Genomic DNA, 57,671 nt, shown 5'->3' on the forward strand with positions numbered 1-57,671 from the left:
TTGAATAATCCGAAAGAAGATTGTTCATATCGGACATGTAGTTGTATGAGCCCGATAGACTGTCAAAAATATTTGTGCTCATAACATTGCCCTCCTTGTACATGCGCTTAAAGCGTAAACTCAAAACATCCTTGTTTTGAAAGCGACATTTTCTTAACTGTATTATGTATTATAAATCTTAGATATGCAATTTATTTATTATAAAAAGAATATGAACTAATTAAATGGCTTTTTTATTCAGTTTTTTACGAGGCTAAATTATTGCGCTGAAAGTTCACACATGTTAAGATGTTAATAGGAAATTTATATAATTAATTTTCTAATAACGCAACCGGAGATTCAGCAAACGACAAAGAGGAAAATTTTTTTATTAATGACAAGAGAAGAGAGAACACAACATGCACATGATATAAGTAACAGATATGTTCCGAGAATAAGCCCTGATGAGACGGAAACCATGAAGGAGATAAGAAATCTTCCAATCCAGGATATCATAACGATACATTCCAATGCCTGTTATGCAGTTGAGAAGGGGATTTTCGTAGGTATCAGCAAAGATACTTTAAAAAAGAAGGATACGCACGCTGTCAGATTTATTAAGGCGATAGATGCACTTAAGAAAATCATAATCGAAAGGCTTAAGTCGGCTGAACGGCTTTGGACGGTTACCGACAGGATAACTCATTCACCTTTTATAGATGACGGGAACAGGGTCTGGGTATTTACGGAAAGAGAGTATGCCGATGAGTGTATAGGATATTTTATAAAGCAGTTCAGGACTACGTTTGAAGTGACCGAGATACCGCATGGCGACTTGTTTAAATTTTTTGGCGTTTCGGCTTATATGAGAGGTGTGCAGGTTTTTCAGGTTGATATTATGGCATATTCGGCGATATCGATAAAGAGCGAAGAGATAATCCCGGTGCCTGATTTTAGTAAGACACCTGAGATAAACAGGCCTGTCATGAATCCGGATTTTTTCCGCTCCGTGGCGAAGTTTCAGGAAGAGCGCTTCTACAGTGCAGATTATGACGGAAAAAAAGAAATGCTTAAAAAACTTGAAGCAGATATAGTTAAGGCATTTCGCGGAGCATCATTTCTGGTACCCGTTAAGGGCATGGACCAGATTGCAAAAAGAATCGATGCAAAAGGTTCGGTAAAGAAAGAAACGCAGATTTCGATTCCGTGTCTTTCAAAGGGAAATGGGAAAAACGAGACAAATGCAACGCCTGTCTTTACGGACTGGGATGAATTCTGCAAGGTTTATTCGCAGGAAGAATGGGGCGGATGGATATGGAAGGCATCAGATCTGATGGGCGCGCCGGAAGATATGATCGTTGTAAATTCAGGAACGCTGGGCTTTGAGATGTCCAAAGGCATGATAAGAAAGATGCTGGGACGAAAGAAAGCTATTTAAAGGATTTATTAAAAGGACTTCATCTGTACTATGTTATAGTACAGTCGAAGTCCTTTTTTTATATCATAGGGAATTTCTTTTGCGCGCTGGCATTTCGCGAGCGAAATACTTATTTAATTTGTATGTTTTGTATCTGAGCTTTCATCTTCGGTGTCATCCGTAAGAAGTGTATTTTTCATATAAGAATAGTTGATCAGTCTTTCGGCGTACTGCTCAGCGATATTGTAAGCAAAAGAAATCTTTCGGATATTTGAATCAATATCATGGAGCGTAATATTTATTTTGGCCGCCATCATGCGTACATAGCTTTTGTTGGCGGGATCCATATCCATTTTTTCAAATTTTGCCAGAAGCTCATTTATTTCTTCTTTGCAGTTTTCCAGTTCTTTTTTATGTGATATAAGTTCATCATTGATGAATATGATTTTTGTTTCCATAGCATTTTTCCAATCTTTGATAGATTATATCTCTACATTTTTGTAAAATATATGTTAATAAAAAGATTATAAAAAATTTTTCGGAATGTTGCAAGTATTCTTGTGACAAAAGTGAAGGATTTTGCTGAAAAGTATGATTATAAAGGCGAGTAGCAGTATATGGATTAATTTGATTGATAATGGACTTAGGTTATGTTAAAATTAACATAGAGAGAAAACGGGGCAAACATACAGAAATGTATGGGCGCAAAGTCGTAAATCTTTTATTGTGTGTAATAACATAACGAGATGGTTTGACTGCAGAATAACGGAGAAATCTATTATTTCTGCGGTCATTTTTTGTATCTTAGGAAATTTTTTTCTTTGCTACAAAGTGTTTTTATAATTGGAAAGGGAGTTGGTGGTATGAAAAAGAAAATGATGATATGTCTTATGGCATCAGTGATGATGTTTACACTTGTTGGATGCGAAGTGCCGGAAATAGAGGAACTTTCTGATATAGGTGAAATGATTGAATCTGAGCTAAGCAGTGATTCAGATTTTAGTATTGAGGAATTGTTTGAGGAAAGTAGTGCCGAAGGTTCATCAGATGAGATGACAGAAGAGGAATCGGCTGCTGAGGCTACATCGGAAGAACCCATGGTTCCCGATAATTCTTTTGAATATAATGGAAAAACAGTTTCTGTAAATGATGATATTGATACGATCCTTAGTGTTATCGGAACGGAAGAGAATCAGACAGGGGATGAATCCGGAAATATTTATTATATCGATACGGACAGAATGGTTCTTTTTACAGAAGAAGTTGACGGAGTGAAATCGCTAGGACAGCTTACGATACACGATGAGAACGTTAAGACGGCCAGAGGCATTTCTGTCGGAAGCACTGAAGAGGAAGTGCGTGCCGCCTACGGAGAACCTTCAAGCGAAACTATGGAAGGAAGCCATATCTTGAACTATGATTTCGAAGACTGTGGAATCACATTTGCGCTGGATGAGAAGGTTGTTGCGATAACGTACTTTAAGCAGTAAGTAAGCCGGAGCATCAAAATATTTGAAATCTCTCGGAATTGTTGCCAGTAAGACTGATTATACGGTCTGTATAGCATCAAAAAATCCGGAAAGGCTTTATTTTCGATGCTTTGAACATATTAATACATGGTTATAAAGCATCAAAAATTCGTAGATATCTATGATTTTGATGCTTTTCTTATTTTTTCCTGAGTACCGGCACGTTGACTTTTAATCGGGGATTTTACTGAAATGTCGACACGACATCATATTAATACGGTTTTATGCCTCTGAAATGCAGACTGACGCTACAAGTTTATACTTTTTTAATAACTAAATGATGCAAAAGAGAGATAAGATGAGATAATTAAAGAAAATGAGAGTATAATGTATCTGATGTTTGATATCCACGTTTGCACATACAAAGCGAAGTCACTAATATATGTTCTTAGAGGTTAGCACTCAATCGAAATGAGTGCTAACAATTTAAAAAGATTATTCAAAACATCATATAAAGGAGGCATTTGTAATGAAATTACAACCACTTGCAGACAGAGTTGTATTAAAGCAGCTTGAAGCAGAAGAGACAACAAAATCAGGAATCGTACTTCCCGGAGCAGAGAAGGAGAAGCCTCAGCAGGCAGAAGTTATCGCTGTCGGACCCGGTGGAGTAGTTGACGGTAAGGAAGTTACTATGCAGGTTAAGACAGGCGACAATGTTATCTATTCAAAATATGCCGGAACAGAAGTTAAGCTTGATGATGTAACATACATTATTGTTAAGCAGAACGATATTCTTGCTATTATTAAATAATCAAACACAATTCGGAGGATAAATAAAATGGCAAAGACAATTAAGTACGGCGCAGACGCCCGCACAGCTATGGTTGAAGGCGTTAATAAGCTTGCAGATACAGTAAGAGTAACAATCGGACCTAAGGGAAGAAACGTAGTTCTCGATAAATCATACGGTGCACCTACAATCACAAACGACGGTGTTACTATCGCAAAAGAGATCGAGCTTGAGGATGCTTATGAGAACATGGGCGCTCAGCTTGTAAAAGAAGTTGCTACAAAGACAAATGACGTAGCAGGTGACGGAACAACAACAGCTACAGTTCTTGCACAGGCTATGATCAATGAAGGTGTTAAGAACCTTGCTGCAGGCGCTAACCCTATCGTTCTCAGAAAAGGTATGAAGAAGGCTACAGAGTGCGCAGTAGAAGCAATCAGCAAGATGGCTACAAAGGTAAAAGGCAAGGATCAGATCATGAGAGTTGCCGCTGTTTCATCAGGAGATGATGAAGTTGGACAGATGATCGCTGACGCTATGGAGAAGGTTTCAAACGACGGCGTTATCACAATCGAAGAGTCTAAGACAATGCAGACTGAGCTTGACCTCGTAGAAGGAATGCAGTTCGACAGAGGATACATCTCAGCTTACATGGCTACAGATATGGACAAGATGGAAGCAAATCTTGAGGATCCTTATGTTCTTATCACAGATAAGAAGATCTCTAACATCCAGGATATCCTTCCTCTTCTTGAGCAGATTGTTAAGACAGGATCTAAGCTCCTTATCATCGCTGAGGATGTAGACGGTGAGGCTCTTACAACACTTATCGTTAACAAGCTCCGTGGAACATTCAACGTAGTAGCAGTTAAGGCTCCCGGATATGGTGACAGAAGAAAGGCTATGCTTGAGGATATCGCTATCCTTACAGGCGGTAAGGTTATTTCTTCAGACCTTGGCCTTGAGCTTAAGGATACAACACTTGATGACCTCGGAAGAGCTAAGAGCATCAAGGTTGAGAAAGAGAAGACAACAATCGTTGACGGTCTTGGTGAGAAAGATGAGATCGCTGCAAGAGTTGCACAGATTAAGAAGCAGATCGAAGATACAACATCTGATTTCGATAAAGAAAAACTTCAGGAGAGACTTGCTAAGCTTGCAGGCGGCGTAGCCGTTATCAGAGTAGGTGCTGCAACTGAGACTGAAATGAAAGAAGCTAAGTACAGAATGGAAGATGCTCTCAATGCTACAAGAGCGGCAGTAGAAGAAGGTATCATCTTCGGTGGTGGATCAGCTTATATCCATGCATCTAAGGAAGTTGAGAAACTTGCTGCAAGCCTTGAGGGAGATGAGAAGACAGGTGCAAATGTAGTTCTTAAGGCACTTGAGGCTCCTCTTTTCCACATCGCTAACAATGCAGGTCTTGACGGATCTGTTATCGTTAACAAGGTTAAGGAAAGCAAAGTTGGCGTAGGCTTTAATGCATACTCAGAAGAGTACGTAGACATGGTTAAGGACGGAATCATCGATCCTGCCAAGGTTACAAGAAGCGCTATCCAGAACGCTACATCTGTTGCATCAAGCTTCCTTACAACAGAAGCAGCAGTAGCAACAATCAAAGAACCCGCTCCTGCAATGCCTGCAGGTGGACCTGGTATGGGGATGATGTGAGCGATAACGAGCAAAACTCGTTCAGCACTTAATATATCGCCACGTAGTGGCTCAAATAAAAAAGAAGATTGCCCTCAAGCTTGCTTGAAAGGGCAATCTTCTTTTTTATTTGAGAAAGCTCCGAAGGAGCGCGATATATTAAGTGTTGAAAAGAGCTTTGCGACAACGTACGACAAGAGAAAATAGCCCAATGTACTGATTATCCATAATCAAAGTATGTTGGGCTATTTTCTCTTGTATAAGCGTATCGACATGCCCCCCTCAATCTCACTTGAAAGGACGTTTCTCTCTTTTATAACCGCCCATGTAAAAGCGCCCCTCTCAATATACTTGAAAGGGACGCTTTCACATTATTACTCTTAATAAAAGATTTCTTCAAACTCCTCATCCGGAATCTCCGACGAAAATTCCTCATATACGTCATTGTCTGCCAGATAATTTTCTGATTCGCTATAATCATACTCCTCACTATTATCTGCAGAATAATCTTCGCTTTCTTCTGAGTCTTCGCCTGATTTATGCTTGCGATATGAACTTTCCACTTCTTTTCCCTCTTCTGCGGCTTTTAGATCTTCTTTAAACTGATCCCACTTTTCCGGGTTTCTTACATAATACATAGGACATTCTTTTCCGGTAACTTCATAGTGCCTTATTACATGGTCGGTGCTTAGATTAAATGTAGATCTGAGCCAGTTTACAAGCTTTATCAGTGACTGATAGGACTCATCGGTAAATTCGCCTGTGGTATCCGGGTGGCAAACTTCAATTGAAATGGTGTCTTTGTTTCTGTCATTGCTTGAAGCGGACTTTTCGGTAAGGGGAACGCACATTATTATCTCGCCGTCCATACCGACAACGAAATGTGAACATACATCCGAATCTTGCTGGTTGTAGAAATCTCTGTTCTGCTGTGCGGTAGTCCGTGGATTTCCGACATAATGAACTACAATATCATTTATGCCTTCAAGAATCACACCACTTCTTGAGGGATTGCCCTGATCTATAAGTTGAACATCTATCCAAGATGGAATTTTAGTTTCTGCCGCAATCTCTACGTTACTCTTTTTTGTTAATATCAGAAATGCCTGTGCTCCGATTGCTATCAATATGATTAATTCTATAAAAAGAAAAATTGCATTTTTTTTAAGTTTGTTTTTCTTTTTAGGTGCAGGGTAATTCCTTCGGGGGCTTGTCGTGTTCCTTACGGGAGGACGACTGACCTTCATGAATTGTACCGGTTGCGCTGTCATGTGTCTGTTCATATCTTGATACTTTCTTTTTGCGTAATAATCTAAAATAAATATATTAAAGGGGGTTTTAATTTTGCAATAGTGTATTAACACTCCTAATACACTTATACCATGTTCTCTAAATGATGTCAACGCTTATGATTGTGATAAATAATGCACGCAATAATAAACATCTTGACATCGCCAAAAACTCGTAGTAGTATAGCCAAAGTCACATAAGTAATGACTCGACAGTTCGTTTGCACCATCCTGTCGTTAAACAAAACCAGGGCTGATTGGAAATTACATGTATTATCATGCATTCTGACGGCTCTGCGGTAATTCGCAGAGTTTTCTTTTATTTTTCCAAATTTTCCCTGTGCAAATATTTCATTAAGACGATAAAGTCATATTTTTTTATTAAGGAAAGGTCATAGAAGATGAATATATTATTGGGCATTTTGGAACTTATTGTATGTTTTTCGGGAGTTCTTGTAATGGACAAGCTTTTTGGAAAGTGGGGGCTCTATACATGGATGGCACTTGCAGTTGTTTTTGCAAATATTCAGGTTTCCAAGCAGGTTGATATCGGCGGTATCTCAACGGCTCTTGGAAATGTCATGTTTGCTTCGACATACCTTACGACAGATATTCTCAATGAGAAGTACAGTGACAAAGCAAGCAAGAATGCTGTGAAGATTGCGGCGGCAGCGCTCATTGCCTATATTATCTTTGCAATATTCACACAGCTTTTTGTTCCGAATTCATATGATACGGTAGATGGTGCCATGAAGAGCATCTTTGCTATGTCTGTGAGAATTACGACAGCATCCGGAGTAATGTTTGTGTTATCAAACTGGGTGGACGTTATTCTTTATCAGAAGATTAAACAGAAGACCGGTGGAAAATATATGTGGTTCAGAAATAACATATCTACCATCCTTTGCAACTGTGCTGAGAACTTCGGATTTTCAATACTTGCATTTATCGGAACATTTCCGCTTTTATATTGTCTCGAAGTTGCTCTTGCGGGATCTGTTATAGAGATGCTTATTGCGGCCTGCGATACGCCGTTTTTGTACCTTGCGGGATATCTTAACCGCAAAAGCGGAATCCTTTTGGAAAAAGATGATGATGACCGGCAGGAGGCAGTTGCATGATCTACGATCTTGTGCGATATCAGCTTGTTGATGAGAACACGAGCTCTATGAAAAGAGAAAATGTATTATTGGTATCTCTTGGCTGTTCTTGGGGGAAATGTACTTTTTGCGATTATCAGGATGATAAATCTTCGTCAGTTCTTGCATGTGATTCAGTAAATAAAAAAGTACTCGCTCAGGTAAAAGGAGCGGAAGTGGGGGCATCGGTTCTTGAAGTTACCTGTTCGGCGTCATATACCGAGCTTCCGTTTACTACGCTCAACTACATCAGGGAAACTTGCAGGGATAAGGGAATTAAGACAGTTATCCTTGAAGGACATTATATTTATAGAGATGCAAATCGTTTTTTCACCGAGTTTTTTAAGCAGTATGGTATTAATACGGTTTTTCGCTGCGGCGTTGAAACCTTCGATGAGCATATCAGAGAAGATATTCTGCATAAAGGACTTCCGGGCGTTACACCTGAGCAGATAGCAGAGTATTTTCAATGGATCAATATAATGTTCGGGATGGAAGGCCAGACTATCGAACAGCTCAAAAAAGATATTGAGATAGGACTGGAGTATTTTGACCGAGTTAATCTAAGTATATATACAACGGTAAAGAACGGGCCTGAGCGTGATGTTGACGCGATAGAAAGATTCTATAACAGCGATTTCTACAAAGAACTTAAAATGAATCCGGCAATTGATATCTACGATGAATGGGATGAAGGGAACGAGCACAAAGTGGGGCATGATATATAGATGATAGAGCCGCTCTATCAACAAACGGAGATAACTCATATGAGCTGTCTCCGTTTTGTTTTTTATATGTGGAAGAGAATGAGTATACAATATTTACGAGAAAATAGATGAAATCTTGTTTAAAAAAAGGAATATTCTGAATTTATAAAAAATTTACTGTTAATTATAGTTAAACTATAAGATAATAAAAACATACCGAAAGAATGATATGCTGTTATTAAATGACAGCAAGAAATATCTGTATAAGAGGATAGCTTTGAAAGGAGACAGTATATGGAAGGTATGGACACTCAGGATATTCTGGGCGAACAGGATTTATCTAATGCAAATATTGACGATCTCTTGGCTGCCATGAAGGCAGAAGAGTCATCGGCAGGATTTTTGCGCGAAGATGTGGGAACTGCAACGGATGTGGGGAATGCCGCTGCAATTGATGATGCTCCAATTGATGTACTTAATGCGATAGCGGATGCTGCGCCCGGTTCTCAGGATATTCTTGATACTGATGCAGCGATTGCTGAGGCACTCGAGGGTATTGCTGCAGATTTGCAGGCGGAGGAAAAACCTGTTGAGACGTTGGGAGAAGGAGAATCTATTGATATTGAACCGATAGAAGAACTGCTGGATACAGAGGAATCTGCGGATGCGGCTGTTGATGAATCAAAAGAAGCAGAGCCTGCTGTTGACGTGGATGCGATGCTTGCTGCTATGGCAGAAGCAGAGAAGGCTACTGATGTTGATGCGATGCTTGCTTCTATGACTGAAGCGGAAGCTTCCGATAATGCAGAGTCCGAAGAGGCGAGTTTATCAGAAGAAGAGGCGGCGATTATGGATAATTTAGAAGCTTTGGTGGCAGAGATACCTGAAGTTGACAGCGCTGCGGAAGTGCCGATCACCGAGACTACAGATAACAGCATTACAGAAGCACCTATAACTGAGATTACCGAAACTATGTCAGTTGAGATACCTATACAGGAAGCAACGGATCCTATGCCTGAGTTTTCGGAAGTGATTCTGGATGAGCCGGTTATAGAGGAAGATAAATCAGAAGATACTGAAATTCCCGATATAGAAGAAGCTGCACCTGAAACTTCTGCTTCGGATGATGCGTTTCTTGGAGATGTTGTTGCGGAAGAGGCGGCAAATGTCGACAGCGGTTTGCCCGATCCCGCCGAGATGGATGCTCTTATGGACGCTATGAAAGAGACTGAGAGTGATATCAATACTACAGAAAATGAAGCTATTACGGAAGATATTGGAGGAGACATGTCAGCTGATGAGATGAAGAATTTGGACGAAGTATTGAATGCGGAGGTGGATGCTCTTACAGAGGCGGTTGTAGAGGAAGCAGCGGCTTCTTCATCGGATATATCCATGGCGGATGCAGTGTCCGGAGATGTAAGCCAGATTGAGAGCTTCCTTGACGGAAACGGATATGAATATACTGCCGTAAAAAATGGCGCCGAGACAATCTTTATTCTTAAGACAAGTGAGAATAATGCTTTGGCTATTACTTATGCAGACGGCGAATTCCAGTCGCTTGAGCCCGGATTTAGCAAAGATAATCAGCGCGGATACGGAGATATTCTTACCGCATATGTTGAAGAGACCATCACATCAGGCGGTCTGTTTGAGATTAAGAGACATAAAGGCAATATGCTTGTTTAAGAAAATAATGGTGTATTAAATCGAATGTGATTTTCAGAGGCTTCGGCGTATATGCCGGAGCCTTTTTTTTCTATTTGAGAGCCTCTATCTGGTAATATTAAAAAAACATAATCTGACCATTTCTATATAATCAGATTTGCTGTAAAGTTTCATATAAATATTTTAGATATGGGAGGGCAGTTACAATGACAGAAAAAAATGCAAATGCAAAAATAAGACTTTTGACTCTTGCCGGAGCAATGACTGCATTGACCGTTATCTTTACAGCTTATATTTTCCATATACCTGTTGGGATAAACGGAGGATATGTACATTTCGGTGATACGGTGATATATCTTGCGGCAGTATTGTTGCCGGCTCCATATGCGATGATGGTCGGAGCGCTTGGAGGAGGTATCGCAGATCTTCTTACGGCGCCTATGTGGGCTATTGCAACAGTGATAATAAAGATGCTGATCGTGATTCCTTTTACAAGTAAGGGGGATTCATTACTTACGAAAAGAAATCTGGCCGCGCCTATAATCTCTTTTTTTATCTCGGCAACAGGATATTTCATTGCAGAAAAAATTCTTTTCGGCGGCGAAGTTGCTTTTTTGTCAACTTTATCGGGAAGCGTTGTTCAGTCCGGAGGAAGTGCAATCTTTTTCTACATAGGAGCGGCAGCGTTCCAAAGTGCCGGAGTTAAAAGAAATATTTTAAAGTTTACAACTTAAGGAGCTTAAATAATGGCGGATATATTATATACATACAAAGATTCGGTTTATGCGAACATTACCAATAAATGCAATTGCAGTTGCACGTTTTGTATAAGATCTTTAAGGGATGGGGTCGGAAGTGCCGATAATCTTTGGCATGAGAAGAATCCCACAAAAGATGAAGTGCTTAATGCGATACGAAATTATGATTTTTCCGGATATAAGGAGCTTGTGTTCTGCGGATACGGAGAACCTACATGTGAACTGGATACGCTTCTGGAAGCGGCAGAACTTGTAAAAAAAGAATTCGGATTAAAGACCCGTCTTAATACTAACGGACTCGGAAATGAGGAAAACAATCGAAATATTGTACCTGAGCTTTCCAAAGTTATTGACAGCGTTTCTATCAGTCTCAATGCACCGGATGCGGCAAAGTACCAGGAAGTGTCAAGACCGAAATATGAAAACGGATTTGATAAGATGGTTGATTTTGCAGTGAAATGCAAAGAACAGATAAAAGATGTCAAGTGGTCGATTGTTGATGTCCTTCCTGAACAGGATATCGAGAAATGTAAGGAATTATCTGAAAAAAACGGAATACAACTTAGAATAAGACATTACTCATAAATCAAAAAAACTAATAAAGCGCTACACCACGGGATTGAAATGATTTATTTTTTTCTCTTGACTTTAGACTAAATTAATCATAAAATCCTTGCTGGATGTAGTGTTTTTTAGTTAATTATTCGGTAATGAGTTAGTTTATTATTGATTAAACGACTTTTCACAATCTTCACAATTTATGTCACATTATATGCTATAATATGACTCAGATATCAGATTGTGTGCGATACTAAGCAGCAAATGATGACACTTAATTTTATGTTTTACGTTAAGCGGAGGAATTAGCCAAGTATGAAAATGTCAATTAATTCAATGTTACTGATCTCAACGCTATCAGTTGCCGTATGGGGATGCGCTGCAGCAGATACTGTAGTTGGGGTTGACCCGGCCAATGTCAAAACGGTCACTGCAAATGTAAATGCGAATGCATTACAGATTGTAGGCAGTGCAAATTCAGAGGATTCGACAAAGTTTGATTTTTACAAAGATCATTCATATGACATACAGCAAGAGATCAACGATGCCATACATGAAGCGCTGACAATTCAGAATGAGATTGACAGAGTGGAGAAGATTGCTAAAAAGTACGCGGACTATTCTTCAGACGCCGTAACACCGGAAGAGAAAAAAATTGCTGACGGTCTTGCACGCACAGTATGGGAAACCGAGTTAAATACTCTCTGCACAAGAGTTGTCGGAAAAATATATGATGTAAAGAAAAGAGAAAAACTTCTTGAAGATCAGCGAAGCTGGAATGCAATTAAAGAAGAAGTAATGAAAAAAAGTATAGGCGAGGACAAAAACGGCGAGGTCTTAGATTCAAAGCTTGTAAGTGAGTTTATGGAAAATACCACTCGCAGCAGATGCCTGGTTCTTGCATATGAACTTGCTCAGTCAAATGATGAAAAATTTAAGTTCCCGGAGAGATCGGTTTACGGAACTTTTGTAGATATGCAGGATTCAGATACTATCGGAAGCATACTTGTAACACGTAAAGGTGCTGACGGAAGCAATGAGGCTGTTTTTTCAATCCACCAGATGGCTGTTTTGGAAGGAACCTTTAAGGATAAAGGTGACGGAGAACTTGAGTTTACCGGAAAAAGTAGCAACGTTAAGGGAATCATCAAGATAAACGGCTGGAAAGATGCAACATTAGAGATCACACAGAGTAATGACAAGATTTACAATGCGGGTCTTAGTTATACATTTGATTTTGCATTTTGATACGTGAAAATATAACAATAGAATAGTAGCTTAAATACTTTATTTCCTGCGAAATTTTACTTTCATAATGGGGAGATATATAGTATCATAATTTTGCTGCACAATTAGAATTGATTGGGGAGTAGTGCGTATGTTTTAATAATACGCACCGCTCTTTTTTGATAGAGAACTTGTGCAACACCATTTCTCGATGGTAGGAGGAACGGCAGTTGGACCTTAGTAGACAAAAGAAAGCGCCAGTTTATGACGCTCTTGAGAAATTTCGCAAGCAAAGAGTAGTACCTTTTGATGTGCCCGGACATAAGAGGGGAAGGGGAAACTCTGAACTGGTACGTTTTTTGGGTGACAGGTGTGTTGGAATAGATGTTAATTCCATGAAACCTCTGGATAATCTTTGTCATCCGGTTTCTGTTATAAAAGAAGCGGAAGAGCTGATGGCGGATGCTTTTGGCGCCGCACATGCATTTATGATGGTAAATGGCACAACCAGTGCGGTACAGGCGATGGTTCTTTCCCATGTGAAAAAGGGAGAGAAAATCATTATGCCAAGAAATGTGCATAAGAGTGCAATAAATGCACTGATCTTGTGCGGAGCAGTGCCTGTATATATCGATCCCAAGGTTGATACGAAACTTGGAATACCGCTTGGGATGGAGATTGCGGATGTTAAGAAGGCGGTAGAGGATAATCCCGATGCTAAGGCTATTCTTATAAATAATCCCTCATATTACGGTATTTGTTCCGATCTTAAGGCCATTGTCAATCTGGCACATGAGAACGGGATGAAGGCTCTTGTTGATGAGGCCCATGGAACACACTTGTATTTCGGACCGGGGCTTCCTTTGAATGCTATGGCTGCAGGCGCAGATATGGCGGCTATCAGTATGCATAAGTCAGGTGGAAGTCTTACTCAGAGTTCGATACTTCTTTGCGGAGCGGATGCAAATATCGGTTATATAAGCCGTGTTGTTAATCTGACACAGACTACAAGTGCAAGTTACCTTCTTTTGGGAAGCCTTGATATTTCCAGAAGAAATCTTGCTCTCAACGGGCATGACAGTTTTGAAAAAGTAACTAAGATGGCGCAGTATGCCAGAGAAGAGATAAATGATATAGGCGGTTATTACGCCTACGGTAATGAACTTATAAATGGCGGAAGTATCTTTGATTTCGATGAGACAAAGCTCGTTGTCAATACAAGGAGTATCGGACTTACCGGAATTGAAGTATACGATCTGCTTAGAGATGAATATGATATACAGATGGAGTTTGGAGATCTGTCCAATGTAATGGCTTATATTTCCATAGGTGACAGGCTTCAGGATATTGAGAGACTTGCGGGAGCGCTTGCGGATATCAGAAGACTTTACTCAAAGCCTGCGCAGAGCTTTTTCTCGGCGGAGTACATTACTCCCATTGTCAAGGCTACGCCTCAGGAAGCTTTCTATGCGGAAAAAGAGCAGCTTCCTATCGATGAGTGTGTCGGAAGAATATCTGCGGAATCTGTAATGTGTTATCCGCCCGGAATACCGATCCTTTCGCCGGGAGAAGTTATTACGGAAGAAATCCTTGAGTATATAAAGACAGCCATGGAGAAAGGCTGTTCGATGCAGGGACCTGAGAGCGAAGATATTTCGGAGCTTTTTGTTCTTAAATAAGAGCCCGCGGTTTGATTGAATATGATATATACTGTGTTTATAGAGGAGATTTGCCATGGCAGAGATGGATTATTGGTTTAGCGATATGCATACCGGAAATGTTAAGATCAGTATCAGGATCAGTAAGCAGCTTTTTTCCGGTAGCAGCGAATTTCAGAGAATAGACGTTTTTGATTCGCCTGAGTTTGGCAAGTTCCTTACTTCAGACGGTAATATTATCTTTTCTGAGAAGGATGAGTTTACGTATGATGAGATGATCGTGCATGTGCCGATGGCTGTTCATCCCAAGGTTCAGAGAGTCCTTGTTCTCGGAGGAGGAGACGGCGGTGTTGCCAGAGAGCTCACTCATTACGAAGAGATAAAGGTTATCGATGTTGTTGAGCCTGACAATATGTTTGTGGATGTCTGCAAGCAGTATTTCCCTGATAACGCTGTTGGTCTTGAAGATGACAGGGTACATATTTACTATCAGGACGGACTTAAGTACCTTCGTAAATGCGAAGATATGTACGATCTTATAATAAATGATGCGACAGAGCCTTTGGGACACGAGGCGGGACTTTTTACCAAAGAATTCTACGGAAGTTGCTACAAAGCGCTTCATGACGACGGAATCATGGTATATCAGCACGGAAGCCCGTTCTATGATGAGGACGAGGAGAGCTGCAGAGCTATGCACAGGAAAGCTTACAGAGTTTTCCCGGTAAACAGGGTTTATCAGGCGCATATTCCCACATGCCCGGCGGGATACTGGCTCTTTGGTTTTGCCAGCAAAAAGTATCATCCGCTTAAGGATTTCAATCCCGACAGATGGGACGAAAGAGGAATAAAAACGTGGTATTATACCACGCATTTACATAAAGGAGCGTTCATGCTTCCCAAATATGTAGAAGATTTGCTTCAGGAAGAGGAAGATATGTCAAGATAACATGGCCATAAGTAATCGACCACTGCAAGCTTGCTTGCAAGTGGGCGAATTACTTCATGACCGTGTTATCTGTTAGAAGAGTATATAAAAGGATAGAAAAGGAGAAAATATGAGCAGATTATTGGTTATAGGTTGCGGCGGTGTCGCACAGGTTGCGATACAGAAATGCTGTCAGAACAGCGAGGTATTTACGGAGATGTGTCTTGCGAGTCGTACTGTATCAAAGTGCGATGCTTTAAAAGAAAAGCTTGAGAAGCAGGGAACACCTGTAAAGATCACGACAGCGACAGTTAATGCCGATGATGTAAACGAGATTATCGCGCTTATTAAGGACTACAAGCCCGACGCTGTGCTTAATGTCGCACTTCCTTATCAGGATCTTGTAATAATGGATGCCTGCCTTGAGTGCAAGGTGGATTACATCGATACAGCAAACTATGAACCTGAAGATATCGACGAGCCCGTTTGGCGCGCTGCATATGAGAAGAGATGCAAGGAGAAAGGCTTTACAGCATATTTTGATTACAGCTATCAGTGGGAATATATGGACAAGTTCAAAGAGGCAGGAATCACAGGCCTTCTCGGAACAGGTTTCGATCCCGGTGTAACAAGCGTTTTTGTTGCTTATGCTAAAAAGCACTATTTTGATGAGATCCATACGGTTGATATTCTTGATTGCAACGGTGGCGATCACGGCTATGCTTTTGCAACAAACTTTAACCCTGAGATAAATCTTCGTGAGGTTTCTGCAAACGGAAGCTATTGGGAGGACGGTCACTGGGTAGAGACTAAACCTATGGAGATCAAGAGAGAATATGACTTCCCGCAGGTTGGACAGAAGGATATGTATCTTCTTCATCATGAGGAGATAGAAGCTCTTGGAAAGAATTTCCCTGAGATTAAGAGAATTCGTTTCTTTATGACATTCGGACAGAGCTATCTCGATCACATGCGTTGTCTTGAAGATGTTGGAATGCTTTCGACAAGCCCTATAAACTTCGAAGGAAAAGAAATCGTTCCGATTCAGTTCCTTAAGGCACTTCTTCCGGATCCCGCAAGCCTCGGACCCAGAACTGTCGGTAAGACAAATATTGGATGTATCTTCCGCGGTATAAAGGATGGCAAGGAGAAGACTCTTTATATTTATAATGTATGTGACCATCAGGAATGCTACAAGGAGCTTGGAAGTCAGGCTATCAGCTACACAACAGGTGTACCTGCCATGATCGGAACAGCACTTGTTTTAAGCGGTAAGTGGAAAAAGCCCGGTGTATATACAACAGATGAGTTCGATCCCGATCCGTACATGGAGATGCTCAATGAATACGGACTTCCGTGGGTAGTAGACGAGAATCCGATTTTGGTTGATTGAGATTGTTTTAAGCGATTATAATATAGGCAAAGCTTCACTTTTAATTTCTAAAGTGAAGCTTTGTTTTTGCATAACGGAAATTACTTTTTTATCAGAATTGGAGTATTTTGGATGAACATAACAGAAATAGCAACACCTGCTTATGTTATAGATGAGCAGAAACTTTTGGATAATTTAAAAATCTTGTCGGATATTGCAAAAGAGTCGGGTGCAAAGATCCTTCTTGCGCAGAAAGCTTTTTCTGCGTACAGTACATATCCGCTTATTGCCGAGTACCTTCAGGGAGCGACTGCTTCGGGACTTTATGAAGCAAGACTCGCATATGAAGAAATGATAAAGCCTTTTGAGGGAAAAAAGAAGCTTGAAAATCATGTGTTTGAGCCGGCGTTTAAGGATGAAGAATTTCCTCTTGTATGCGAGGTTGCAGATCATATAGTATTTAATTCTATTGCACAGCTTGAACATCACAGGAACGTTTGGGAGAAAGCTGCCGCAAAAAAATTACTTTCTGTGGGACTTAGGATAAATCCTGAGTTTAGCACGCAGGAAGGGCATGAGATATATGATCCCTGTGCTCCGGGGTCACGACTCGGAATTAGAAAGGAAAATCTCCCCAATCCGCTTCCAAGCGGTGTTGAGGGCCTTCATTTCCATACGCTCTGTGAACAGGGATTTGAGCCGCTCGAAGCAACTTTTAAAGAAGTTGAACAGGATTTTGGAGAGTTTTTTGCACAGATAAAATGGATAAATCTCGGAGGCGGACATCATATAACAAAAACTGATTATGACAGAGAGGGACTCAAGGAACTTATCAGATATATAAAAGAAAAATATAACCTTGAAGTCTATCTTGAACCGGGTGAAGCTATCGCGCTTGATGCGGGCTATCTTGTGACCGAAGTAATGGACATTGTTGAGACTGAGAATTATCCTGTTCTTATTCTCGATACGTCTGCAGCATGCCATATGCCTGATGTTCTTGAGATGCCATACAGACCGCCGCTTAAGGATTCGGGGCTGTGCGATGAAAAGGAGTATACATACAGACTGTCATCAAGAACTTGCCTTGCGGGCGATGTTATAGGCGATTACAGTTTTGATAAAGAGATCAAGATCGGTGACAGATTGATATTTGAAGATATGGCGATCTATAGCATGGTAAAGAACAATACATTCAACGGAATGCCGCTTCCTGATATTGATATCATGCACAAAGACGGAAGTGTGGAAGTTATAAAGAAGTTTTCGTATGAAGATTTTAAGTCAAGATTATAAGTAAGGAGTCAATTTGAAGATAACGAGAAACGGCGCATTGCCGATAAATGACGGCTTTCGTATGCCTGCTGAATTTGGAAGGCACGAAGGCACAATTATGATATATCCCACAAGACCCGGAAGTTGGGGAAAAAACAGAAGCGGAGCACTTGCTTCTTTTGGGATGATTTTTTATGAGATACTAAAGAGAGAAGATCTTTATCTTCTTGTTCCGAACGATCCGGTATATTATGCGGAGGCAAAAGAGTTTACGGATCTGATAGCAAAGAAAGTCTGCGCAGAATGTGGCGGAAGGCTTGATCATGCAATGAATATCATAAAGATTGATACTGATGATTCGTGGGCGAGAGATGTTGCACCTATTTTTGTTACGGGAAAAGATGGGGCTAAAAGAGCTGTCAACTTTGGATTTAATGCATGGGGCGGCGAATTTGACGGTCTCTATGCAAGCTGGGACAAAGATAATGCGGTTCCCGGTAAGTTCTGCGAACTGTGCGGATATGAGTATTATGATGCGGAACCTTTTATACTTGAAGGCGGATCTGTTCATACAGACGGCGAAGGAACTTTGATGGTAACCGAGAGCTGTCTTTTGAGCAAGGGAAGGAACCCTTCTCTTTCCAAAAAAGAAATAGAAGAAAAGCTTGGATCGTACCTTGGCATTTCAAAGGTTCTCTGGCTTCCCAGAGGAATCTATAATGATGAAACGAACGAACATGTAGATAATATGTGTGCGTTTGTAAAGCCCGGTGAAGTTGTACTTGCGTGGACCGATAATAAAGACGACCCGCAGTATGAGCTTTCCAAAGCATCTTTTGACTATCTTAGCAGTGTGACAGATGCAAAGGGAAGACAGATAAAGATTCACAAGCTTCCGATACCTGATGTTCCTGTCCTTATAACAGAAGAAAATCTTGCAAATTATGTGTTTGAAGACGGCGAGGATGAGAGAAGTGTGGGCGAGAGACTTGCCGCAAGTTATGTGAATTATTATTATATTAACGGAGCGCTTCTTGTTCCTCAGTTTGGAGGAGAAAATGCAGAGAGCGATAAGAGAGCTCTTGATATATTAAAAGATATTCATCCGGGCAGAGATGTAATAGGAATCCCTGCAAAAGACATACTGCTTGGCGGCGGAAATATTCACTGCATTACACAGCAGATACCGGAATAAAAACGGAGGATTAAAATGTCAGATTTTGTCAAAGTTGCATGTATTCAGTTTGCATGTGGAGAAAGTGCGGCATCCGATGAGGAGCAGGTAAAACGCAATATAGAGACAGCGGGAAGACTTGCGCTTGAAGCGGCCCGGAACGGAGCTAAGTTAATTCTTTTGTCCGAGCTTTTTGAAAGAAAGTATTTTTGCCAGGAGAGAAGATATGACTATTATGAGCTTGCTGAGCCTGTTCTTGCCAATCCTGCGGTGATATACTTCAAGGATTTTTGTAAAAAGAATAAAGTGGTAATGCCGATAAGCATTTTTGAAAAGGATGAGAATGTATTTTATAATTCGGTCGTTATGATAGATTCTGATGGTGAGATAGTTGATATATATAGGAAAACTCATATTCCGGACGATCATTATTATCAGGAAAAATTTTATTTTACTCCCGGTAATACAGGATTTAAGGTATTTAAGACCTCGGTAGGAAATGTGGGCGTGGGAATATGCTGGGATCAGTGGTTTCCTGAGACCGCAAGGTGCCTTGCGATAAAAGGTGCCGACATTATTCTTTATCCTACGGCTATCGGCTCTGAGCCCATACTTGATGTTGACAGCTCAGGACACTGGATGAGAACAATGCAGGGACATTCTGCAGCAAATGTTATCCCTGTTGCGGCTGCAAACAGAATCGGAACAGAAAAGGTCAATCCTTGCGAGGAAAACGGCAACCAGACTTCAAGCCTGTGCTTCTACGGAAGCAGCTTCCTTACCGATGAGACTGGAGATGTGATCTCTAAAGCTAGTCGTGACAAAGAAGAGATAATATACGCCGAATACAATTTTGAAGAGAACAGAAAAATGAGATCTTCATGGGGACTTTTCAGAGACAGAAGACCCGAATGCTATGGAGATATTGTTAGGTAAAGAGAAATTGTAATAATATAAAGCGCCACTTTTTTGATTGATACTCAAAAAAATGGCGCTTTTACTTATACGGTGGGAAAAATATATTACTTTATTTGGTTTGAGATATTATTTTGTCTACATCTTTCTGAACGTCTGAATCGCGAAGATTTTTTGGTAAATTCTTTGTTTTGAGAAGGAATGTCTCTTCAATTGCTTTATCGTTATTATCGATGACTATAACTCCAATATTTTCAAATTCGGTACCTGTTGATAATATTTTTTCTCTTTCAGGTTCACCTTTTTGAGGAGGAGTAATAGTGCTGTGTGAGTGACCGTCTACAATAAGGTCAAGTGGTACCGGAGCTATATTTTGTTCCGCGTTTCCTTTGGTCAAGGCGTTATAAACGTCAACACTTCGGCATTGATCTTTTTCAAATGCATCTTCAAGACCTAAATGAGCCAGGCAAATAACAATATCAGATCCGCTATTTTTTAATTCTGTAACCTGATCTCTGGAAATGTTGAGCAGTTTATCGCCGACAGCAACAGAGACTTTGGGGTCAAAAGTAGTTACATCAGGGGTAGCAACTCCAAAAAAGCCTATTGTTATTTTGTTTTTGGGATCATCTTCGTTTAAGGTGATCTTGTGGTTTTTAATAAAATCAAAAGTGTTTTCCTGCGTGACATTTGCATTTATCACTTTAAATGTTGCTCTTTCGATGTTGCCTTTAAGGTATTGCGCTTTATAAAATTCATGATTACCAAGGGTTGCAACATCATAACCTACTTTGTTCATCAGATCGATTGCATTACAATTATCGGGGGTTGTATAAATTGGTTTCTTTTTGTCGTTGCTAAAATCACCTGCGTCAATGACAAGGACATTAGCCTGATACTTGTCTTTTAAAGTCTTCTTTAAACCTGCAAGATATGGATAACCTTCAATCGCACCGTGTACATCGTTTGTTGTCAGGATTATTGTCTTGCCTTTGAGGGAAGAACTTTTATTCTTATTATTTGCTGCCAGTTCATCAAAATGACTGTATTCTTTGAAGTTTGGGGTCGGAATGGGATAGTTAATATCACCAACTTGGGCATTTGCAATTGAGCCACTGGCATTTGCTGTAAAGAAAAGGGTAGTGGCCATTGAAACTGACAGAAGGGCTTTAGTTGCTTTGTTTTTTATAATGTTCATGCCGATTTCCTCCTTTTGCTGTCTGAGTGTGAGCGATTGGATTTCTTTTCTTTGCTTGTTTTTTCGGGTGTGCCGCCAAAGAAGCTCGGGTTATATGAATTTATAATATTTGTAATGGTTGCATTTGCTTCTTCATCGGGACCGAGATTCTCTTTCATGTCATCGAGTGATACAAGGACAGATTTTTCAATTTTAGCTTTACCGTCTGTGTCTTTTCCGATGATAGTGATGCCTGCGTACTGAAGCATATATTTGCCTGACATGATAGGTTCACCGTTTCCGCCTGAGCTTATAAGAGTGTGAGAGTGACCGTCAAGAACCAGATCCAGAGGGTAATTAGCCTTGTATGTGGGATCGTTTTTCACTGCGTTGTATATATCGATACTTCTGTTTTGGTGGTCACCACGGTCATCTTCAAGGCCTAAGTGTGAAAGACAGATGATGATATCCGCACCATTATCTCCAAGAGAGTTTATCTGATATTTTGCGCAAGATAATGCCAGCGAGTCTTTTAACTTTTTGGCTGAAATATTATTTATGTTAGCTTCTCCTGTAAGGAGGCCGAAGAAACCAACCTTTATGCCTGTTTTGGAACTATTATATGTATAACTTGGGGCGCAAAAATAATCTTTTTCGGTAAGACTGTTAAATGCGTTCATCAATGCATTGTTGTCATTTTTATTATTTTTTTCGGCGGTTTCCAGTTCTGTACGAGCATCTTTTGTAACTAGATTTGAACAAATAACTTTGAATTTTGCTTTCGATAGATTTTTATCAAGCTTAACGAAACTTTCAAATTCATGATTGCCTAAAGTCGCGATATCATATCCGGCAGCGTTCATGGCTTCAACACCGGCCAAACCTTCTGAAGGTTCCATGCAGTTGGCACTGTCGGCGTCCTCATTATTGTGTTCAGGATTTTTGTCCTGGCTGAAATCTCCGGAGTCGACAAGGAGAACATCAGCATTGAGTTCATTTTTGAAAAAGTTTTTTAGTGATGCTACATATGGATATTTCTGTATAGCACCGTGTACATCGTTTGTGGAAATAATTACCAGCTTGTCGGACAGGTCTTTGCCTTCCGCTACCATTTTTTTGAAATCAGATATTTTTCCGTCAACAGACTCATTGTGTTCGTATGAGACGGTTTTTGTTTCGGCGTGTGCAACAGACGCACCGAAATTTGAAGAAAGAAAGATTGCTGTTGCCATTATCATAGACATTACAGCCCGAATGGCAGGTGCTTTGTTTACATTGTGTCTTTTCATACTACTACCTCCTGTGATGTTAAAAACGTTGTTATGTCGCGTAGTAAGCATATTGGGCCCCAATGCTTAATCAATAGTATAACGTAAAAAGAAAATTAATTAAACCCCTAAAATTTTAATTCAAATTTTAAGATGTTAAAAAAGCAAACCACTTCCCCGATATATGATCAAAGAAGTGGCTTGGTATATAAAAATTTTTATCTAAAAATCAGGTTAAAATAATCTGATCAATATTTACGTAGAATTAGAACCAGAAGAAATCATCCTCTTCTTCAGGGAATAATTCGTCAAAAATCGACTTCTCGCTCTGCTGATATGAAGGTGCGGGAGCGCCATCGGGCTTAGCAGGAACTGTTTCACCCTTAGGAGCGGCAGCTCCGTCGGGCTTGGCGGGAACTGTTTCACCCTTAGGAGCGGCAGCTCCGTCCGGTTTAGCGGGAACTGTTTCACCCTTAGGTGCAGCGGCTCCGTCCGGTTTTGGAGTGGATGTGCCACCCTTAGGTTGTGGAGTGGGCTTTGGCTGTGGTGAAGGTTTGGGCTGGGGCTGAGGTGTGTCACCGCATTTAGGCTGTGGTGAAGGCTTGGGCTGAGGTGTTGACTTGCCGTTGGTCTTTCCTGTGCAGCTGTTGTAATCCCAATCCCAATCGCAATCGAAGTCGCAATCAGCATCGCCGAAGAGGTTGAAACCAAATCCACCGATCATATCACTTACGAACTTGGAGATGTTTGAATCACCACCAAGGTTCTTGATGATGTCATCGAGAGAGAAGAGGAAATTATCTTCGATAGACTTGCTGTTGTTATCAAGAATTGTTACACCGATATTACGAAGAAGCATATCAGCTAACTTAAGGGGCAGAGCGCTTTCGCCTTCAGCGAAGAGAGAGCAACCGTCAAGAAGAAGATCTATGAAATCACATCCGGTTCCACCCTTTGAGGCACCTTTTGTGGCGCTCTTTCCGCCAAGGCCAAATAAATTGCCGAGAAGATCAAAGATTCCGCTACCGCCTTTGAGAGCATCACCCAAACCAAGCTGGGACATGCAGATAACGAGATCGGCACCGTCTTCTCTAAGAGACTGAGCCTGCTGTTCTGCACTTGTATACCACTCTGAATTCTTGGATAAGTCGTAATTAGCGTTGCAGCTAGCCTGGTAATCGGGGAGCCCGAAGAAACCAATCTTCATGTCTGAATTGGCACAGTCATACATGAAACTGTTGTCGCATAGATTGTTCTGCTTCATGATACTGTTAAAGCACTCGGATGACTGTGAGAAATCCTTTCCTTTACCTTTGCAAGCAGAATTCATTGCTTTATCGGCACAGTCAAAATTGACAATGTTACAGCCTGAATCAAAATAGTTATTTGCATTGGCTGTGGTTGCTGCTCCGAATCCGTAATTTCCGAAATTGGCATAATCGTATCCGGCTTCATTCATTGCAAGAAAAGCAGCATAGTCATTGTCGTAAGTATTCATGCACTGAGAACCGCCGTTTGCACTCCAGAATTTTTCCATATCTTTACCTTCACAGAAATCACCTGTGTCAATAAGTACAACGTCGGACTTTAAAGTGTCTTCAAAAAAGTTTTTAAGTGATGCTACATAAGGATATTTGTCGAAATTACACTGAGCGTCATTTGTAGAAAGAATGACTGTTTTATCTGAAAGATCTTTACCTTCGGCGGCAAGTTTCTTGAAATCATTGATGCTTCCGATCCCCGAAGAGTTATTTATATATACACCTTCTTTTCCTCCGGCATGTGCAACGGCTGCACCTATACCGGAAGTCAGAAAGATAGTCGATGCCAGAGTTAAGGACATGACGGTCCTGATGGCACGCGATTTTTTTACAGTGTGTCTTGTCATACTATTACCTCCTTTGTTAAAACCCCTGTAACTTTGTTAGTAAAATGTTACCAACATCTAAGCAATAGTATAACGCAAAATTTCTTTTTATAAAAGGTGTTATTCTAAATTTCTTTGAATTTCAAGGAGTTCAGACGTTTTAAAGACATATTTTTTGTTACAAAAATGACAACATAATTCAACGGGCTTACCCTCGTCAATCAGCTCCTGAAGCTCTTTTCGGCCAATTAACATAAGAGCTCTTTCGACCCTGTCTTTGTCACAGTTACAATAGAAATTTAAATCAATCTTGTCGGTGATCTCGACATCGAAGCCTTCAAGAAGTATGTTAAGCAGGTCTTCGGGAGTCTTTCCGGCTTTAAGGATATCTGTGACAGAAGAGAATTTTGTAAGATTTTCCTCAAGCTTTGTTATGACTTCTTCGGATGCAAAGGGCAGTAGCTGAATGATAAATCCGCCTGCGGCGATGACCGAGAGGTTTTCTCTTTCGACAAGAACACCGAGTCCGACTGAAGAAGGCGTCTGCTCTGACTTTGTAAAATAGTATGTGAGGTCTTCGGCAACTTCTCCGGTATAAAGGGGAACCTGGCCGACGTAGGGCTCTTTTAACCCCATATCCCTTATAACCGTGAGCGTTCCTTCGCCGATTCCGCCTCCTACATTTAAATGTCCGGATGAATTCGGTTCCATGACAACATATGGATTTGCAACATAACCCTTAACATTTCCGAATCGGTCTGCTGTTGCAAGAACTCCTTTTAAAGGACCGTCTCCGTCCATCTTTACGGTTATGAGGTCCTGGTCGTTATCCATCATTGTTCCCATCATGACTGTACCTGTCATAAGTCGTCCCAGCGCAGCTGCGGCAATGGGAGAGAGGTTGTGGGCCTTTCTTCCGTATTCGGCGAGATCCTTTGTCGTTGCCGCGAAAGCTCTTATCTGCGCATCTGCTGCGGTTGCGCGTACCATATAATCTTTATAAGACATAATTTATCCTCAACTTTCTTTAATTATCAATATCAAAAATGCAATTCGTATTGAATAATAAATGATTTCACCGTCAAAGTAAATGGCGCCGTAAGTTCACTGTTTTTGCGTATTATGTGGGTTTATTGGATTGACATAGATTTAACGCACAGATATAATTATTTTGTATAATCCTTAACAATCATCTATAAATTAAAGCGGGTGGCAAAAAAAGTTATTTTTGGGTACCGGCGTCATAAAATTACAAATATAAATTAAAGGAGCAGAATATGGCAGATAAGGAAATTTCTCAGGCGGTCATTTCCAGACTTCCACGATATTTCAGATATTTGGGAGATCTTAAAGAAAAGGGCGTTGAGAGAATATCATCTCAAGAACTTAGCGACATTATGAAAGTAACTGCTTCTCAGATAAGGCAGGATTTTAATAATTTTGGTGGTTTCGGTCAGCAGGGATACGGATATAACGTAGGTTATCTCTATGACGAGATCAGTAAGATCTTAGGAATTGACAAAGAACACAGCCTTGTTATTATCGGTGCGGGACACCTTGGCAAGGCAATTGCGGGATATACGAATTTCACAAGAAGAGGATTTGTTTTCAAGGGTGCATTTGACTGTAACCCCGAACTTTTCGGAACAAAGATAAGAGATGTTGAAGTTCGTCCCATTGATGAAGTAGAAGATTTTGTAAAAAATAATAAAATAGAAATTGCCGTTTTGACCATTCCGAAGGATCAGGCGGTTCCAATGGCTCACAGGCTTTGCGAGTGCGGAATTCAGGCTATCTGGAATTTTGCACATGTCGATCTTGAGGTACCTGACTATATTGTGGTAGAAAATGTACATTTATCTGACAGTTTGATGAAATTATCGTATAATATAAACAGGTCAGGAAAAAATGTTTAACTCAGGTGAGAAAAACTAATGGCAAAAGACAAAGAAGCTTATATGTCTGCGCTGGAGGGAAAAAATATTCCTATTTTGACGCTGGATAACAAATGGCACCAGCTGTTTACGCAGACGGAAATGACACCGGAGATCTCGAATCTTGCGGATGAACTGAATGCACTTGTCGAACGCGACGGAAAGCTGCGCAGTGAGACCAAGGACCTTAAGAAGGTTAAGAAGAAGCTTCTTGGTGAGATTGTGCCCCTTAGGGATGAAGCCAATAAAGCGGGCGATTCATCCGCTATTGAGAAAAAAATCGAAGACAGAACCAGGCTCATCAATGACTGTAATGAAAGGATCGAATCCTACGATGATGAGCTGAGGGACCTTTCTAAGAAGATATATGAAGCCGATTATGAGCTTATGATAGAAACGATGAAGGTATGCTATGAGAGACTTCATGAGAATACCGACTATATCACGGAGCTTGACAAATGGGTTTCGGATTTCAGGGTGCAGCTTAAGAAAAACATTGTTCTGATGCAGCAGGCGGAGATGGAAAATTACAATCTTTATTCCTATATGCATCAGATTTTTGGTCCGGAAGTTATTGAGATATTCGATATGAAATACGATCCGGACAGAAGACATCCTATTCGCAGGCCTCTTGCAGGCAATGACAAGGATTATACATCATAAAGTATTTAAAAGCTGCCTGTTGGCAGCTTTTTAAATACTTTTAATAGGGGGAGATAAGCATATGAGATATGCGGTTACAAGCGATGAGATGAAAAGATATGACAGGAACACTTCTGAGGTTTTCGGAGTGAGCACTGAGATTTTGATGGAAAGGGCGTCTCTTTGCGTTGCCGATGAGATTGAAAAATATATCTTATCAAAAGATGCGGACAGAAAATTTTCGGCACTCGTATTTGCGGGAGTCGGAAATAACGGCGGAGACGGCATTTGCACCGCAAGACTTCTGAAACAAAGAGGGATAAGAGTTAAGCTCGTTGTTGTCGGTGATATGACAAAGTGCAGCGAGCTGTGCCTTAAGCAGCTTAAGATTGCTGCAAATTACGGAATCAATAGTGACACTTTTTCCAATATAAGAGACAACAAAAGCCCTGCCGAATGGGATATCATTGTAGATGCAGTATTTGGTATAGGTATTTCACGTAATATCACGGGAAGTTATGCCGAAGTGATAGACTATATCAATGATTGCAAAAAAGAGAGAAAAAGCGACCTTTTTGTTATATCTGTAGACATTCCTTCGGGCGTGAGTGCCGATGACGGAAGAATATGCTCTGTATGCGTAAATGCTGACGAGACGGTTACATTTAACTGCGTAAAGCTGGGACATATACTTTATCCCGGATGCGAGCATGTCGGAAAACTTGTTGTCTGCGATGCGGGGATCACCGAGGAGAGTTTTTGCGGAAACACCCCGGAGTATTTCTTTTATGATGAAAAGCCGACAGCTCTTTTGCCCGAGAGAAGAAAGAATTCGAACAAAGGTACAAACGGTAAGATCCTTATCATGGCGGGATCGAAGGAAATAAGCGGAGCGTGCGTGCTGAGCGCGGGTGCGTGTCTTAAAGCGGGAGCGGGTATGGTCAGGGTATTTACTGCTTCCGAGAATGCGGAAGTTATAAAGACTGTCCTTCCTGAGGCGCTTATTGATACTTATGAAGATTATGAGCCTGTATCCGCTAAACTCGAAGAAGCGATGAATTGGTCGACTGCGGCGGTTGTGGGTCCCGGAATCGGAATGAACGGAAAAGGCGCGGAAATCCTTAAGTTTGTTCTTGCAAGATATGACAAGAATCTTGTTGTCGATGCGGATGGGCTTAATCATATCGCGGCAGACAAAGAACTTAGGAATCTTGCGGGCAACTTTAGCAGGAACGGAAGGAAGCTTATCCTGACACCACATCTTGCTGAATTTGCAAGGCTCTTTGGCAGAGATATAAACGAGTGTAAAAGAAATATTCTTTTTTACCCGAAAGAACTGGCAAATGAGCTTCACTGCACTGTTGTTTGCAAAGATGCACGAAGTGTTGTTAGTGACAGTAACGAAAAAAAGATTTATATTAATGTGAGTGGAAATGATGGCATGGCAACTGCGGGAAGCGGTGATGTGCTGTCGGGAGTTCTCGGAGCTTTGATGGGCACGGGGCTTGGCTCTTTTGAATGTGCCTGCGTTGGAGCGTATCTGCACGGAGCGGCGGGAGATCTGGCGGCTTCGAGGCACGGGAAGCTTTCTATGGTTGCTTCCGATATTGTAGAAGAACTTGAGAATATTTTGATTTAAAACGGATGGAATGAAGATGTACGATGAAAATTCAAGGGTCTGCGCAAGAGTGGACCTGGGTGCGATAGAATATAACCTTGAAGCCATGAAAGGGAATATACCTGACGGCGTAAGGATAATGGCGGTCATAAAGACGGATGCTTACGGACACGGTGCTCTTAGGATCGCACAGTTTTTGGAAGATAAAGATTATATATGGGGATATGCGACAGCTACGGCGGAAGAAGCGTTTGACTTAAGAGATAACGGCATAGATAAGCCTATTTTGGTTCTTGGATATACATTCCCTTATGCTTATGAGAAGATGCTTTCTCTTGGGATAAGACCTGCGGTATTTAGGGAAGATATGTTAAAAGAGCTCGGAGATTGCGCCGAAAAGCTGTTAAGGTCGGGAGTTATAAAAAATCCCGCTCCGATACATATCGCAGTTGATACGGGAATGTCAAGAATCGGAATCCGCCATGATAAGAGCGGAGAAGAGTTTGTCGGAAAGGCATTTGAAGTTGAAAGCCTTGAGATTGAAGGAATATTTACGCATTTTGCCCGCGCCGATGAAAAAGACCTTTCAAATGCAAAAGAAAGAGAGCAGATCTTTGCTGAGTTTGTGAAAAATGCGGAGACTGCGGCAGGAAGGAAGATACCGATTCATCATTGCGCAAATTCGGCAAGTATTATTTCAATTCCCGAATCTTCAATGGATATGGTAAGAGCCGGTGTTACGATCTACGGAATGTGGCCTTCGGATGAAGTTTCGAAGGATATCATAGACCTTAAGCCTGCAATGGAACTTGTAAGCCATATAGTAATGATAAAAGAAGTTCCTGCGGGAACACCCGTAAGCTACGGCGGAACCTTTGTTACGGACAGTGCTTCAAAGATCGCGACAATACCTGTTGGATACGGAGATGGCTATCCGAGAAGCCTTTCGAATAAGGGATATGTTCTTATAAACGGACATCGCGCAAATATTCTCGGAAGAGTATGCATGGACCAGTTTATGGTCGATGTTACCGATATTCCCGATGTTAAGGAAGGAGATAAAGTAATCCTTCTGGGAAAAGATCCCGTTTCGGGCGAAACGATCTCAGCGGAGACACTCGGAGATTTAAGCGGACGCTTTAACTATGAGCTTACCTGCGATATCAATCACAGAGTTCCGCGAGTATATATTTAATATTTTAGCTAAAAGGAGAACTTGACTTATAAAAGTTCTCTTTTTTTTACCTTTTTTATGAAACTCCCGAGTACTCGACACGGGTGCGTATTTCGTATAAAATTTTTATAGAAGTTTTGCAAGGGAGTATTTATATGATATCTATTTTGACTACAGCAGCTAACGCTATACTGAGTCTTGCCATAACTGCGCTTAAGGCTTTTTTATCCATGCTCACATGGTTTCTTAAGCTGTTTTTTAGTTTACTCAAATACCTGTATTGCGTTTTACCTGTGACTGCTGTTGTATTCTGCGGGCTGTATTGTCTTAATACATTTCTTTTGCTTTCCGGTAGCGCCGGCCCCGATAAGATTTCCACAGAAGCTTTATCAAATGAGAGACTTGAACAGACCGCGGAGGATTTTCTTAAGACGGGGAATTCGGAAGTCGGATATTTTTATAATGAACTCGTGAACTGGTGGAAAGGAGAAATAGGCAAATACGAGGGCTCGTTTTCTTTTATTATTCTTCTTGTTCTGAGCTTTATCCTGCTTACACCGGTAGTTGGCGTCATTCTTGGCATAACCGTACTTTTTTCCTACGGAAGGATACTTCTTTACGCCGTTGTCGCCGATATGGCTTTCTATGTAGGATTTGCGATAGTCGGCAAGGGATTTATGAGTGTAATGCAAAACAGGTATTACAAGATCTTTCCCGATGCAGGTAAAAGGCATGTTGTAAAAGAGTATGCCAAATGGAAAAAAGAGAAAAAAGAAGCGTCTCCCGAAAATGAAGGATTCTACGATGACAGACCGCGCTATGAAGACAGAGAATTCTACGACGACAGACCGCGCTACGATGACAGAGAATACTATGGGGAGAGAGCGCGCTATGACGAAAGAGAATACTACGACCGCGGCTATGGGGATGCGGGATATGCGGGCTATGAGGACGACGAACCGTATGACGATGCGGAGTATGATGATGAATTCTACGAAGAAGAATATTATGAAGATGAGTATTACGAGGAAGATGCGGATGAATCATCCTACGGCTACGAAAGAGAACCTGCGGTAGCTGCGGCGGGTGCGCAGGGATTTGATTTTTTTGCCGGCTGTAAAAGCAGGGAAAGTGCTGAACGAAAGTATAAAAGTCTTGTAAAACTCTACCATCCCGACAACATGGATGGAGATAACGGCGCACTGCAGGAGATTAATGTACAGTATGATAAGGTAAAGAAGCATTTTAGCTAATATTGTCGGAATTATATATAGTACATTATGCTAAAATGTGGTATATTTTAATTTGAGGTTTTAGGTTTATTTTAATCAATCGCGTATCAGGAGGGCTGATTATGGACGAAGGCTTGCCTTCTGCCAGTTTTCTTTTACTTGCGGCTGTTCTTATAGCCGATATCTTTGTTTTCGGATTTGATGCGGCAATAACCCGCGTCAAGGAAGAGGATGTCGAGAATAAGAGTCGTGAGAATAAAAATAAAGTTGCTTCGGGACTTCTTAAGATCATGGAAAATCCCGAGAAACATATAAGAGCCATGAATGTTTTTGCGGCAGCGGTCAACATGCTTCTCGGAGGAATTGTCACAAAAGGTATCGGAAGATATATTGCATATATTCTGGATTTTGGCGGAGCTTATGTTGCAACCCGCATTACATATTGCCTGACAGGCGCAGTGATATTGCTTCTTACAATGAGTTTTGGTGTCAGAATACCTGAACGGCTTGCGGTCAGATGTCCCGAAAAATGGGCGACCGCGTGTTATTATCCTGTTGTTTTTATGAGATATCTGGTTACTCCGCTGGTTGCAATTGTAAGAGTGGTTTCCGGCACGGTATTATATCTCTTTGGCGTAAGAGGAGATGAGAATCTTACCGATGTCACCACGGAAGGAATCATTTCAATGGTTTCCGAAGGCCAGGAGCAGGGCGTGCTTCAGGAGACAGAGGCAGATATGATCTCGAATATCTTTGAGTTTTCGGACAAGGAAGCTCAGGATATCATGACAAACAGAAATGCAATGGTTGCCATTGATGCGAACATGACTCTTAAAGAGGCTGTCGGATTTATGATGGATACCAACAATTCCAGATTTCCGGTCTACCTTGACGACATCGATCATATTATCGGCATCATGCATATACGTGATGCGATGAAGAAACTGTCAGAGGAAACAGAAAAAGATCTTCCGATCAGGAAGATAAAGGGACTTCTTCGTCAGCCCAAGTTTGTTCCCGAGACCAGGAATATTGATTCTCTTTTTCACAATATGCAATCTTCCAAGACGCAGATGGTTGTTGTAATTGATGAATATGGTCAGACCGCGGGACTTGTATCCATGGAGGACATTCTTGAAGAGATTGTCGGAAATATCATGGATGAATATGACGAAGACGAAAACTACATCAAACCCACAAAGAACAGGGATGAGTTTATTGTAGAGGGCTCAACGCCCATTGAAGTATTGGAAAAGAAATTTGAAATGTCTTTCGGTGAACTTGAGTTTGAGACTTTGAACGGATTTCTTATCTCGAAACTTGACAGGATACCGGAGGAAGACGACGAATTCAGCGTCGAAGTTAACGGCTATAGTTTCACGATTCTTTCCGTTGGCAATCATATGGTACAGAGCGTACTTATGAAGAAACTTCCAAGAGAGGAAAGTGCAGAGGGCGAGAAAGACTCGGAATTAGCAAAATAGAGTTTATATTGAGGAATGAAAGGAATTTTATATGTCAGGACATTCAAAATTTGCTAACATCAAGCACAAGAAAGAAAAAAATGATGCGGCAAAGGGAAAGATTTTTACTATTATCGGTAGAGAAATAGCAGTTGCCGTTAAGGAGGGAGGTCCGGATCCGTCAAACAACTTCAAGCTTGCAACGGTTATTGCAAAGGCAAAAGCAAATAACATGCCAAATGATACCATTGAGAGAGGTATCAAGAAAGCATCCGGCGCAGAAGGCGGAGTTGATTACAAGAGCATCACATACGAAGGATACGGCCCCGGTGGAACAGCCATCATCGTTGAAGCTCTCACAGACAATCAGAACAGAACAGCAGCTAACGTAAAGAGTGCTTTCACAAAGGGAAACGGAAACGTCGGAACTCCGGGCTGCGTATCATACATGTTCGACAATAAGGGACAGATCCTTATCGATAAGGAAGAGTGCAAGATGTCTTCAGACGATCTCATGATGCTTGTTCTCGATGCGGGAGCAGATGATTTCAATGAAGAGGATGACAGCTACGAGGTACTTACAACTCCTGAGAAATTCCAGGCTGTTGTCGAAGCTCTCGGCAAGGAAAATATCGAGACAGCATCTGCGGAAGTAACAATGATTCCTCAGAATTACGTATCTGTTACAGATCCCGATACTGTTAAATATCTTCAGAGAATACTTGATCTTCTTGATGAAGATGATGATGTTCAGGCTGTATATCACAACTGGGAAGAGCCTGAAGAATAATTTAAAGATTATGATGGGAATAAAATGAGGGGAGTCCTAAAGAATGAAACTGAGACGAAAAATACCGACATTGTGCATATGGCTTTTATTCATACTCTTCAATGCGTTGATGGTTGGTTGTTCAGGCTATTTTTTAGGGCTTTTTCCACCCTCAAACAGACTTGGATTCACATTGATCTTTTCCACACTGGGTATTATTTGGACTAACGCGGTCGCGTTACTTGCGGGTAAGGTTTTCGACAGCGTTAAGCTTTACAGATATACTCACAAAAAAGGCTTTGAGATCTTTTATAAAGTCGCGGTTGCCTGCCTTATCATTGCTGCATTTGTTTACAGATACAGAACTATTGCGGTGGGCGATCCGATCTTTACGGGAAATACGTCTTTGCTTGACAATGCGATAGTTGGATCCGACAGCGTTTCATACGAACAGGATCTTCTGTCCATTACTTATTCCAAACTTCTTGGTTTCTTTATGATCTTTACCAGAAATATGTCTGAGACCGTGTATGTGTATGAAGCATTTCTTGCTTGTGTGTTCATCATGTTCACAGGTTCGGCGGTAAAACTTCTTTTAGGGCCTATAGCATCTATTATCTATATCGGTTATGTATCTTTCATGCCCGCATTTCTTAGGACATTTGCAGATAAAGAGCTCAACACGGACAGAATCTTTTATGTTATGTTCGGAATAGAGATCTATGTTGTAATTCGATATCTGAAGCAAATATATACCGTGGAATGTAAGGGACCGGCATTTATGATACTGTTCTTCCTGGTGGGAGTAACGGTAGGCTTTTTGGGTTATGTCGATGCCGGAACTTTTGTTGCGGTTTTTCCGTTTCTTATTTCTGTTTTGTTTATGGCGGAGGGAAGCCTCGCAAATGGCGGAAAAAGCCTGCTTGTAGTGCTCGGCGGAACGCTGTTCACATTCCTTGTTATGATGATACAGGAAGCCGGTATCGGAAATGTAGGTGTTGTTTTTTCTAAATGGATGTCATATTATTTCCATGAAGTGGGTCCCATAAAACCTTTCTTCATTTATTCGGAGAATAAGATTGCGTACCTCATCACGGTAGTTTTGATGTCAGCTGTTTTTGCCGGATATTTAAGGAGCAAAGACGCGGATAATATAATCCCCTGGCTCTTTGGAATGATCTTTCTCTTTGTGATGCAGCCAAGTCTCGGTGAGACCAGAATAATCTCTCAGTTTGTGGTAACAGTTTACTACGGATTTATTCTCGGATGTGTTGCCATGCTTGTTTCTCAGGGTCCCAAAAAAGAATCGGAGATCATTGAGGAAGAGGAAGAAGAGGAAGAATCAGATCCTGAAAACAACTATGCATATAAGAAGGCTTCTGAAATGAGCGGCTTTGGCAATCATGGAGAGAATTCTCTTGCTGCCCGCAATCGCCGTGCTACCGACCGAAGAGAAGGATTTATGACCGGCGAGCTCATTGGTGAGGGAGAAATCATGGACAGAGGCGGAGCTTATGAAAAAGAGCTTCGTGAGAAAAAGCGCCGTGAAAGAGAAGAACGTGCAAGAGAACGTCGTGAGCGCCGTGAGCAGTTGGCCAGAGAAAGAGGACTGCGTTTACAGGAAGAGCGTGAAGAGCGCGAAAGAGGACGCGAAAAAGATCGCGAAGACGATAGGGCTACAAAGCAGCTTGATGTGGAAGAAGTTCGTGAAAGAGAACGTGCTGAACAAAGAGCTGCCGAAGAACGCGAAAACGAGCTTTTGGAGCAGGATGATGACAAAGAACGTCGCGAACAGGAAGAGCTTAAGGAAGAAGAAGCTCGCGAGATGGAGCGTCGCGACATAGAAGAACGTGCAAAGGTACTTCGTGAGAGAGCTAAACAGGGAAGATTCGGACGAGACATGGAAGCTCCCGAAGATGAAGAACCTGAGCAGGAAGAGCGTGAGCAGGCAGAACGTGAAGAGCAGGAAAGACTTGAGCGTGAGCAGGCAGAGCGTGAAGAACAGGAAAAACTTGAGCGTGAGCAGGCAGAGCGTGAAGAGCAGGAAAGACTTGAGCGTGAGCAGGCAGAGCGTGAAGAACAGGAAAGACTTGAGCGTGAGCAGGCAGAGCGTGAAGAGCAGGAAAGACTTGCACGCGAGCAGGCAGAACGCGAAGAGCAGGAAAGACTTGCACGTGAACAGGCAGAACGTGAAGAACGAGAGAGAATTCTCCGGGAACAGGAAGAGCTTGTCAGAAAACGTCGCGAGCAGGAAGAACAGGATAGAATCAGACGCGAGCAGGAGGAGCGCGAAGAGCGTGAGAGAATCCTCCGTGAGCAGGAAGAACTTGAAAGACAGCGTCGTGAGCAGGCAGAACGCGAAGAGCAGGAAAGACTCGAGCGTGAGCAGGCAGAGCGCGAAGAACAGGAGAAACTTCAACGCGAGCAGGAAGAGCGCGAGGAACAGGAAAGACTTGAGCGTGAGCAGGCAGAGCGTGAAGAACAGGAAAGACTTCAACGCGGACAGGCAGAACGTGAAGAACAGGAAAGACTTGAGCGTGAACAGGCAGTACGTGAAAGAATCCTTCGTGAGCAGGAGGCCAGAGCCAAAATGCTTCACGAACGTGCAGCGCTTGCTCGTATTCAGCGTGAGCAAGAAGCGCAGGAGGAACAGGAAAGATTGCAACTTGAACAGGGAACACGTGAAAAGATTTTACGTGATCGAAGAGAAAGAGAAAGATTACAACGTGAACAGGAAGCTCTCGAGCGAGTTATGCGAGAGCAGGAAGAGAGCATAAGGCGTCAGCGTGAACAGGAAAATCAGGAAGAGCAAGCCAGAGTTCAGCGTGAGCAGGAAGCACGTATAAGATTGCAGCGTGCAAGAATGCTTCGTGAGCAGGCAGAACGTGAGCGACTTCTTTTTGAAGCACCTGTAGAACCTGAAGCTGAGCTTAGCGTACCTGAAGATCGTGAAGATAAATTCCGCGAGATCGAAGAACGCAGGAAGATGCCGCGTGAGCAGCAGGAGCAGGAGATACGCCGCCGTGAACTTGAAGAGCAGGCTAGAGCTATGCGTGCTAAAGAAGAGCAGGAAGAGCTTGCCAGAATTCAGCATGAACAGCAGGAGCGTATCAGACTTCAGCGTGCTCAGATCCTTCGTGAGCAGGAACAGAGAGCAAGACTTATTGAGAAGGAAGAGCGTGAGCAGGCAGAGCGCGAAAGACTTCAGCGTGAACAGGCAGAACGTGCCGAGCTGGAGAGACAGCGCCGCGAGCAGGCAGAGCGTGAAGAACGCGCCAGAATGATACGTGAGCGCGAAGAACGTGAAAGAATCATGCGCGAGCGCGAGAGATTGCGCCGTGAGCAGGAAGAGCGTCAGAGACTTATGCGCGAACAGGCAGAACGCGAAGAGCAGGAAAGGCTTGAGCGTGAACGTGCAGAGCGCGAAGAACAGGAAAGACTTGAGCGTGAACGTGCAGAGCGCGAAGAACAGGAAAGACTTGAGCGTGAACGTGCAGAGCGCGAAGAACAGGAAAGACTTGAGCGTGAACGTGCAGAGCGCGAAGAACAGGAAAGACTTGAGCGTGAACGTGCAGAGCGCGAAGAGCGTGAAAGACAGCAGCGCGAGCAGGCAGAGCGTGAAGAACGTGAGAGACAGCAGCGTGAGCAGGCAGAACGTGAAGAACGCGAAAGACAGCAGCGCGAGCAGGCAGAACGTGAAGAACGCGAAAGACAGCAGCGCGAGCAGGCAGAACGTGAAGAACGTGAAAGACAGCAGCGCGAGCAGGCAGAGCGTGAAGAACGTGAAAGACAGCAGCGTGAGCAGGCAGAGCGTGAAGAACGTGAAAGACAGCAGCGTGAGCAAGAAGCACGTGAAGAAGAACTCAGTGAGGAAGAAGAACTCGAGAGAGAGCGTCGTGAGCAGGAAGAACGCGAAAGAAAGATCATCGAAGAGGAAGAAAGATTCTTTGCTGAGGAAAGAAAGCGTCAGGAGCAGGAAGAAGAGGAAGCAAGAGCCCGTCGTGAGCAGGAGCGCATAAAGAGAATCCGTGCCCGTGAAGAGAAGAAGAATATCCGCTTCGTTCCCGAGGGAATGGTTCTTCCTAAGGAAACTGAAGCTGATGCTTCCGATGCAAGAAGTGCCGAGCCCAGGATGAAGATGCCTGAATACAACGGTACAATTTCGATACACAGAAATAACAAAGAAGCGGTTAAGGTAAGTGCTGCCGGTTCAAAGACTGATTTTGATTTTGATTTCAGTTCCGGAGACGACTTTGACATTTAAGGAAGGCTGATTGATGAATATAGAAAATTTATCTGCATATGAGATCGTTGAAAAGAGACATATAGACGATCTTAACTCAGACAGTTATTTGATGAGACATAAAAAGACAGGGGCGAGAGTTGCAATTCTTTCAAATGATGAAGAGAATAAGGTTTTTGCCATAGGTTTTAGGACTCCGCCTAAAGATTCCACGGGAGTTGCTCATATAATCGAGCATACGGTTCTTTGCGGATCTGAAAAATACCCGATAAAAGATCCTTTTCTTGAACTTGCAAAAGGATCGCTCAATACTTTTTTGAACGCCATGACATTTCCGGATAAGACCGTATATCCGGTTGCAAGCTGTAATGACGCTGATTTCCAGAATCTTATGGACGTTTATCTGGATGCGGTTTTTTATCCGAATATCTACAAGACAGACAAGATTTTCAGCCAGGAAGGCTGGCATTATGAAATGGAAAATGACGACTCCGAGCTTACAATAAACGGAGTCGTTTACAATGAGATGAAGGGGGCATTTTCATCTGCTGATGATGTGCTTTCAAGAGAAATACAGGCTTCTCTTTATCCCGATATCACATATGGAATGGAATCGGGCGGAGACCCTGATGTCATCCCGGAACTTACATATGAGGATTATCTTGATTTTCACAGGAAATATTATCACCCTTCAAACAGCTATATTTATCTTTACGGAAATATGGATTTTGTTTCGAAACTTGATTATATCGACAAGAACTACCTTTCAAGATTTGATCGTCTTGATGTTGATTCAAAGATTGAGAGACAGGAAGCATTTAAAGAGCCTAAGGAGATAGTAAAACCTTATCCGATCCTTTCCGAAGAAAAGATAGATAAAAATACTTATCTTTCATATAACTGCAGCGTTGGATCGACTCTCGATCAAAAGCTCTACATTGCTTTTGATATTTTGGATTATGCGCTCTGTTCCGCACCCGGTGCGCCTATCAAGAAGGCACTTATCGAAAGAGGAATCGGACAGGACGTTTACAGCGAGTATGACAACGGAATACAGCAGCCTGTTTTTTCAATCATTGCAAAAAATGCCGATGCTTCGCAGAAGGATGAATTTGTTGAAGTTATAAGATCTGTGCTTAAAGAGCAGGCTGAAAACGGAATTGATAAGAAAGCTCTTTTGGCAGGGCTTAATTATGATGAATTTAAGTATAGAGAGGCTGATTTTGGCAGATATCCCAAGGGGCTTTTGTACGGACTTCAGGTTTTCGACAGCTGGCTCTATGATGATAACAGACCTTGGATAAATGTTGAGGCTAATGCCACATTCGCGGAACTTAAAAAAGAAGTTCAGGGTAGATATTTCGAGGAACTTATCGAGAAATATCTTTTGTCCAATAATCACAGGACAGTGCTCATGCTTGAGCCCGTTCCGGGACTTACAGATAAGAAGGACGAAGAACTTAAGAAAAAACTTGCGGATTACAAAGCATCTCTTTCAGCTGAAGAGATTGCAGAGATTGTAAAGTATACCGCAGATCTCAAGGAATATCAGGATACACCCGATTCGCCGGAAGATCTTAAGAAGATTCCGCTTCTTGAACTTAAGGATCTTAAGAGAGAGGCTGAGAAATTTATCTATGAGAAAAAAGAAGAGAACGGAGTCGATATTCTTTTCCATAATATTTTTACAAACGGAATTGTCTATCTGACATTTGTTTTTGACTTGAAAAATCTTGATGCAAAGCTTATTCCGTATGTTTCGGTACTTAAGAAAGTAATCGGAATGATGGATACGGAAAATTACAGCTACGGCGATCTTTTTAACGAGATCAACATAAAGACGGGCGGAATCACAGGAACTATAAGCACATATACGGATTCGGATGATGTAACTAAGTTTACGACAACTCTAGAAGTCAGCGTAAAGGTTCTTCATGAGAATCTTCATGATGCTTTTGAACTTGTAAAAGAGATAATCACAAAGACTAAGCTTGATGACGGCAGAAGACTTAAGGAAATATTCGGCGAGCAGTATGCAAGACTTCAGTCAGATCTTGCCGCCGCCGGACATCAGACAAGTGCGGTCAGAGCAATGTCTTATGTTTCACCTGCTGCAGCTGTTTCGGACAGAACAGGCGGAATCGGATATTTCAGACATCTTGAGGGACTTCTTTCTGAGATTGAAACTTCCGAAGGTGCAAAAGAGATATCGGAAAAGCTTAAATCTCTTTGCAATGCGATATTCAGAGCGGAAAATCTTTTGGTTGACGTTACATGTTCTGATAAAGAGTATGCGGGAGTTCCTGAAGAGAGTAAGCTCTTTGCGGATTCTCTTTTTACAGATGACTATGAAAAAGTTAAGTTCGAGATCGAGACAAGCAGAAGAAATGAGGCATTTAAGACGGCCGGACAGGTTCAGTACGTATGCCGCGCAGGAAATTTTGCATCGAAGGGACTTAAGTATAACGGCGCGCTTCGTGTCCTCAAGGTTATGATGGGATATGATTATCTCTGGAAGAACATCAGAGTCATCGGCGGAGCTTACGGCTGCATGAGCAGTTATGCAAAGAACGGTGATTCGGCATTTGTAACTTACAGGGATCCCAATCTTAAGAACAGTATCGATGTATTTGAGAATGCATCTGAGTATCTTAAGAATTTTGACGAGGACGAGAGAGTTATTCTTAAATACATAATTGGTGCGATTTCCGACCTCGACACACCAAAAACTCCTGCCGCAAAAGGAACTTACGGTCTTTCTGCGTATATCTGCAATTCCAAGATGGACAGGATCCAGCGTTGCAGAGACGAACTTCTCGGAACAACAAAGGAGACTATAAGAGGCTTAAGCAAATATGTTGATGCATTTATGGAAGATAAGTGCCTTTGCGTAATAGGAAGTTCTGAAAAGATCGATTCGGAGAAAGAACTGTTTGATAATATTGAGCAGCTTGTAAATAAGTGATCTTGTGCTTATGCACACATGGGTAAAAATATGAGAAAAAGATTTATTCAAAAGAAAGTATTTATTATTTTCGCATGTGTGACTTTATTTGTTTTGACAGCTATGGGATGCGGAAGTTCAGCTGACAGCTCGTCGGAATCTTCGGATATGAGAGCGGAGTCACCCGCTGATACCGTAAACGCCGGAAGACCTAATAGGGCCGGTATGAAAAGCGTTGCTGCAGAAGATGCGGCTATGACCGAACAGGCGGTTGAAAGTGAAGCTTTTGAAGTTGAGGAAGTCGCCGATACAGGCGGTGATGCGGCGCAGCAGGAAGCCGAAGCTGTAGCGGATACTTCAAGAAAACTTATCACTACGATGGAAATGAGTGCCGAGACGGATAATTTCGATGAGGCGTCTACTCAGATAGAAGCAAAAGTCGGCGAACTCGGCGGATATATCGAGTCAAGCGATATATATAACGGAAGTTCGTACGGCGACGATCGCAGCAGGGAAAATAGAAGAGCAAACTATGTTATAAGGATTCCCGCCGATAAGCTTAAGGAATTTGTTGACGGGATCGGCGAAGCATATAATATCACGAGCAGACTTACAAATGTTGAGGATGTAACGCTTCAGTATGTTGATCTTGAGAGCAAGAAGAAAGCTCTTTTGACCGAGGAAGAGAGTTTGCTTAAGATACTTGAATCCGCTCAAACGGTGGAAGATATCATCACTGTGCAGGACAGACTTTCACAGGTGAGATATCAGCTTGAGAATATGGAGTCCCAGCTTAGAACTTTTGACAACCAGATTGATTACAGCACTGTAAACTTAAGCCTTGAAGAGGTTGCAAAGTATACGCCTGTTGAAGAAAAAGGTGCCTTTGCAAGAATGGGCGAGGGCTTTGTTGAGAGCCTTAAATCTGTAGGAAATGCGATAAAAGAATTTATTGTATGGTTTGTGATACATATTCCTCAGCTTTTGTTCCTTGCCATTTTTGTTGCGGTTATCTGGATAAGTGTCAAGAAATACAGAGAAATGAAAAAGGCAAAACCTGTAGTTGATGCCGAAAAGAAAACAGAAGGTAAAGATGGAGAATAATTTTAAGACCGGTTACATAGCGCTTATAGGACGTCCGAATGTCGGAAAGTCGACGCTTATGAACCAGATGATAGGTCAGAAGATCGCGATAACTTCGTGTAAGCCGCAGACCACCAGAAACAAGATAATGACTGTTTATACGGATGACCTGTGTCAGATGATCTTTTTGGATACACCGGGTATTCACGAGACAAAGAATAAGCTTGGCGAGTATATGACCAAGGTTGCGAAGAGTACACTCGACGAAGTTGATGTGGTCTTGTGGCTCGTTGAACCAAGTACATTTATTGGCGCGGGCGAACAGGGAATTATCGAGGAGTTAAAGAAGTGCGGGAAGCCGGTCATACTTGTTATAAATAAGATCGATACGGTAGATAAAGACAATCTTTCGAAATTTGAAGATGCGTATAAGAGCAGGATGGATTTTGCAAAGGTTGTACATACTGCGGCGCTTCGAAGAATAAATGTCGATGAGGTAATGAATGCGATAAGAGAGTTCCTTCCCGTCGGACCTCCTTTTTACGATGAAGACACTCTTACCGATCAGCCTGAGAGGCAGATTGTTGCTGAGATCATCAGAGAAAAGGCTCTCAGACTTATGAAAGATGAGGTTCCTCACGGAATCGCCGTTACGGTTGAGCGAATGAGAGAACGCGAAGACAAGGAACTCATGGATATCGAAGCTACGATCATCTGTGAGAGAGAGTCTCACAAGGGAATCGTCATAGGTAAAGGCGGAGCGATGCTTAAAAGAATCGGCTCAAACGCAAGAAAAGATATCGAAGAACTTGTTGGGATCAAAGTAAATCTTCAGTTGTGGGTCAAAGTCAGAAAAGACTGGAGAGATGACAAGACGCAGCTTAAGAGTTTTGGATATGATGTCAGAGGCATAAACTGAGAAAATGGTAACAGTTATATGGAAGAATTGGTAAATGTAAAAGGCATGGTCATAAAACATTCTCCCGTCGGGGATTATGACTGGGTAGCAACCGTGTTTACGGCCGACAGAGGCAAGATAACCGCCTTTGCGAGAAATGCAAGAAAACCCGGAAGTAAGCTGGCCGGAAGTGTTGAGCCTTTTTGCTTCGGAACGTTTAAACTTTTTGCCGGAAGGAATTCCTATACGATCGTCGAAGCTGACATAGAAAATTATTTTGAAGGTTTTAGACAAGATCTGGAAGGTGCCTGCTATGGCACCTTTTTTCTTGAGATAGCTTCTTTTTATACAAGAGAAAACAATGAGGACAAAGAACTTTTAAATCTTTTGTATATTTCTCTGAAGGCTCTTTTGAATGAAAAGATCGGGAACAATCTTGTCAGATGTATCTATGAAATAAAGGCTCTGTGCATAGAAGGAGAGTTTCCCGGAATTCCCGGCGGAAGGAAATTTCTTGATTCTACAGTGTATACAGTCAATTATATAGCGACAAGTCCGCTTAAGAAGCTGTATTCATTCGATGTTTCAAAAGAAGTGCTTTCGGAACTTGAGGATATTACCGCAGAATACAGGAAAAGATCTATCGATAAACCTCTTAAAAGCCTTGAAATGCTGGAGAGTCTGTATAATGTGCGTTAGTATTGAAAAAAAAATACTATTTGGATATAATATCATTTGTTTGCTGGAAAAACAGTTTAGTTTATAGAAAAGGAGGGCATCAGCACAACTATGCAGGGTAATATAATTCGACTTAATAAAATGATGAAGAAGATAGCCGTTGTTTTCATGACTGCAACTATTTTCGTTGTGCTCGCAGGATGCGGAGAAGAGAAAAAGGACATTACGTCAATTAAGATTGACAGAAAAGGAAACATCACAAGTGTAATCTATGATGATTTTGCCGGAGAGAATTACAGTCAGGAGGAGTTTGAGACTGCCAATTCTGCAAGGGTTGAAGCATATAATGAAGAGTGCCTTGGTGAGAGAATTACTGTTGAATCAGTTGAGAAAAACGAAGAGACATCTAAGATTAAGGTTGTTATGACATATGACAGCCCTGACGACTATAAAAAGTTTAATGGTAAAGTTCTTTTTTACGGAACCGTTAAAGAAGCAGAAAAAGCGGGATACACGCTTACAGATAAGCTTGTAGACAGTGAGAGAAAGGCACCGGATAAGAACATCTTAAAAAAATATAAGAATAAGCATGTTATCATTGTAGAGGACAAGACAACAATTTTTGTACCTTACAATATTGATTACGTGTCTGTAGGTGCAAGATATACCGGCAAAAAGGGAGTTGATCTGTCGGGTTGCAGTACACAGCTCGTAGAGATACTTCTTTCAAAATAAAAAAATATTCGCAGGAATGGAGACAGACAATGGAAAATAGTGCAAAGACAATGGAAAAAATTATAGCTCTTGCAAAAGGAAGAGGCTTTGTACATCCGGGCAGTGAGATTTACGGCGGACTTGCAAACACATGGGATTACGGAATTTTAGGTGTTGAGCTTAAGAACAACATTAAGAAGGCTTGGTGGCAGAAGTTTGTTCAGGAGAGCCCTACCAACGTAGGCGTTGACTGTGCCATTCTTATGAATCCCCAGACATGGGTTGCTTCAGGACATATTGGAAGTTTCTCAGATCCTCTTATGGATTGTAAAGAATGTCATGAGCGTTTCAGAGCAGATAAGATCATTGAAGATTATGCTGCAGAGAATGGAATCACACTTGAGTCAAGTGTTGACGGCTGGTCACAGGAGCAGATGAAGGCTTACATCGAGGAGAACAATATTCCTTGTCCTACCTGCGGTAAGCATAATTTTACAGATATCAGACAGTTTAACCTTATGTTTAAGACTTTCCAGGGCGTTACAGAGGATGCCAAGAATACGGTATACCTTCGTCCGGAGACTGCACAGGGTATTTTTGTCAACTTCAAAAATGTTCAGAGAACATCACGTAAGAAGATTCCTTTTGGTATTTGCCAGGTTGGTAAGTCATTCAGAAATGAGATCACACCCGGTAACTTCATTTTCCGTGTAAGAGAATTCGAGCAGATGGAGATGGAGTTCTTCTGTGAGCCTGATACAGACCTTGAATGGTTTGCATACTGGAAGCAGTTTTGTATTGATTTCCTTAAGAGCCTTGGCATGAAGGAAGAAGAGATGAGAGTAAGGGATCACGATCCTGAAGAGCTTTCATTCTATTCAAAGGCTACAACGGACATCGAGTTCCTTTTCCCGTTCGGATGGGGAGAACTTTGGGGAATCGCAGACAGAACAGACTACGATCTTACACAGCATCAGAATGTATCCGGTGAAGATATGACATATTTCGATGATGAGAAGAGAGTTAAATATCTTCCTTTTGTTATCGAGCCTTCACTTGGTGTTGAGAGATTGTTCCTTGCTATGCTTTGCGGAGCATATGACGAGGAGGAGATCGGAGAGGGCGATGTAAGAACCGTTCTTCATTTCCATCCCGCTCTTGCACCTGTTAAGATCGGAATTCTTCCTCTTTCAAAGAAGCTTAACGAAGGTGCTGAGAAGATCTATGCTCAGCTTTCGAAGAAATACAATTGCGAATTTGACGACCGTGGAAATATCGGTAAGAGATATCGCAGACAGGATGAGATTGGAACTCCTTTCTGCATCACATATGATTTTGACTCTGAGACAGACGGAAAAGTTACCGTAAGATTCAGAGACAGCATGGAGCAGGAACGTGTTGCTATTGATGAGCTTGAGACTTATTTTGCTGACAAGTTTACATTATAAGGAGTGATTAGATGAGACAATTTACAGCTAACGAGCTGCGCAAGACATGGAAGCAGTTTTATATAGACAGAGGGCATGTTGATGTCGGTGCGGTTTCTCTTGTATCCGACGGTTCAACGGGAGTTATGTTCAATGTTGCGGGAATGCAGCCCCTGATGCCTTACCTTCTCGGTAAGAAGCATCCTCTCGGAAAAAGACTTTGCAATGTGCAGGGTTGTGTTAGAACAAACGACATTGACTCTGTTGGTGATAAGAGCCACGTTACATTCTTTGAGATGATGGGAAGCTGGAGTCTCGGAGATTATTTCAAAGAGGAGCGCTGTAAGTGGAGCTATGAACTTCTTACAGAGGTATTTGGCTTTGATGCGGATCATCTTGCTGCGACAGTATTTGCCGGAGACGACAATGCTCCCAGAGATGAAGAGGGTGCTCAGTATCGTATAGCTTCAGGATTTAAGAAGGAAAATATCTACTATCTTCCTGCCGAGGATAACTGGTGGGGACTTGAATATGGTCCCTGTGGTCCCGACAGTGAGATGTTCTATATTGCCGATAAGCCGGACTGCGGCCCTAATTGCGGTCCCGGATGTGACTGCGGCAAATATACAGAGCTTGGTAATGACGTATTTATGCAGTATGAGAAGCATAAGGACGGTTCACTTACACCTCTTAAGCAGAAGAATGTTGATACGGGATGGGGACTTGAAAGAATCCTTGCATTCCTTAACGGTTCCAAGGATGTATATCAGGTTGATGTATTTACTCCTGTTATCAGCTATATCGAGAAGAATACAGGCGTTAAGTATAATGCGGACGAAAAGACTACAAAGTCTATGAGAATCCTCGCAGATCATATCCGTACATCTGTTATGCTGATCGGGGATGAAGCTAAGCTTCTTCCGTCAAATACAGGTGCAGGTTATATCTTAAGAAGACTTATCCGTCGTGCCGTAAGACATGCGAGAGCACTTAATCTCGGTAAGGATAAGATCATTGAGATGGCTTCAATATATATCGATAAGGTATATAACGAAAGCTATCCGAATCTTGTAAAGAATCGTGAGTTTGTTCTTACAGAGCTTTCAAGAGAGATAGCACGTTTTGAGAGCACTCTTGAGAACGGACTTAAGGAGTTTAACAAGATCCTTGAGAAGGCAAAGAGCGAAGGCAGGAAAGAGATTGACGGTAAGAATGCTTTCTTCCTTTATGATACATATGGTTTCCCTGTTGAGCTTACTGTGGAGCTTGCGGGAGAAGAGGGACTTCTTGTTGATGAGAAGGGATTTGCGGCTGCTATGGAAGAGCAGAAGCAGAAAGCAAGAGATAACCAGAATTTCTCTGCAAACCTTTCCACAAACGAGGGTGTATTTGATGCGCTTGATTCATCTGTTGTATCTGAATTTGTAGGATATACGGATATTGAAGCTAAGGGTAAGATCGTAGCGATTGCCGACGAGACAAAGCTTGTTGACAGTGCAAAAGCCGGAGCAAATGTAACTGTTATCACGGATAAGACCCCTTTCTACGGAACAATGGGTGGACAGGTAGGCGATATCGGTATTATCGAAGGAAGTAAGGGTACCAAGATCGAAGTTACTGAGACTATTCATGTTGCAGGCGGAAGAATTGCACATGTAGGTAAGGTTGTATCCGGAAGCATCAAAAAGGGAGATAAAGTTACTCTTATTGTTGATGCGGAGAACAGAGCAAAGACTTGCAGGAACCATTCTGCAACACACCTTCTTCAGAAAGCTCTCAGAGTTGTTCTCGGAGATCATGTTGAGCAGGCGGGTTCATATCAGGATCCTGACAAGACAAGGTTTGACTTCAGCCATCATCAGGCTATGACGGCAGATGAGATAAAGAAGGTTGAAGATCTTGTTAATGCCAAAATTGCGGAGGCACTTCCCGTATCTACCAAGGAAATGTCAATGGAAGATGCGAAGAAGACAGGCGCTATGGCATTGTTTGGCGAAAAGTACGGTGATGTTGTACGTGTTGTTGAAATGGGCGATTTTTCCGTAGAGCTTTGCGGCGGTACTCATGTATCAAATACCGGAAAGATAGGCTTGTTTAAGATTGTATCAGAAAGCGGCGTTGCTGCAGGTGTAAGACGTATAGAAGCTCTTACGGGTTCAAATGCAAGAGATTATTATATAAATACCGAGAATACTCTTAATGAGGTTGCAAAGCTTCTTAAGACAAATTCAGAGGGTGTTTCGGCACATATCAAGAAACTTCAGGACGAACTCAAGACACTCAGGAGCGAAAATGAGTCTCTTAAGAGTAAAGAAGCTCAGGCAGCTCTCGGAGATGTAACAGATAAAGTTAAGCAGATTAACGGAGTTAATTTCCTTGCTGTTTCTTTGAAGGGTGTTGATATGAATGGGCTTCGTGACCTTGGCGATCAGATGAAAAGTAAGATTGGCGGAGGCGTGATCCTTCTTGTATCTGAGAATGAAGATAAGGTTAATCTTGTTGCAATGGCTACCGATGATGCAATGGCTAAGGGTGCTCATGCAGGAAATCTTATTAAAGCAGTTGCGCCTAAAGTAGGCGGTGGCGGCGGCGGACGTCCCAATATGGCTCAGGCCGGCGGTAAGAATCCTGTGGGAATTCCTGATGCTTTACAGGAAGCCGAAAAGATTTTAAGTGGTCAGATAAAGTAATTAATTGTTACTGTTTAGTGCGAATATTGGATGCATATTTTACGAGGTAACTGAATATAGTTACCTCGTATTTTTGAGAAAATTAAAAAATAGTTAAAAAATATATTTTTCTATTAATGAATGTGTAATTTTTAGAAAACGTTTAAGATGCGGCGGTTGAGCTGAAAACACGGATCGGTGCAGTAATAACAAGTGATGTTATGGCTCTGGTGGGTATTGACAATCCTTTGGAAAATGTGATATAAAAATTAAGTCATGTAAAGTTTATGAGTTGATTTTTTAAAAGACGGGGGACGTTTTTATTACTAGTTATTTACGACTTAAAAAAATGAGGTTGACTGAAGGGTTTGCAGGACGTTATGAGCAGAGGAGATAGTATATATATGCAGTGGGAAGAGAAGTGCAAATTTGCCGTTTCTCTTATTGGATTGAAAGTTATAGCAGTATTTGTTGTGATTTTTATGATGTTTGAGGGATTAAGCGTTACGGTACAGGCACAGGATGAAATTTTTTCAGAAGGAATTTATCGAACTCTTTTTAATGATTCGGGGGAAAGCGGTTACGCGTCCACTATCGGTGACACGGGTAATACACAGACAAGCGAGTCTGATTCGGCTATGATCGAACGCGAGAGAGAAAAAGGGGTTTTATCTACCGCCGGTGGCTTTATCGGTGGTGTGGCTGTGTTCTTAATAGCGATATCTATTCTTGGAACCATTGCGATTCAGAATGAAAAAAATGTATACTATAACAGGAGTACAGATCCTGAGTTTGATGATGAAGAAGATGCGGAGTAAAATTCATGCATCTTTTTTTATTTATTAAATAAACATAAAATAGTCACATAAATAACGAAATTGTATTTAATTTATGGACATTGATGGTATAATTGATGCAGATGGCAGGGGATTTGTATAGTTATCTGTTTTTTTGGAAAAGGTTGATCTGTGTGATTTTTTTGTAAATTGCACCTGCTAAAGGAGGCTGCATGAATACTGGAAAAGGTGAACACAAACAAAAACTTCTTATCAATGTCATTATTATCGCTATTATAACTATAAGTGTGGTGGCGGTACTTCTTACTATTATGGCATCTGCCAATATCAAGAAGGTATATCATAATCTTATTCTTGAGGAACTCAAAGCTACGACTGAGCATTTGGCCAGCGAGGCGTCAGCTCTTAATGATAACGGAGACTGGGGACTTATTGATGGAGACCTCGTTAAGGGCGGAGACTCCATTACTGAGGAACTTGGCGGTATTTTGGATGAGATTCACGCTGAAACCGGTGTTGATTATACAATCTTTTTCGGTGATACCCGTATTTTAACAACAATACTTAAAAAGGGAACAAATGACAGACTTATCGGAACCAAAGCATCTGAAGCGGTGATACAGGCTGTTCTTAATGGAAAGAAGGAGTATTCGTCAGATTCGCTTGTGATCGAAGGTATGCCTTATTACGGATATTATGTTCCTTTATTTAATTCCGACGGAAGCGTAGCAGCTATGGCTTTTTCGGGACGCGAGAATTCGGATGTAATGGCACATATGAATTCCATATTGATGTCTATGATAATAATTACCATTGTTGTTATATTGGCTGTTGCTGTTGCAGGAATGATGATGGCCCTTAAGGTGTCTTCGCAGATGCAGGGTATTGCAAGATTTATTGATGAAGTTGCAAACGGAACACTTAACGGTGAATTTGATGAAAGAATAATTGATAATAAAAATGAGATCGGTGCGATTGCTGAAAGCACATCGCTTCTAAACAGAAAGCTTGATGAAGTTATAACCAAAACAAAGAGTATGTCAAAAGACCTCAATAAGGCAGGATTGGAACTTGCGGATTCTGCGTCACAGGCAACGGCAGCATCTTCACAGGTTACAGATGCCGTGGGTGAAGTTAGTAAAGGAGCCGTGTCACAGGCTGAGAGTGTTCAGAATGCTGCGGCAAGTACGGATTCTATCGGAACAAACATCGATCTTATCTCGGAGAAGGTTAATACGCTTGACGAGGCGGCGAGCCGAATGAAGCAAAGCTGCGATAAGGCAACGAATGCGCTTGTTGAAATAGTAACCCAGAATTCTGTTGTTGCAGAGGCGGTTGCGGATATCGGAACAACGATTACCGCAACAAACAGTAGCGCAAACGAGATCGCTAAATTTTCTGATGCCATAAATGAAATTGCATCTCAAACCAATCTGCTTTCGCTTAATGCCTCTATTGAAGCGGCAAGAGCAGGGGAAGCCGGCAAGGGATTTGCGGTTGTTGCAGATGAGATAAGGCAGCTTGCCGATGAATCCAAGAGTAGTGCGGATGAAATCAAGTCCATAGTCGAGAAACTTCTTGAGGATGCGCAGGCTTCCGTAAAGGTTATGGATTCACTGAATGAAAGTATAGCTCTTCAGGGCGAGAGTATTGCATCTACGCAGAATGATATGATCGAGATGTCTCAGAACGTTGCTGTTGTAACTGACAATACGGCGAATATCTCCGGAATGATCGATAATCTTAATGGTGCAAAAGTGGCGCTTGTTGAGATTGTACAGGATCTTTCTGCCATATCTGAAGAAAATGCTGCATCTTCTCAGCAGACAAACGCATCAATGCAGGAACTTAATGCCACATTTTCTATCATTGATGAAGCGGCCGCAAAATTGCAGGGGCTTGCCATGGATCTTGAGGATTCGATAAGTTACTTTAAGTAAAATTATGCAGGCGCGTTATTCACTTCTTTTCGACAGTTGATAAAAGCTAATTCCGATTTTATAATGAATTGAAAATTGAGCTAAAGAATTTGAAGGAATCAGTATGAAGAATAAAATCAGGATTGCTGCGGCTGTTGTATGCCTGGCGGTTGTTGTTTTTGGAATAATAAGTGTTGTTAAAGACAAGAAAGAACTTACTCTGGCAACAAATGAATATGACAATATAAGAAGCACATACGCAGATTTGCAGGCGCATGGTTCGGCCGGAGATTCCGAAAATGACGGCTATCCGGATCTTGCGGTTGACATTGAAGGACTTGAAAAAACAAATCCCGATATTACCGCATGGATATATATGCCGTGCCTTGAAATAAGTTATCCTGTCGTAAAAGAAAAAGAGATAGATGAATATTTGAATAAAACTTTTGAAGGCCAAGAGAGCTATGCGGGAAGTCTTTTTGAGGATGTGCTTAGTGATGAGAACTTCTGCGGCATGCATGATATGATTTTTGGACATAACATGAAGGACGGCTCTATGTTTGGTAAGCTGAAAGAAGTTTATTCATCAAAAAAAGCTGATATCCTTAAAGAAAATCCGTATGTGTACATTTATACAAGAGATACCGTATACAGATATGAAGCATTTGCGTATGAGATAACAACAGCGGGAAGCGATGCTTACAGCGAAGTAAATGATAATGATGAATATGACCGCTTTATAGACTACGTGCTTTCAAACAATCAATGGGGATCGGGGAAAGAAAAAACTTTTGAAAACAGACCTTCGATTCTTTCACTTTCAACCTGTAGCGGCGTGACGGGTGGAAAAAAGCGGTTTGTCATTCATACGTTTAAAGAGAGCCAAAAAGAAGTACGATAAAAATACGATAGAAAAGTATGTTACCTACGAATTAATGCTTGACGACATATTTTTTTGTGCTATAATATTCATGTTATGTGAGCTTTAGTGGCTTAAAACATAATAAATAACCCAATCAGTCATGTGCTTGAAGGGACTGAAGGGAGGGTAAGAGTAGAAGATGTCAACTGTAGTAGTAAAAGAAAACGAGACTTTGGATAGCGCATTGCGTCGCTTTAAGAGAAGTTGTGCGAAGGCTGGAATCCAGCAGGAAATTCGTAAGAGAGAACACTACGAAAAGCCTAGCGTTAGACGCAAGAAGAAGTCTGAAGCAGCAAGAAAGCGCAAATATAACTAAATTTAAATGTGAAAAAATCCTTGGTTTTTCCAGGGATTTTTTTTATGCTATAATGAATTTCGGCGAAAAAAATTTTGAGAGTAATTACTTATGACATTTTTTTATTGTGCTGCAGCAATAACTTTGTTTATAATATTGTGCGTTGTTGTAATTTATCATGACACGCATAATTTTGTTGTGCGGAATTATGAATTGGAATCGGATAAGATCAAGGGAGATCACACTTTTGTACTTATTTCGGATCTCCACGGATATTCATTTGGGCCTAACAACGAAAAGCTTGTGAGCGCGATTGATGCAATCAATCCGGATATCATACTTTGTGCGGGAGATCTTTTTACAGCCCGCAAGGATAAGAAGCCTATAAAGTATGAGCCGGGATTTGAACTGGCAAAGAGCCTTGCACAGAAGTATCCGCTTTATTATGCAAATGGCAATCATGAATACAGGCTTAAGATATGGACTTCCGATTACGGTAATTTCTATGACAGATATAAGAGCAGACTTAAGAAAGCGGGAGTTACCTTTTTGGAAAATGAGTCTGTCGGGATTAAAGACGGAAACATCAGAATAACCGGGCTTGATCTTAATATGGAATACTATCGTAAGATTGTAAAAAAGAAGATGGAACCCGGATTTATAAAGAGAACTTTGGGAGACAGCTCAAAGAAAGAGTTTCAGATTCTTATTGCGCACAATCCACAGTATTTTGATGAATATGCAAAATGGGGCGCGGATCTTACGGTGTCGGGACATGTTCACGGAGGTATTGTAAGACTTCCGTTTATAGGAGGCGTTATTTCTCCTGCGATAGCTCTTTTCCCTAAATATGACGGCGGACATTATGAGATTGATAAAAAGCATCTGATATTGAGCAGGGGGCTTGGAACACATACGATCCAGGTGAGAATGTTCAATCCCTGTGAGATAGATGTTATTAAAATACATGAGGCAAAATAAATGTCACTTGAGGTAAAACTGCAGGTCTTTGAAGGTCCTCTCGATCTTCTTATGCACCTGATAGATAAAAACAAAATTGATATCTATGACATCCCGATAGTTACTATAACTGAGCAGTATATGGATTACATAAATGCCATGCAGAGGGATGATATGGAAGTTACAAGTGAATTTCTCGTTATGGCTGCGACGCTCATAGATATCAAGTGTAAGATGCTTCTTCCCAAGGAAGTCAATGAGGATGGAGAGGAAGAGGATCCGAGAGCGGAACTTGTTGAAAAACTTCTTGAGTACAAGATGTACAAGTTTATGGCGGACGAACTTAAGGACAGACAGCAGGAAGCGGATATGCAGTGGTTCAGAAGCAGGAACATCCCTAAGGAAGTCAGCGAGTATGAGGCCCCCATTGATTTTTCGGACCTTATAGGAGATGCGACGCTTTCAAAGCTTAATTCTATTTTCCAGGAACTTCTTAAGCGACAGGAAGATAAGGTCGATCCGATCAGAAGCAGATTCGGAAATATTGAAAAAGAAGAGATCGATATGGATGCCAAGACTCTTTATATCAAAGCATACATACGTGAACATGACAGATTCAGTTTCAGACAGCTCCTTGAAAAGCAGCACAGTAAGACAGAGATAATAGTGACATTTCTTGTTATGCTTGAAGAAATGAAGCTTGGAGAAATTGAGATAGAGCAGGACGAGACGTTCGGAGATATTATTATCAAATCAAGAAAGGCAAGTTGATACCATGACAAGTAAAGAAGGCGCAGCGATTATAGAGGCAATCCTTTTTACAATGGGAGATTCGGTTGAAATCAGTGCTTTGGCAAAGGCCATGGATGTAAATGCAAAAGAGGTCAAAGAGAGTATTGAATATCTAAAGACCAAATATGAAAGCGAAGACAGCGGGATTGGTATTATCGAGCTGGAGAACGCTGTACAGCTCTGTACTAAAAAAGAAATGTACGAGTACCTTGTAAAAATAGCAAAGACTCCGAGAAAAGCGGTTCTTACAGATTCTCTTATGGAGACACTTTCGATAGTCGCTTACAAACAGCCCATAACAAGGCTTGAAGTTGAGAAGATAAGAGGTGTAAACAGCGATCATGCCGTAAACCGTCTTGTTGAGTTCGGACTTATTCAGGAGCTTGGAAGACTTGATGCTCCCGGAAGACCGCTTCTTTTTGGAACAACGGAAGAATTCCTTAGAAGTTTCGGCGTAAAATCGCTTGAGGAGCTGCCTACGGTGGGTGCTGTTCAGGTCGAAGAATTCAAAGCCGAGGCTGAGCAGGAAGTAAATGTAAAACTTGATATTTGATTTTATATTACAATGTTTTCGGAAAAAGGCAGAAAAAATGCTTTTTTCCTTTTTTTTGACTTTCTTTTTTGATATACTATACTCTGACTTAAGTTGCGTTCTTTTTCCAAAAGATTAACATAACTTAAATATATTTACGGAGGTTAAAGAAAAATGAGTAGTTCTTCACAAGCGAGTCAAAGAATTATCTCTTTGCTCGACGAAAACAGTTTCGTTGAAATTGGTGCTCTTGTGACAGCCAGAAACACAGATTTCAATCTGAAACAGGAAGAAACACCTTCAGACGGTGTTGTTACCGGGTATGGTGTTATAGACGGTAATCTGGTGTATGTTTACAGTCAGGATGCATTAGTACTTGGCGGTTCTATAGGTGAGATGCATGCCAAGAAGATCGTTCGCCTGTACGATCTGGCTATCAAGACAGGCTCTCCTGTAATCGGACTTATCGATTCAGCAGGACTTCGTCTTCAGGAGGCAACAGATGCGCTTAACGCATTTGGAGAGATTTATCTTAAGCAGGTGGAGGCTTCGGGTGTTGTTCCTCAGATCACAGCTATCTTCGGATCATGCGGTGGCGGACTTGCGCTTATTCCTTCAATCACTGACTTTACATTCATGGAGTCCGAGAAGGCTAAGCTTTTTGTTAATTCACCCAACGCTCTTGAGGGCAACTATAAAGAGAAATGTGATACTTCAAGTGCTAAGTGGCAGAGTTCTGAGGCTGGCAATGTAGATGTTGTTGCCGATGAAGCTACTGTTTATGCACAAATCAGAGAACTTGTATCTCTTCTTCCTTCAAACAACGAGGATGCAGATGCATACAAGGAGTGCTCAGACGATCTTAACAGAGCTTGCGAGAATCTTGACGGAGCAATCGAAGATCCCGCTGTTATTGCCGGACAGATCGCTGACAACGGTCTTTTCTTTGAGACAAAGAGAGACTATGCAAAAGAGATGGTTACCGGTTTCATCAGACTCAACGGAGCAACTGTTGGTCTTGTTGGAAACCGTACAGCTATATATGACGAGAACGGAAAGGTTTCGGAGAAGTTTGATGATAAGCTTACAGCTCACGCATGTGAGAAGGCAGCAGAGTTCGTAAACTTCTGTGATGCATTTGATCTTCCTGTTCTTACAATCACAAATGCAACAGGATTCGGTTCATCCAAGTGCGATGAGAAGCATGTTGCAAAGGCTGCAGGAAAGCTTGTTTATGCTCTTGCAAATGCTACAGTGCCTAAGGTTAACCTTATCACAGGAAAGGCATTCGGAAGTGCATACGTTATCATGAATTCTAAGGCAATCGGTGCAGACATTACCATCAGCTGGCCTAATGCACAGATCGGATCAATGGATGCAAAACTTGCCGCTAAGATCATTTGCGATGGAAAAGATGCAGATACTGTTGCAAAGGCTGCAGCTGATTATGCACAGCTTCAGAACAATGTTAAGAGTGCTGCTGCGAGAGGATATGTGGACGAGATCATCGAAGCTGCCGATACAAGAAAGTATGTGATCGGTGCTTTTGAGATGCTTTTCACCAAGAGGGATGAACGTCCTGCAAAGAAGCACGGTACAGTATAATGAAGGGAGCGCTCAAAATGAAACGTAAAATTTTAGTTTTGGGAGTGATACTCAGCTGCCTTTTTGGACTCAGTGCTTGCGGTGAAGCTGCAGAAGGCTCCTTGGACAGTTACAGATATCCAAAAGAACTGTTTAAACCTGATTCATTGGAGCAGTATGCAACATATATCGAGGATAAAGTTTTTGAGGGATGGTATCTTAACGATATCACACCCGAAAACTTCGATGAGAAGCAGTATCTTGGCTTGGCAATGGAATTTGATGAGAATAACCTTACCATCAAGGAAGTCAATGAAGATGATTTTAATGCTATTAAGTCAGGATATATAAGCTGGTACAAGGCAGTTGAAGAAGTTGGTTTTAACAGTGTTGAGACTCTCAATGATGATATAAAAGTTACCGATGTAAAATACTACATCAACGATGATGATGTTCTTGTTGTAGATGCTACAATTCAGGGAACAAAACATTCCGCGCTTTTGCAGCTCTATATCAACAATGATTTCAGTATTCGTGATGCAGGTGTTACGGTAAACAAGACACTTGGAGAGAAACTTACAAATGCCGGTCTTAATACACTTCTCGGCATGGGAATGGCTTTTGCCATCCTTATTCTTATTTCGCTTATCATCTGTCTTTTCCCTGTTCTTTTCGGAGAGAAGAAGAAAAAAGTAAGCGACAAAGATATTGCAGCAAAGGCAATGGATAACACAATAAGCCAGATCGCCGAGCAGGAAGATCTCTCAGGAGATTCAGAGCTCGTTGCCGTTATCGCCGCTGCGATCGCTGCGTACGAGGGAAGCGGAAGCACAGATGGATTCCGTGTAAGATCGATCAGAAAAGTTAATAATAATTGGAAAAAATTCTAATAATGACATCGGGTACACGGAGAATTTATTCTGTGTCGGATGAAAGGAGAAACGATGAAAAACTATACAATAACCGTAAACGGAAACGTATATGATGTAACAGTAGAAGAAGGCGCAGGAAGCGGAGCAGCTCCTGTTGCTGCAAGCGCACCTAAGGCTCCTGTAGCTCCTGTTAAGAAGGCAAGCGCAGGCGCAGGTTCAATCAAGGTTGAGGCAGGTGCTGCCGGAAAGATCCTTAAGATCAACGCAAGTGTTGGACAGGCTGTAAAGAAGGGCGATACAGTTATCACTCTTGAGTCTATGAAGATGGAGATCCCTATGGTAGCTCCTTCAGACGGAACAGTTGCAAGTATTGATGTTGCAGCAGGCGATTCTGTAGAGGCAGGAACAGTTCTTGCAACTCTTAATTGATGAATCAGAGAAAGTATTATTTTATACAGAAATGAGGATAAAAAATGGATTACATAGTTAAGACATTATCTAATCTCTGGGATCAAACTGCATTTACTTCAATGTCTGTCGGCAACTATGTCATGGTTGTCGTAGCATTGGTTTTCCTGTATCTAGCAATTGCCAAGGGATTTGAGCCATTACTTTTGGTTCCGATTTCGTTTGGTATGCTTCTTGTAAATATCTATCCTGCTATTATGGCTGAGCCTGTTGGCGAGTCTGCAGGTGGATTGTTACATTACTTCTACATCCTTGATGAGTGGGCAATTCTTCCTTCTCTTATTTTCATGGGTGTAGGTGCTATGACGGATTTCGGACCGCTTATTGCAAACCCTATAAGCTTCCTTATGGGGGCAGCTGCACAGTTCGGTATTTTTGCAGCTTACTTTATTGCTATTGCACTTGGTTTCAACGATCAGGCTGCAGCAGCTATTTCAATCATCGGTGGAGCAGACGGCCCTACTTCAATTTTCCTGGCTTCTAAGCTTCATCAGACAGCAATTTTAGGACCTATCGCGGTTGCGGCATATTCATATATGTCACTGGTTCCCATGATCCAGCCGCCTATCATGAAACTTCTTACAACTCAGAAGGAAAGAACAATCAAGATGCAGCAGCTTAGAGAAGTTACTAAGCTTGAGAAGATTCTTTTCCCTGTAGTAGTTACAGTAGTTGTTAGTATGATTCTTCCCACAACAGCTCCTCTTATCGGAATGTTGATGCTTGGAAACATATTCAGAGAGTCAGGCGTTGT

At 41.6% G+C, this 57,671-nt stretch carries 49 protein-coding genes and 1 riboswitch (2 of these 50 running past the window's edge); of the genes, 42 read left to right on the forward strand and 7 right to left on the reverse strand.

Annotation, left to right across the window (positions count from 1 at the left end):
* On the reverse strand, positions 1-82 hold the start of the coding sequence (locus tag BLP87_RS04525) for a hypothetical protein (RefSeq protein ID WP_074461639.1). The gene continues 308 nt to the left of window position 1, outside the view; 82 of the gene's 390 nt are visible here — the first part of the coding sequence; its start codon is at positions 80-82; its stop codon lies beyond the left edge, outside the window.
* 291 nt (positions 83-373) lie between these two features.
* Here BLP87_RS04525 and BLP87_RS04530 point away from each other — a divergent pair, with 291 nt between their 5' ends.
* Positions 374-1,417 carry an SseB family protein gene (locus BLP87_RS04530; protein ID WP_074461640.1) on the forward strand — a complete coding sequence of 348 codons (1,044 nt, stop codon included), beginning with the start codon at positions 374-376 and terminating at the stop codon, positions 1,415-1,417.
* Between the two features lie 113 nt (positions 1,418-1,530).
* Here the strand turns inward: BLP87_RS04530 and BLP87_RS04535 are convergent, their stop codons facing one another.
* Complete coding sequence (locus tag BLP87_RS04535) at positions 1,531-1,854, reverse strand: hypothetical protein (RefSeq protein ID WP_074461641.1); 324 nt, start codon at positions 1,852-1,854, stop codon at positions 1,531-1,533.
* Positions 1,855-2,065: 211 nt separating this feature from the next.
* Positions 2,066-2,159: riboswitch (cyclic di-GMP riboswitch) on the forward strand.
* A 100-nt stretch (positions 2,160-2,259) separates the two neighbouring features.
* Here BLP87_RS04535 and BLP87_RS04540 point away from each other — a divergent pair.
* The 3 genes from BLP87_RS04540 to groL all read left to right on the forward strand — a co-directional run bounded on the left by BLP87_RS04540 (position 2,260) and on the right by groL (position 5,329).
* Complete coding sequence (locus BLP87_RS04540) at positions 2,260-2,886, forward strand: hypothetical protein (protein WP_074461642.1); 627 nt, start codon at positions 2,260-2,262, stop codon at positions 2,884-2,886.
* A gap of 508 nt (positions 2,887-3,394) precedes the next feature.
* Positions 3,395-3,679: a co-chaperone GroES gene (locus BLP87_RS04545; protein ID WP_074461643.1), complete on the forward strand. Its 285-nt coding sequence runs from the start codon at positions 3,395-3,397 to the stop codon at positions 3,677-3,679.
* Between the two features lie 27 nt (positions 3,680-3,706).
* Positions 3,707-5,329: a chaperonin GroEL gene (gene groL / locus BLP87_RS04550; protein ID WP_074461644.1), complete on the forward strand. Its 1,623-nt coding sequence runs from the start codon at positions 3,707-3,709 to the stop codon at positions 5,327-5,329.
* 359 nt (positions 5,330-5,688) lie between these two features.
* On the opposite strand, the gene BLP87_RS04555 is transcribed toward groL, so the two are convergent.
* Positions 5,689-6,591, reverse strand: a complete 903-nt coding sequence (locus BLP87_RS04555; protein WP_074461645.1) for a peptidoglycan recognition protein family protein — start codon at positions 6,589-6,591, stop codon at positions 5,689-5,691.
* A gap of 407 nt (positions 6,592-6,998) precedes the next feature.
* Here BLP87_RS04555 and BLP87_RS04560 point away from each other — a divergent pair, with 407 nt between their 5' ends.
* From BLP87_RS04560 to BLP87_RS04615, 12 genes are all read left to right on the forward strand, one after another.
* Positions 6,999-7,718 carry a queuosine precursor transporter gene (locus tag BLP87_RS04560; RefSeq protein WP_074461646.1) on the forward strand — a complete coding sequence of 240 codons (720 nt, stop codon included), beginning with the start codon at positions 6,999-7,001 and terminating at the stop codon, positions 7,716-7,718.
* On the forward strand, positions 7,715-8,464 hold the full coding sequence (locus BLP87_RS04565; RefSeq protein WP_083334474.1) for a radical SAM protein: 750 nt from the start codon (positions 7,715-7,717) through the stop codon (positions 8,462-8,464). Before BLP87_RS04560 ends, BLP87_RS04565 begins: the two co-directional genes overlap by 4 nt.
* 273 nt (positions 8,465-8,737) lie before the next feature.
* A complete protein-coding gene (locus tag BLP87_RS04570) occupies positions 8,738-10,132 on the forward strand; it encodes a hypothetical protein (protein WP_074461647.1) in 1,395 nt (464 codons plus the stop codon).
* A gap of 185 nt (positions 10,133-10,317) precedes the next feature.
* Positions 10,318-10,845 carry a TIGR04002 family protein gene (locus BLP87_RS04575; RefSeq protein WP_074461648.1) on the forward strand — a complete coding sequence of 176 codons (528 nt, stop codon included), beginning with the start codon at positions 10,318-10,320 and terminating at the stop codon, positions 10,843-10,845.
* Between the two features lie 12 nt (positions 10,846-10,857).
* A complete protein-coding gene (locus BLP87_RS04580; RefSeq protein ID WP_074461649.1) occupies positions 10,858-11,454 on the forward strand; it encodes a TIGR04100 family radical SAM protein in 597 nt (198 codons plus the stop codon).
* Between the two features lie 288 nt (positions 11,455-11,742).
* A complete protein-coding gene (locus tag BLP87_RS04585) occupies positions 11,743-12,675 on the forward strand; it encodes a hypothetical protein (protein ID WP_074461650.1) in 933 nt (310 codons plus the stop codon).
* A gap of 209 nt (positions 12,676-12,884) precedes the next feature.
* Positions 12,885-14,333: an aminotransferase class I/II-fold pyridoxal phosphate-dependent enzyme gene (locus BLP87_RS04590; protein ID WP_074461651.1), complete on the forward strand. Its 1,449-nt coding sequence runs from the start codon at positions 12,885-12,887 to the stop codon at positions 14,331-14,333.
* A 64-nt stretch (positions 14,334-14,397) separates the two neighbouring features.
* A complete protein-coding gene (speE, locus tag BLP87_RS04595) occupies positions 14,398-15,261 on the forward strand; it encodes a polyamine aminopropyltransferase (RefSeq protein WP_026513758.1) in 864 nt (287 codons plus the stop codon).
* Between the two features lie 109 nt (positions 15,262-15,370).
* Positions 15,371-16,633, forward strand: coding sequence for a saccharopine dehydrogenase family protein (locus tag BLP87_RS04600; protein ID WP_074461652.1), 1,263 nt, complete (start codon positions 15,371-15,373; stop codon positions 16,631-16,633).
* A 111-nt stretch (positions 16,634-16,744) separates the two neighbouring features.
* Positions 16,745-17,908 (forward strand): carboxynorspermidine decarboxylase, encoded by a 1,164-nt coding sequence (gene nspC, locus BLP87_RS04605; protein ID WP_074461653.1) that lies wholly within the window; start codon positions 16,745-16,747, stop codon positions 17,906-17,908.
* Positions 17,909-17,921: 13 nt separating this feature from the next.
* Positions 17,922-19,082 carry an agmatine deiminase gene (gene aguA, locus BLP87_RS04610; protein ID WP_074461654.1) on the forward strand — a complete coding sequence of 387 codons (1,161 nt, stop codon included), beginning with the start codon at positions 17,922-17,924 and terminating at the stop codon, positions 19,080-19,082.
* A gap of 15 nt (positions 19,083-19,097) precedes the next feature.
* On the forward strand, positions 19,098-19,997 hold the full coding sequence (locus BLP87_RS04615; protein ID WP_074461655.1) for a nitrilase-related carbon-nitrogen hydrolase: 900 nt from the start codon (positions 19,098-19,100) through the stop codon (positions 19,995-19,997).
* Positions 19,998-20,088: 91 nt separating this feature from the next.
* Here the strand turns inward: BLP87_RS04615 and BLP87_RS04620 are convergent, their stop codons facing one another.
* The 4 genes from BLP87_RS04620 to hslO all read right to left on the reverse strand — a co-directional run bounded on the left by BLP87_RS04620 (position 20,089) and on the right by hslO (position 25,296).
* A complete protein-coding gene (locus tag BLP87_RS04620) occupies positions 20,089-21,174 on the reverse strand; it encodes a metallophosphoesterase (protein ID WP_074461656.1) in 1,086 nt (361 codons plus the stop codon).
* Entirely contained in the window at positions 21,171-22,442 is a 1,272-nt protein-coding gene (locus tag BLP87_RS04625) for a metallophosphoesterase (protein WP_074461657.1), read from the reverse strand. Before BLP87_RS04625 ends, BLP87_RS04620 begins: the two co-directional genes overlap by 4 nt.
* Before the next feature lie 244 nt (positions 22,443-22,686).
* The gene (locus BLP87_RS04630) at positions 22,687-24,309 is read right to left on the reverse strand and encodes a bifunctional UDP-sugar hydrolase/5'-nucleotidase (RefSeq protein WP_074461658.1); all 1,623 of its coding nucleotides are present in this window, start codon (positions 24,307-24,309) and stop codon (positions 22,687-22,689) included.
* A 99-nt stretch (positions 24,310-24,408) separates the two neighbouring features.
* Positions 24,409-25,296: an Hsp33 family molecular chaperone HslO gene (gene hslO, locus BLP87_RS04635; protein ID WP_074461659.1), complete on the reverse strand. Its 888-nt coding sequence runs from the start codon at positions 25,294-25,296 to the stop codon at positions 24,409-24,411.
* Positions 25,297-25,565: 269 nt separating this feature from the next.
* Here hslO and BLP87_RS04640 point away from each other — a divergent pair, with 269 nt between their 5' ends.
* The 26 genes from BLP87_RS04640 to BLP87_RS04765 all read left to right on the forward strand — a co-directional run.
* Positions 25,566-26,204: a redox-sensing transcriptional repressor Rex gene (locus BLP87_RS04640; RefSeq protein WP_074461660.1), complete on the forward strand. Its 639-nt coding sequence runs from the start codon at positions 25,566-25,568 to the stop codon at positions 26,202-26,204.
* 18 nt (positions 26,205-26,222) lie between these two features.
* Positions 26,223-26,885 (forward strand): hypothetical protein, encoded by a 663-nt coding sequence (locus BLP87_RS04645; RefSeq protein WP_074461661.1) that lies wholly within the window; start codon positions 26,223-26,225, stop codon positions 26,883-26,885.
* A gap of 61 nt (positions 26,886-26,946) precedes the next feature.
* A complete protein-coding gene (locus tag BLP87_RS04650) occupies positions 26,947-28,503 on the forward strand; it encodes a bifunctional ADP-dependent NAD(P)H-hydrate dehydratase/NAD(P)H-hydrate epimerase (protein WP_074461662.1) in 1,557 nt (518 codons plus the stop codon).
* A gap of 10 nt (positions 28,504-28,513) precedes the next feature.
* A complete protein-coding gene (gene alr, locus BLP87_RS04655) occupies positions 28,514-29,677 on the forward strand; it encodes an alanine racemase (RefSeq protein ID WP_074461663.1) in 1,164 nt (387 codons plus the stop codon).
* 134 nt (positions 29,678-29,811) lie between these two features.
* The gene (locus tag BLP87_RS04660) at positions 29,812-30,909 is read left to right on the forward strand and encodes a hypothetical protein (RefSeq protein ID WP_074461664.1); all 1,098 of its coding nucleotides are present in this window, start codon (positions 29,812-29,814) and stop codon (positions 30,907-30,909) included.
* A gap of 101 nt (positions 30,910-31,010) precedes the next feature.
* Positions 31,011-32,372: a hemolysin family protein gene (locus tag BLP87_RS04665; protein WP_074461665.1), complete on the forward strand. Its 1,362-nt coding sequence runs from the start codon at positions 31,011-31,013 to the stop codon at positions 32,370-32,372.
* Between the two features lie 31 nt (positions 32,373-32,403).
* On the forward strand, positions 32,404-33,141 hold the full coding sequence (locus BLP87_RS04670; protein ID WP_074461666.1) for a YebC/PmpR family DNA-binding transcriptional regulator: 738 nt from the start codon (positions 32,404-32,406) through the stop codon (positions 33,139-33,141).
* A 43-nt stretch (positions 33,142-33,184) separates the two neighbouring features.
* Entirely contained in the window at positions 33,185-37,384 is a 4,200-nt protein-coding gene (locus tag BLP87_RS04675; RefSeq protein ID WP_074461667.1) for a hypothetical protein, read from the forward strand.
* A gap of 13 nt (positions 37,385-37,397) precedes the next feature.
* The gene (locus BLP87_RS04680; RefSeq protein ID WP_074461668.1) at positions 37,398-40,328 is read left to right on the forward strand and encodes an insulinase family protein; all 2,931 of its coding nucleotides are present in this window, start codon (positions 37,398-37,400) and stop codon (positions 40,326-40,328) included.
* Positions 40,329-40,358: 30 nt separating this feature from the next.
* Complete coding sequence (locus BLP87_RS04685) at positions 40,359-41,411, forward strand: DUF4349 domain-containing protein (protein ID WP_074461669.1); 1,053 nt, start codon at positions 40,359-40,361, stop codon at positions 41,409-41,411.
* On the forward strand, positions 41,401-42,309 hold the full coding sequence (gene era / locus BLP87_RS04690; protein WP_074461670.1) for a GTPase Era: 909 nt from the start codon (positions 41,401-41,403) through the stop codon (positions 42,307-42,309). Before BLP87_RS04685 ends, era begins: the two co-directional genes overlap by 11 nt.
* Positions 42,310-42,327: 18 nt before the next feature.
* Positions 42,328-42,987 carry a DNA repair protein RecO gene (gene recO, locus BLP87_RS04695; RefSeq protein WP_074461671.1) on the forward strand — a complete coding sequence of 220 codons (660 nt, stop codon included), beginning with the start codon at positions 42,328-42,330 and terminating at the stop codon, positions 42,985-42,987.
* Between the two features lie 90 nt (positions 42,988-43,077).
* Entirely contained in the window at positions 43,078-43,701 is a 624-nt protein-coding gene (locus BLP87_RS04700) for a hypothetical protein (protein WP_074461672.1), read from the forward strand.
* A 29-nt stretch (positions 43,702-43,730) separates the two neighbouring features.
* On the forward strand, positions 43,731-45,128 hold the full coding sequence (locus tag BLP87_RS04705) for a glycine--tRNA ligase (protein WP_074461673.1): 1,398 nt from the start codon (positions 43,731-43,733) through the stop codon (positions 45,126-45,128).
* A gap of 11 nt (positions 45,129-45,139) precedes the next feature.
* Positions 45,140-47,797, forward strand: a complete 2,658-nt coding sequence (gene alaS, locus BLP87_RS04710; protein WP_074461674.1) for an alanine--tRNA ligase — start codon at positions 45,140-45,142, stop codon at positions 47,795-47,797.
* Between the two features lie 359 nt (positions 47,798-48,156).
* Positions 48,157-48,594: a hypothetical protein gene (locus BLP87_RS04715; protein WP_143002087.1), complete on the forward strand. Its 438-nt coding sequence runs from the start codon at positions 48,157-48,159 to the stop codon at positions 48,592-48,594.
* A 191-nt stretch (positions 48,595-48,785) separates the two neighbouring features.
* A complete protein-coding gene (locus tag BLP87_RS04720; protein WP_074461676.1) occupies positions 48,786-50,513 on the forward strand; it encodes a methyl-accepting chemotaxis protein in 1,728 nt (575 codons plus the stop codon).
* Positions 50,514-50,616: 103 nt separating this feature from the next.
* Complete coding sequence (locus BLP87_RS04725; protein WP_074461677.1) at positions 50,617-51,393, forward strand: class B sortase; 777 nt, start codon at positions 50,617-50,619, stop codon at positions 51,391-51,393.
* A 160-nt stretch (positions 51,394-51,553) separates the two neighbouring features.
* Positions 51,554-51,730: a 30S ribosomal protein S21 gene (gene rpsU / locus BLP87_RS04730; RefSeq protein WP_013280615.1), complete on the forward strand. Its 177-nt coding sequence runs from the start codon at positions 51,554-51,556 to the stop codon at positions 51,728-51,730.
* A 90-nt stretch (positions 51,731-51,820) separates the two neighbouring features.
* The gene (locus BLP87_RS04735) at positions 51,821-52,690 is read left to right on the forward strand and encodes a metallophosphoesterase (RefSeq protein WP_074461678.1); all 870 of its coding nucleotides are present in this window, start codon (positions 51,821-51,823) and stop codon (positions 52,688-52,690) included.
* A complete protein-coding gene (locus tag BLP87_RS04740; RefSeq protein ID WP_074461679.1) occupies positions 52,691-53,440 on the forward strand; it encodes a segregation and condensation protein A in 750 nt (249 codons plus the stop codon).
* 4 nt (positions 53,441-53,444) lie between these two features.
* Positions 53,445-54,014 carry an SMC-Scp complex subunit ScpB gene (gene scpB, locus BLP87_RS04745; RefSeq protein ID WP_074461680.1) on the forward strand — a complete coding sequence of 190 codons (570 nt, stop codon included), beginning with the start codon at positions 53,445-53,447 and terminating at the stop codon, positions 54,012-54,014.
* 153 nt (positions 54,015-54,167) lie between these two features.
* Positions 54,168-55,598 (forward strand): acyl-CoA carboxylase subunit beta, encoded by a 1,431-nt coding sequence (locus BLP87_RS04750; protein ID WP_074461681.1) that lies wholly within the window; start codon positions 54,168-54,170, stop codon positions 55,596-55,598.
* A 17-nt stretch (positions 55,599-55,615) separates the two neighbouring features.
* Positions 55,616-56,467 (forward strand): OadG family transporter subunit, encoded by an 852-nt coding sequence (locus tag BLP87_RS04755; protein ID WP_176756603.1) that lies wholly within the window; start codon positions 55,616-55,618, stop codon positions 56,465-56,467.
* 54 nt (positions 56,468-56,521) lie between these two features.
* Complete coding sequence (locus BLP87_RS04760) at positions 56,522-56,878, forward strand: biotin/lipoyl-containing protein (RefSeq protein WP_074461682.1); 357 nt, start codon at positions 56,522-56,524, stop codon at positions 56,876-56,878.
* Between the two features lie 44 nt (positions 56,879-56,922).
* Positions 56,923-57,671, forward strand: the 5' portion of a protein-coding gene (locus BLP87_RS04765; RefSeq protein ID WP_026654518.1) for a sodium ion-translocating decarboxylase subunit beta. The gene runs 394 nt beyond the window's last position; only the first 749 of its 1,143 coding nucleotides appear in the window; its start codon is at positions 56,923-56,925; the stop codon falls past the right edge of the window.

The organism is Butyrivibrio hungatei (genome assembly GCF_900101605.1).
Lineage (GTDB): Bacteria > Bacillota > Clostridia > Lachnospirales > Lachnospiraceae > Butyrivibrio > Butyrivibrio hungatei_B.

Excerpts from the sequence above, each read along its gene's own strand:
- BLP87_RS04545 (WP_074461643.1), top strand. The coding sequence starts at position 3,395 with ATGAAATTACAACCACTTGCAGACAGAGTTGTATTAAAGCAGCTTGAA.
- BLP87_RS04725 (WP_074461677.1), top strand. The coding sequence starts at position 50,617 with ATGAAGAATAAAATCAGGATTGCTGCGGCTGTTGTATGCCTGGCGGTT.
- BLP87_RS04600 (WP_074461652.1), top strand. The coding sequence starts at position 15,371 with ATGAGCAGATTATTGGTTATAGGTTGCGGCGGTGTCGCACAGGTTGCG.
- speE (WP_026513758.1), top strand. The coding sequence starts at position 14,398 with ATGGATTATTGGTTTAGCGATATGCATACCGGAAATGTTAAGATCAGT.
- BLP87_RS04530 (WP_074461640.1), top strand. The coding sequence starts at position 374 with ATGACAAGAGAAGAGAGAACACAACATGCACATGATATAAGTAACAGA.
- BLP87_RS04685 (WP_074461669.1), top strand. The coding sequence starts at position 40,359 with ATGAGAAAAAGATTTATTCAAAAGAAAGTATTTATTATTTTCGCATGT.
- BLP87_RS04535 (WP_074461641.1), bottom strand. The coding sequence starts at position 1,854 with ATGGAAACAAAAATCATATTCATCAATGATGAACTTATATCACATAAA.
- BLP87_RS04570 (WP_074461647.1), top strand. The coding sequence starts at position 8,738 with ATGGAAGGTATGGACACTCAGGATATTCTGGGCGAACAGGATTTATCT.
- BLP87_RS04645 (WP_074461661.1), top strand. The coding sequence starts at position 26,223 with ATGGCAAAAGACAAAGAAGCTTATATGTCTGCGCTGGAGGGAAAAAAT.
- BLP87_RS04715 (WP_143002087.1), top strand. The coding sequence starts at position 48,157 with ATGAGCAGAGGAGATAGTATATATATGCAGTGGGAAGAGAAGTGCAAA.
- era (WP_074461670.1), top strand. The coding sequence starts at position 41,401 with ATGGAGAATAATTTTAAGACCGGTTACATAGCGCTTATAGGACGTCCG.
- BLP87_RS04650 (WP_074461662.1), top strand. The coding sequence starts at position 26,947 with ATGAGATATGCGGTTACAAGCGATGAGATGAAAAGATATGACAGGAAC.
- BLP87_RS04625 (WP_074461657.1), bottom strand. The coding sequence starts at position 22,442 with ATGAAAAGACACAATGTAAACAAAGCACCTGCCATTCGGGCTGTAATG.
- alaS (WP_074461674.1), top strand. The coding sequence starts at position 45,140 with ATGAGACAATTTACAGCTAACGAGCTGCGCAAGACATGGAAGCAGTTT.
- BLP87_RS04540 (WP_074461642.1), top strand. The coding sequence starts at position 2,260 with ATGAAAAAGAAAATGATGATATGTCTTATGGCATCAGTGATGATGTTT.
- BLP87_RS04705 (WP_074461673.1), top strand. The coding sequence starts at position 43,731 with ATGGAAAATAGTGCAAAGACAATGGAAAAAATTATAGCTCTTGCAAAA.
- BLP87_RS04675 (WP_074461667.1), top strand. The coding sequence starts at position 33,185 with ATGAAACTGAGACGAAAAATACCGACATTGTGCATATGGCTTTTATTC.
- BLP87_RS04670 (WP_074461666.1), top strand. The coding sequence starts at position 32,404 with ATGTCAGGACATTCAAAATTTGCTAACATCAAGCACAAGAAAGAAAAA.
- BLP87_RS04700 (WP_074461672.1), top strand. The coding sequence starts at position 43,078 with ATGCAGGGTAATATAATTCGACTTAATAAAATGATGAAGAAGATAGCC.
- BLP87_RS04680 (WP_074461668.1), top strand. The coding sequence starts at position 37,398 with ATGAATATAGAAAATTTATCTGCATATGAGATCGTTGAAAAGAGACAT.
- BLP87_RS04565 (WP_083334474.1), top strand. The coding sequence starts at position 7,715 with ATGATCTACGATCTTGTGCGATATCAGCTTGTTGATGAGAACACGAGC.
- BLP87_RS04755 (WP_176756603.1), top strand. The coding sequence starts at position 55,616 with ATGAAACGTAAAATTTTAGTTTTGGGAGTGATACTCAGCTGCCTTTTT.
- BLP87_RS04585 (WP_074461650.1), top strand. The coding sequence starts at position 11,743 with ATGAAAATGTCAATTAATTCAATGTTACTGATCTCAACGCTATCAGTT.
- BLP87_RS04615 (WP_074461655.1), top strand. The coding sequence starts at position 19,098 with ATGTCAGATTTTGTCAAAGTTGCATGTATTCAGTTTGCATGTGGAGAA.
- rpsU (WP_013280615.1), top strand. The coding sequence starts at position 51,554 with ATGTCAACTGTAGTAGTAAAAGAAAACGAGACTTTGGATAGCGCATTG.
- BLP87_RS04740 (WP_074461679.1), top strand. The coding sequence starts at position 52,691 with ATGTCACTTGAGGTAAAACTGCAGGTCTTTGAAGGTCCTCTCGATCTT.
- BLP87_RS04735 (WP_074461678.1), top strand. The coding sequence starts at position 51,821 with ATGACATTTTTTTATTGTGCTGCAGCAATAACTTTGTTTATAATATTG.
- BLP87_RS04640 (WP_074461660.1), top strand. The coding sequence starts at position 25,566 with ATGGCAGATAAGGAAATTTCTCAGGCGGTCATTTCCAGACTTCCACGA.
- BLP87_RS04555 (WP_074461645.1), bottom strand. The coding sequence starts at position 6,591 with ATGAACAGACACATGACAGCGCAACCGGTACAATTCATGAAGGTCAGT.
- recO (WP_074461671.1), top strand. The coding sequence starts at position 42,328 with ATGGAAGAATTGGTAAATGTAAAAGGCATGGTCATAAAACATTCTCCC.
- hslO (WP_074461659.1), bottom strand. The coding sequence starts at position 25,296 with ATGTCTTATAAAGATTATATGGTACGCGCAACCGCAGCAGATGCGCAG.
- groL (WP_074461644.1), top strand. The coding sequence starts at position 3,707 with ATGGCAAAGACAATTAAGTACGGCGCAGACGCCCGCACAGCTATGGTT.
- nspC (WP_074461653.1), top strand. The coding sequence starts at position 16,745 with ATGAACATAACAGAAATAGCAACACCTGCTTATGTTATAGATGAGCAG.
- BLP87_RS04580 (WP_074461649.1), top strand. The coding sequence starts at position 10,858 with ATGGCGGATATATTATATACATACAAAGATTCGGTTTATGCGAACATT.
- BLP87_RS04560 (WP_074461646.1), top strand. The coding sequence starts at position 6,999 with ATGAATATATTATTGGGCATTTTGGAACTTATTGTATGTTTTTCGGGA.
- BLP87_RS04630 (WP_074461658.1), bottom strand. The coding sequence starts at position 24,309 with ATGACAAGACACACTGTAAAAAAATCGCGTGCCATCAGGACCGTCATG.
- BLP87_RS04620 (WP_074461656.1), bottom strand. The coding sequence starts at position 21,174 with ATGAACATTATAAAAAACAAAGCAACTAAAGCCCTTCTGTCAGTTTCA.
- BLP87_RS04750 (WP_074461681.1), top strand. The coding sequence starts at position 54,168 with ATGAGTAGTTCTTCACAAGCGAGTCAAAGAATTATCTCTTTGCTCGAC.
- scpB (WP_074461680.1), top strand. The coding sequence starts at position 53,445 with ATGACAAGTAAAGAAGGCGCAGCGATTATAGAGGCAATCCTTTTTACA.
- BLP87_RS04760 (WP_074461682.1), top strand. The coding sequence starts at position 56,522 with ATGAAAAACTATACAATAACCGTAAACGGAAACGTATATGATGTAACA.
- alr (WP_074461663.1), top strand. The coding sequence starts at position 28,514 with ATGAAGATGTACGATGAAAATTCAAGGGTCTGCGCAAGAGTGGACCTG.
- BLP87_RS04575 (WP_074461648.1), top strand. The coding sequence starts at position 10,318 with ATGACAGAAAAAAATGCAAATGCAAAAATAAGACTTTTGACTCTTGCC.
- BLP87_RS04720 (WP_074461676.1), top strand. The coding sequence starts at position 48,786 with ATGAATACTGGAAAAGGTGAACACAAACAAAAACTTCTTATCAATGTC.
- BLP87_RS04660 (WP_074461664.1), top strand. The coding sequence starts at position 29,812 with ATGATATCTATTTTGACTACAGCAGCTAACGCTATACTGAGTCTTGCC.
- BLP87_RS04665 (WP_074461665.1), top strand. The coding sequence starts at position 31,011 with ATGGACGAAGGCTTGCCTTCTGCCAGTTTTCTTTTACTTGCGGCTGTT.